At 61.0% G+C, this 49,331-nt stretch carries 52 protein-coding genes (1 of these 52 only partly in view); 29 read left to right on the plus strand and 23 right to left on the minus strand.

The annotated features are described in order from the left end of the window. The 5 genes from NH234_RS28785 to NH234_RS28805 form a co-directional block, all read left to right on the plus strand. A protein-coding gene (locus NH234_RS28785; protein WP_367255159.1) for a COG3014 family protein crosses the window boundary here: on the plus strand, positions 1 to 344 show its 3' portion. It extends 1,057 nt beyond the left edge of the window; the window shows 344 of its 1,401 coding nt (coding positions 1,058-1,401); its start codon lies beyond the left edge, outside the window; it ends in the stop codon at positions 342 to 344. Positions 345 to 550: 206 nt separating this feature from the next. Then, complete coding sequence (locus NH234_RS28790; RefSeq protein WP_367255160.1) at positions 551 to 1,945, plus strand: COG3014 family protein; 1,395 nt, start codon at positions 551 to 553, stop codon at positions 1,943 to 1,945. Between the two features lie 15 nt (positions 1,946 to 1,960). Then, on the plus strand, positions 1,961 to 2,335 hold the full coding sequence (locus NH234_RS28795; RefSeq protein ID WP_367255161.1) for a YcfL family protein: 375 nt from the start codon (positions 1,961 to 1,963) through the stop codon (positions 2,333 to 2,335). Positions 2,336 to 2,371: 36 nt separating this feature from the next. Continuing rightward, positions 2,372 to 2,959, plus strand: coding sequence for a penicillin-binding protein activator LpoB (gene lpoB / locus NH234_RS28800; protein WP_007951848.1), 588 nt, complete (start codon positions 2,372 to 2,374; stop codon positions 2,957 to 2,959). 3 nt (positions 2,960 to 2,962) lie between these two features. Further along, positions 2,963 to 3,706 carry a penicillin-binding protein activator LpoB gene (locus tag NH234_RS28805; protein WP_085731448.1) on the plus strand — a complete coding sequence of 248 codons (744 nt, stop codon included), beginning with the start codon at positions 2,963 to 2,965 and terminating at the stop codon, positions 3,704 to 3,706. A 60-nt stretch (positions 3,707 to 3,766) separates the two neighbouring features. On the opposite strand, the gene NH234_RS28810 is transcribed toward NH234_RS28805, so the two are convergent. From NH234_RS28810 to abc-f, 3 genes are all read right to left on the minus strand, one after another. Next, entirely contained in the window at positions 3,767 to 4,399 is a 633-nt protein-coding gene (locus tag NH234_RS28810; RefSeq protein ID WP_367255164.1) for a LysE family transporter, read from the minus strand. Between the two features lie 115 nt (positions 4,400 to 4,514). Next, positions 4,515 to 5,096, minus strand: a complete 582-nt coding sequence (locus NH234_RS28815) for a mechanosensitive ion channel family protein (RefSeq protein WP_085731447.1) — start codon at positions 5,094 to 5,096, stop codon at positions 4,515 to 4,517. Next, entirely contained in the window at positions 5,096 to 7,006 is a 1,911-nt protein-coding gene (abc-f, locus tag NH234_RS28820) for a ribosomal protection-like ABC-F family protein (RefSeq protein WP_085731446.1), read from the minus strand. The genes NH234_RS28815 and abc-f overlap by 1 nt, the downstream gene beginning before the upstream one ends. Positions 7,007 to 7,056: 50 nt before the next feature. Between abc-f and NH234_RS28825 the strand changes: the two genes are divergently transcribed. Further along, on the plus strand, positions 7,057 to 7,518 hold the full coding sequence (locus tag NH234_RS28825) for a TIGR02444 family protein (RefSeq protein ID WP_085731445.1): 462 nt from the start codon (positions 7,057 to 7,059) through the stop codon (positions 7,516 to 7,518). Here NH234_RS28825 and NH234_RS28830 read toward each other — a convergent pair. Next, the gene (locus tag NH234_RS28830) at positions 7,515 to 8,708 is read right to left on the minus strand and encodes an AlgP family protein (RefSeq protein ID WP_367255167.1); all 1,194 of its coding nucleotides are present in this window, start codon (positions 8,706 to 8,708) and stop codon (positions 7,515 to 7,517) included. The two genes, NH234_RS28825 and NH234_RS28830, sit on opposite strands and share 4 nt — an antisense overlap. A 192-nt stretch (positions 8,709 to 8,900) precedes the next feature. Between NH234_RS28830 and NH234_RS28835 the strand changes: the two genes are divergently transcribed. Beyond that, positions 8,901 to 9,566 (plus strand): FKBP-type peptidyl-prolyl cis-trans isomerase, encoded by a 666-nt coding sequence (locus tag NH234_RS28835; protein ID WP_085731443.1) that lies wholly within the window; start codon positions 8,901 to 8,903, stop codon positions 9,564 to 9,566. A gap of 55 nt (positions 9,567 to 9,621) precedes the next feature. Here NH234_RS28835 and rsd read toward each other — a convergent pair whose 3' ends face one another. The 7 genes from rsd to NH234_RS28870 all read right to left on the minus strand — a co-directional run bounded on the left by rsd (position 9,622) and on the right by NH234_RS28870 (position 16,016). Beyond that, entirely contained in the window at positions 9,622 to 10,080 is a 459-nt protein-coding gene (gene rsd, locus NH234_RS28840; protein WP_085731442.1) for a sigma D regulator, read from the minus strand. A gap of 185 nt (positions 10,081 to 10,265) precedes the next feature. Further along, the gene (locus tag NH234_RS28845) at positions 10,266 to 10,817 is read right to left on the minus strand and encodes a disulfide bond formation protein B (protein WP_085731441.1); all 552 of its coding nucleotides are present in this window, start codon (positions 10,815 to 10,817) and stop codon (positions 10,266 to 10,268) included. A 217-nt stretch (positions 10,818 to 11,034) separates the two neighbouring features. Beyond that, positions 11,035 to 12,273 (minus strand): heme biosynthesis protein HemY, encoded by a 1,239-nt coding sequence (locus NH234_RS28850; protein WP_085731440.1) that lies wholly within the window; start codon positions 12,271 to 12,273, stop codon positions 11,035 to 11,037. Continuing rightward, positions 12,270 to 13,409 carry a uroporphyrinogen-III C-methyltransferase gene (locus tag NH234_RS28855; protein ID WP_367255169.1) on the minus strand — a complete coding sequence of 380 codons (1,140 nt, stop codon included), beginning with the start codon at positions 13,407 to 13,409 and terminating at the stop codon, positions 12,270 to 12,272. Before NH234_RS28855 ends, NH234_RS28850 begins: the two co-directional genes overlap by 4 nt. 16 nt (positions 13,410 to 13,425) lie before the next feature. After that, positions 13,426 to 14,193: a uroporphyrinogen-III synthase gene (locus NH234_RS28860; RefSeq protein WP_367255170.1), complete on the minus strand. Its 768-nt coding sequence runs from the start codon at positions 14,191 to 14,193 to the stop codon at positions 13,426 to 13,428. Continuing rightward, positions 14,190 to 15,131: a hydroxymethylbilane synthase gene (gene hemC, locus NH234_RS28865; RefSeq protein ID WP_085731437.1), complete on the minus strand. Its 942-nt coding sequence runs from the start codon at positions 15,129 to 15,131 to the stop codon at positions 14,190 to 14,192. Before hemC ends, NH234_RS28860 begins: the two co-directional genes overlap by 4 nt. 138 nt (positions 15,132 to 15,269) lie before the next feature. Next, a complete protein-coding gene (locus tag NH234_RS28870; RefSeq protein WP_085731436.1) occupies positions 15,270 to 16,016 on the minus strand; it encodes a LytTR family DNA-binding domain-containing protein in 747 nt (248 codons plus the stop codon). 471 nt (positions 16,017 to 16,487) lie between these two features. Between NH234_RS28870 and argH the strand changes: the two genes are divergently transcribed. Continuing rightward, a complete protein-coding gene (gene argH, locus NH234_RS28875; RefSeq protein WP_085731435.1) occupies positions 16,488 to 17,882 on the plus strand; it encodes an argininosuccinate lyase in 1,395 nt (464 codons plus the stop codon). Positions 17,883 to 17,941: 59 nt separating this feature from the next. On the opposite strand, the gene NH234_RS28880 is transcribed toward argH, so the two are convergent. After that, positions 17,942 to 18,601 (minus strand): glutathione S-transferase family protein, encoded by a 660-nt coding sequence (locus tag NH234_RS28880; protein ID WP_367255171.1) that lies wholly within the window; start codon positions 18,599 to 18,601, stop codon positions 17,942 to 17,944. 123 nt (positions 18,602 to 18,724) lie between these two features. On the opposite strand from NH234_RS28880, the gene NH234_RS28885 reads away from it, so the two are divergent. The 3 genes from NH234_RS28885 to NH234_RS28895 all read left to right on the plus strand — a co-directional run bounded on the left by NH234_RS28885 (position 18,725) and on the right by NH234_RS28895 (position 22,484). Then, positions 18,725 to 19,009, plus strand: a complete 285-nt coding sequence (locus NH234_RS28885) for a hypothetical protein (RefSeq protein ID WP_085708931.1) — start codon at positions 18,725 to 18,727, stop codon at positions 19,007 to 19,009. Positions 19,010 to 19,200: 191 nt separating this feature from the next. After that, positions 19,201 to 19,446: a TIGR02647 family protein gene (locus NH234_RS28890; protein WP_085731433.1), complete on the plus strand. Its 246-nt coding sequence runs from the start codon at positions 19,201 to 19,203 to the stop codon at positions 19,444 to 19,446. A gap of 194 nt (positions 19,447 to 19,640) precedes the next feature. Then, positions 19,641 to 22,484, plus strand: a complete 2,844-nt coding sequence (locus NH234_RS28895) for a class I adenylate cyclase (RefSeq protein WP_367255172.1) — start codon at positions 19,641 to 19,643, stop codon at positions 22,482 to 22,484. A gap of 6 nt (positions 22,485 to 22,490) precedes the next feature. Here NH234_RS28895 and rnk read toward each other — a convergent pair whose 3' ends face one another. The 3 genes from rnk to cyaY form a co-directional block, all read right to left on the minus strand. Beyond that, positions 22,491 to 22,901 (minus strand): nucleoside diphosphate kinase regulator, encoded by a 411-nt coding sequence (gene rnk, locus NH234_RS28900; RefSeq protein ID WP_065258140.1) that lies wholly within the window; start codon positions 22,899 to 22,901, stop codon positions 22,491 to 22,493. A 128-nt stretch (positions 22,902 to 23,029) separates the two neighbouring features. Next, on the minus strand, positions 23,030 to 23,254 hold the full coding sequence (locus NH234_RS28905; RefSeq protein ID WP_367255174.1) for a DUF1289 domain-containing protein: 225 nt from the start codon (positions 23,252 to 23,254) through the stop codon (positions 23,030 to 23,032). 4 nt (positions 23,255 to 23,258) lie between these two features. Next, the gene (gene cyaY, locus NH234_RS28910; RefSeq protein WP_007951887.1) at positions 23,259 to 23,591 is read right to left on the minus strand and encodes an iron donor protein CyaY; all 333 of its coding nucleotides are present in this window, start codon (positions 23,589 to 23,591) and stop codon (positions 23,259 to 23,261) included. A gap of 239 nt (positions 23,592 to 23,830) precedes the next feature. Here cyaY and NH234_RS28915 point away from each other — a divergent pair, with 239 nt between their 5' ends. The 6 genes from NH234_RS28915 to NH234_RS28940 are packed head-to-tail and all read left to right on the plus strand — an operon-like array spanning position 23,831 to position 28,438. Continuing rightward, positions 23,831 to 24,004: a lipoprotein gene (locus NH234_RS28915; protein WP_085731736.1), complete on the plus strand. Its 174-nt coding sequence runs from the start codon at positions 23,831 to 23,833 to the stop codon at positions 24,002 to 24,004. A gap of 9 nt (positions 24,005 to 24,013) precedes the next feature. After that, a complete protein-coding gene (lysA, locus tag NH234_RS28920; RefSeq protein ID WP_367255177.1) occupies positions 24,014 to 25,261 on the plus strand; it encodes a diaminopimelate decarboxylase in 1,248 nt (415 codons plus the stop codon). 4 nt (positions 25,262 to 25,265) lie between these two features. Further along, positions 25,266 to 26,096 carry a diaminopimelate epimerase gene (gene dapF / locus NH234_RS28925; protein WP_085731429.1) on the plus strand — a complete coding sequence of 277 codons (831 nt, stop codon included), beginning with the start codon at positions 25,266 to 25,268 and terminating at the stop codon, positions 26,094 to 26,096. 13 nt (positions 26,097 to 26,109) lie between these two features. Next, the gene (locus NH234_RS28930) at positions 26,110 to 26,835 is read left to right on the plus strand and encodes a DUF484 family protein (RefSeq protein ID WP_085731428.1); all 726 of its coding nucleotides are present in this window, start codon (positions 26,110 to 26,112) and stop codon (positions 26,833 to 26,835) included. Positions 26,836 to 26,837: 2 nt separating this feature from the next. Next, positions 26,838 to 27,737 (plus strand): tyrosine recombinase XerC, encoded by a 900-nt coding sequence (xerC, locus tag NH234_RS28935; RefSeq protein ID WP_085731427.1) that lies wholly within the window; start codon positions 26,838 to 26,840, stop codon positions 27,735 to 27,737. After that, positions 27,734 to 28,438, plus strand: coding sequence for an HAD family hydrolase (locus NH234_RS28940; protein ID WP_367255179.1), 705 nt, complete (start codon positions 27,734 to 27,736; stop codon positions 28,436 to 28,438). Before xerC ends, NH234_RS28940 begins: the two co-directional genes overlap by 4 nt. Before the next feature lie 65 nt (positions 28,439 to 28,503). Here NH234_RS28940 and sutA read toward each other — a convergent pair whose 3' ends face one another. From sutA to glnK, 4 genes are all read right to left on the minus strand, one after another. Further along, complete coding sequence (gene sutA, locus NH234_RS28945; RefSeq protein ID WP_007951900.1) at positions 28,504 to 28,830, minus strand: transcriptional regulator SutA; 327 nt, start codon at positions 28,828 to 28,830, stop codon at positions 28,504 to 28,506. A 102-nt stretch (positions 28,831 to 28,932) separates the two neighbouring features. Then, on the minus strand, positions 28,933 to 29,358 hold the full coding sequence (locus tag NH234_RS28950; RefSeq protein WP_085731425.1) for a secondary thiamine-phosphate synthase enzyme YjbQ: 426 nt from the start codon (positions 29,356 to 29,358) through the stop codon (positions 28,933 to 28,935). Between the two features lie 214 nt (positions 29,359 to 29,572). Then, positions 29,573 to 30,910: an ammonium transporter gene (locus NH234_RS28955; protein WP_367255181.1), complete on the minus strand. Its 1,338-nt coding sequence runs from the start codon at positions 30,908 to 30,910 to the stop codon at positions 29,573 to 29,575. Between the two features lie 37 nt (positions 30,911 to 30,947). Next, positions 30,948 to 31,286, minus strand: a complete 339-nt coding sequence (gene glnK, locus NH234_RS28960; protein WP_002555808.1) for a P-II family nitrogen regulator — start codon at positions 31,284 to 31,286, stop codon at positions 30,948 to 30,950. Between the two features lie 413 nt (positions 31,287 to 31,699). Between glnK and NH234_RS28965 the strand changes: the two genes are divergently transcribed. Continuing rightward, positions 31,700 to 31,960, plus strand: a complete 261-nt coding sequence (locus NH234_RS28965) for an accessory factor UbiK family protein (protein WP_039765256.1) — start codon at positions 31,700 to 31,702, stop codon at positions 31,958 to 31,960. A gap of 395 nt (positions 31,961 to 32,355) precedes the next feature. Next, positions 32,356 to 32,883 (plus strand): Bro-N domain-containing protein, encoded by a 528-nt coding sequence (locus NH234_RS28970; RefSeq protein ID WP_367255183.1) that lies wholly within the window; start codon positions 32,356 to 32,358, stop codon positions 32,881 to 32,883. Here NH234_RS28970 and NH234_RS28975 read toward each other — a convergent pair. Beyond that, positions 32,878 to 33,147 carry a HigA family addiction module antitoxin gene (locus NH234_RS28975; protein ID WP_085731421.1) on the minus strand — a complete coding sequence of 90 codons (270 nt, stop codon included), beginning with the start codon at positions 33,145 to 33,147 and terminating at the stop codon, positions 32,878 to 32,880. The two genes, NH234_RS28970 and NH234_RS28975, sit on opposite strands and share 6 nt — an antisense overlap. A gap of 779 nt (positions 33,148 to 33,926) precedes the next feature. Here NH234_RS28975 and NH234_RS28980 point away from each other — a divergent pair. From NH234_RS28980 to NH234_RS29020, 9 genes are all read left to right on the plus strand, one after another. Further along, entirely contained in the window at positions 33,927 to 34,277 is a 351-nt protein-coding gene (locus NH234_RS28980; RefSeq protein WP_367255185.1) for a hypothetical protein, read from the plus strand. 34 nt (positions 34,278 to 34,311) lie between these two features. Beyond that, the gene (locus NH234_RS28985; protein ID WP_170929585.1) at positions 34,312 to 34,482 is read left to right on the plus strand and encodes a hypothetical protein; all 171 of its coding nucleotides are present in this window, start codon (positions 34,312 to 34,314) and stop codon (positions 34,480 to 34,482) included. Positions 34,483 to 34,659: 177 nt separating this feature from the next. Continuing rightward, on the plus strand, positions 34,660 to 36,153 hold the full coding sequence (locus NH234_RS28990; RefSeq protein ID WP_367255187.1) for a YifB family Mg chelatase-like AAA ATPase: 1,494 nt from the start codon (positions 34,660 to 34,662) through the stop codon (positions 36,151 to 36,153). A gap of 371 nt (positions 36,154 to 36,524) precedes the next feature. Further along, positions 36,525 to 37,691: a hypothetical protein gene (locus NH234_RS28995; protein ID WP_367255189.1), complete on the plus strand. Its 1,167-nt coding sequence runs from the start codon at positions 36,525 to 36,527 to the stop codon at positions 37,689 to 37,691. A 74-nt stretch (positions 37,692 to 37,765) separates the two neighbouring features. Then, a complete protein-coding gene (locus tag NH234_RS29000) occupies positions 37,766 to 38,314 on the plus strand; it encodes an adenylyl-sulfate kinase (protein ID WP_367255190.1) in 549 nt (182 codons plus the stop codon). After that, positions 38,311 to 39,060, plus strand: coding sequence for a class I SAM-dependent methyltransferase (locus NH234_RS29005; protein ID WP_367255192.1), 750 nt, complete (start codon positions 38,311 to 38,313; stop codon positions 39,058 to 39,060). The genes NH234_RS29000 and NH234_RS29005 overlap by 4 nt, the downstream gene beginning before the upstream one ends. A gap of 6 nt (positions 39,061 to 39,066) precedes the next feature. After that, positions 39,067 to 41,382, plus strand: coding sequence for a PEP-utilizing enzyme (locus NH234_RS29010; protein WP_367255194.1), 2,316 nt, complete (start codon positions 39,067 to 39,069; stop codon positions 41,380 to 41,382). Continuing rightward, positions 41,379 to 41,975: a gamma-glutamyl-gamma-aminobutyrate hydrolase family protein gene (locus NH234_RS29015; RefSeq protein ID WP_367255196.1), complete on the plus strand. Its 597-nt coding sequence runs from the start codon at positions 41,379 to 41,381 to the stop codon at positions 41,973 to 41,975. Before NH234_RS29010 ends, NH234_RS29015 begins: the two co-directional genes overlap by 4 nt. A gap of 19 nt (positions 41,976 to 41,994) precedes the next feature. Further along, complete coding sequence (locus tag NH234_RS29020; RefSeq protein ID WP_367255198.1) at positions 41,995 to 42,708, plus strand: phosphocholine cytidylyltransferase family protein; 714 nt, start codon at positions 41,995 to 41,997, stop codon at positions 42,706 to 42,708. 14 nt (positions 42,709 to 42,722) lie between these two features. Here NH234_RS29020 and NH234_RS29025 read toward each other — a convergent pair whose 3' ends face one another. Beyond that, complete coding sequence (locus NH234_RS29025) at positions 42,723 to 44,699, minus strand: methyl-accepting chemotaxis protein (protein ID WP_367255200.1); 1,977 nt, start codon at positions 44,697 to 44,699, stop codon at positions 42,723 to 42,725. 184 nt (positions 44,700 to 44,883) lie between these two features. Beyond that, complete coding sequence (locus NH234_RS29030; protein ID WP_367255202.1) at positions 44,884 to 45,804, minus strand: LysR substrate-binding domain-containing protein; 921 nt, start codon at positions 45,802 to 45,804, stop codon at positions 44,884 to 44,886. A gap of 158 nt (positions 45,805 to 45,962) precedes the next feature. Between NH234_RS29030 and NH234_RS29035 the strand changes: the two genes are divergently transcribed. Further along, complete coding sequence (locus tag NH234_RS29035) at positions 45,963 to 47,357, plus strand: NorM family multidrug efflux MATE transporter (RefSeq protein WP_367255204.1); 1,395 nt, start codon at positions 45,963 to 45,965, stop codon at positions 47,355 to 47,357. A 39-nt stretch (positions 47,358 to 47,396) separates the two neighbouring features. Here NH234_RS29035 and NH234_RS29040 read toward each other — a convergent pair whose 3' ends face one another. After that, a complete protein-coding gene (locus tag NH234_RS29040; protein ID WP_367255206.1) occupies positions 47,397 to 49,067 on the minus strand; it encodes a putative bifunctional diguanylate cyclase/phosphodiesterase in 1,671 nt (556 codons plus the stop codon). Between the last annotated feature and the right edge of the window lie 264 nt (positions 49,068 to 49,331).

Raw genomic sequence — 49,331 nt, forward strand, 5'->3', positions numbered from 1 at the left:
CCACGTATCGAGCGTTCCTCGCCGCAGACGTCCAAGGCACCGACAATCGGCGCAACCCGGCGAAGGCGTCCTATGTAACCCATTACGATGGATTCGAGCACGCAGACACCCGCACCTGGCGCACCCTGCCCAACCTCACACAATTGCTGCGCCTGCGTCTGAAGAAAGGCGAGCACTTGATCAGCCTGCCCACCGCTCCCAGTGTCGCACCGCTGAAAATCCGTATCGATCAGGATCGCCAGATCATCGGCCTGCGTGCCCTGGGCGACCGAATCTATGCCAACGGCAGTGCTTTCCAGGCGCCCGTTTCAGTGGAAAGCCGCGCGGTATCCGGTCTGAAATAAGTAATGGCATCTAACTAACCGGTGCAATTAAAAAGCTATTACATAGCCAGCATCGCCCGCTTATAATGCCGCGCCCTCGTTATCGCGATGCGGCATTAAAGCTCCTCTGTTTATGAGGAATTGGCAGGAGGCCATCGCCACTGCCGATCGGTCCCAGCAGCCCGACCCGCACCCGAGGCTGTCGCTACTCATGGAAGAAGTACCCCATGGCATTCCGCGCTCCCACTCTGATCGCGCTTGGCGCAGTCACTCTGCTGTCCGGCTGTTCGGCGTTTCGCAACTACGATTCCGAACTGGCCCAGACCAACCAGCAACTGGCCACCGGCAACGTCGACGCCGCCCTGACTCTGCTGGAAAAGAACAACACCGGCCCGGACAAGGACCTGCTCTATTACTTCGAGAAGGGTGAACTGCTGCGCGCCAAGGGCGACTTGTCCGGCAGCCAGAACGCCTGGACCAGCGCCGACCAGGTGGTGGGCAAGTGGGAAGACTCGGTCAAGCTCGACACCGACAAATACCTGGCCCAGTTCGGCAGTTTCCTGGTCAATGACAAGGTCCGTCGCTACGAAGGCTACGACTACGAAAAAGTCATGCTGACCACGCAGATGGCCCTGAACCTGCTGGCGGTCAACGATTTCGACGGCGCCCGCACCGCGATCAAGAAGACCCACGAACGTGAAGCCGTGATCGCCGACCTGCGTGACAAGGAATACCTCAAGAGCGAAGAGGAAGCCGAGAAGGAAGGCATCAAGACCCAGTACAAGGACCTGCAAGGCTACCCGGTCGCCAGCCTCGACGCCCCGGAAGTGGTCGGCCTTAAGAACAGTTACCAGAGTGCGTTCAGCCACTATCTGGCCGGTTTCGTCTACGAAGCCCTGGATGAAAAAGACCTGGCCGCGCCGGGTTACCGCAAAGCGGCCGAACTGCGTCCGAACACGCCGCTGCTGGAACAGGCGCTGGTCAACCTCGACAAACCGGTCAAGAGCGATGACAGCGACGTCCTGATCGTGGTGCAAAGCGGCCTGGCACCGGCCCGCGACTCGATCCGCGTACCGCTGCCGCTGCCGATCTCCAACAACGTGGTGATCACCCCGCTGTCGTTCCCGATCATCAAGCCTGACACCTCGACCGCGACCTTCGCGCAGATCGGTGTCGACGGCCAGCAACTGAACCTGACCGCCCTCAACAGCACCACTGCCATGTCCCGCCGCGCCCTGCGCGATGACATGCCAGGGATCATCGTGCGCACCATGGTGCGGGCAATCACCAAAGGCGTGGCGCAGAAGAAGATCAACGAAACCAACCCGCTGGCGGGTCTGGCCGTGGGTATCTCTTCAGCGGTGCTCGAAGGTGCCGATACCCGTACATGGCGTACCCTGCCGGACACCACTCAAGTGGTACGTCTGCGCCTGAAAAAGGGTGAGCATCAGGTTACTCTGCCGAGCGCCGTGGGTGGCACGCAGGTCAAAGTTACCGTCGATCAGCGTTATCAGGTCATCACCCTGCGCGCCGTCGGCAATCAGGTGTTCGCCGCGGGCCTCGCCGCTCACGTGACCCCGAGCGCCGGCACCACCGCCGTAGCCAGCCTCAAACAACCTTAAGAACGGAGTCTTTGCATGCGTTTCAAACTCTTCGCCGTCGCCGCCCTCGCCGTGATGGCCAGCGGCTGCGCCACCCCGCCACCGCCGGAGCCGGGCAGCGCCGCGAGCAAGGTCGTGGCCATGGGCCCGCAGAAACACATTGCAGTCGGCGCCATGCGCGTCGCCCGCGAGAACGGCTTCATGACCGTTAATGTGCAGTTGACCAACACCCTCAACAGCAACAAGACGTTCTACTACCGCTTTGCCTGGCTCGGCGCGGAAGGCTTCCCGATCGCCGAGGAAGAAGTCTGGAAGAGCCAGATGATGTACGGCGCCCAGACCAGCTTCATCCAGGGCATCGCCCCGACGCCGAAAGCCGTGGACTTCCGTCTTGAAATGAAGACGCCTTAAGCCCGACACCCTATTCCCGATTCAGAGAACATTCCCATGTTTGCACGCTTTTCCTTCATCGCTGTCCTCGCCCTGCTGGCCTCCGGTTGCGCCAACACTTCGCCGACCCTGGGCAGCAAGAACATCAGCTACGGCGACACCAAGGCCGTTGAAACCGTGACCAACGAGTTCGGCTCGACCGACCTGCAGATGATCGCCGAATCGATGACCCGTTCCCTGGCCCAGTCCGGCATTCTGCAGGGCCGCCCGGTGGTTCAGGTCTACGACGTGAAGAACAAGACCAGCGAATACATCGACACCCGTGAAATCACCACCAGCATCAAGACCCAGCTGATGAAGTCCGGCACCGCCCGCTTCGCCAGCGACAACACCGCAATGCAGAGCCAGGTCGACCAGCTCAAGCTGCAAAACCAGAGCGGCCTGTACAAGAAAAGCACCGTGGCCAAGACCGGCAACATGATCGCCGCCAAATACCGTCTTGAAGGTTCGATCAGCTCGATCGTCAAGCGCAGCAGCGACTACAAGGACGTCTTCTACAAATTCAGCCTGCAACTGATCGACGTCGAAAGCGGTCTGGCTGAGTGGATGGACGAGAAAGAGATCCGCAAAACCACGGAGCGTTGATCGATGCGTGCATGGATTGGCATGATGGCCCTGGCTTGCGCGTTCAGCGCGCAAGCGGCCCCGAAAGTTGCGGTGACGGATCTGGCTTATCAGGAACGCGTGGAGCAATACATCCACATCGTTTCGGCGCAGAACAATTACCGTGAGGGCTACTACAGCTCCAGCGGTTCTTCGAACTACAACGAGCTCGAAGCCTCCACCAGCTACATCGAACAAGGCGAGCTGCGTAAATTCACCGGCGACATCAAGGGTGAAATCCTGCGCACCGGCATGTTCCAGCTGGTGCAGGGCACGCCGTACACGGCTTCGTCCAAGGGTGACGTCTACGACGTAATCAAGCGGATCAAGGCCGGCAACTTCAAGGGCGCCGACTACGTGCTGTTCGGTACCGTTTCGGACATCGACTTCACCCAGGACATGAACGAGCTGGCCAACACCGACAGCTATTCAGCCGTACTGGGCCTGACGCTGGTGGCGGATTTCAGCCTGATCAACACCAAGACCTACGAAATCACCTCGGCCTTCACGGCCATGGGTGAAGCGCAGGACACCAAACTGGTGAACCACCGCGACATCAAGATCTCGCTGAACCGCCCACGGGTGGTTCGCGATGTCTCGAAGGCACTGGGCGAAGACGTGGCCGGACAGCTGAGCATGCAGCTCGGCGGTGGCGGTTACGAGCAGCCGCGCGAACCGCAGCAGCGCAACAATCTGCCGCGTGATACGGCGCCGGTGATTCTTCACTGACCGGCTGCCGGAAACGAAAAAGGCGACCTGAAAAGGTCGCCTTTTTTATGCCTGCCTGCTTTAGGCCGCGGCTTTGCGCAACGTCGCCATGAATGCCGCCGCGCCGATGAACAGCCCGGCAAACGTACGGTTCATGCGTTTCTGCTGGGTCGGTGTGCGTAACAGGCGAAGCACCTTCGACGCCAGCCCGGTGTAACCGGCCATGACGATCAGGTCGACGCAAATCATGCTCACGCCGATCACCACATACTGGATCAACAGCGGTGCGTGAGGATTGATGAACTGCGGCAGCACCGCCAGCATGAACACCAGGGCCTTGGGGTTGCTGATGTTCACCAGGAATCCACGGAACACCAGAGCCATCGGCCGACCGATCGGACGTACCGCCGCGTCATCGCTCATGTCCATCGGCAGTGCGCGCCACTGCTTGATCGCCAGGTAAACCAGGTAGGCGACACCAAACCATTTGATCGCATGGAACGCAGTGGCCGAAGCGGTGAGGATTGCGCCGACACCGGCGCCGACGATGGCAATCTGCAGGGCCAGGCCAAGTTGCAGGCCCAGGGCGTTCCAGTAACCGCGCCAGAAACCGTATTGCAGACCGCTGGACATCGACGCAATCGCGCCGGCGCCCGGAGAAAGGCTGATTACCCAACACGCGGCAAAAAACGCCAGCCATGTTTGAAGCTCCATCGCACACCTCGACTCAGACTCGTGACAAACGTCCAAGCTAATGGGATTCAGGCTGGATGACTACCGATTTTTTTTCAGGATGTTGCGGCTACCGACCAACGTGGCCGGCGCCCGATCACTTTTCGAAGCCGCTGGAAGGAAGCACATCCGACCCGCGCCAGCGTCTTACCGAGCGCTGGAAGAACAGGCTATTGGGCACCTGCACCATGGCGCTGCCGGTGCCGAGTTCTTCGGCCTCGATCAGCGTGGTGTAGAGCAGATTGATCGCCACCACCCGGCCTTTGACGCCGGGCTTGTCGGTGGTGTCCACCAGCTCCACCACATCGCCCAGACGAAACGGGCCGACGGTAAAGATCAGAATCGCGCAGAGCAGGTTCGACAGCACGCTCCACATGGCGAAGAACGCCACGGCTGCAACGGCGACGAAACCGGACAACGCTGTCCACAGCACGGTGGCAGAAACACCGAGACGTTCCAGCACGAAGATCAGCGCACTGCCCATGATCAGCCAGCGCAGGCCCCCGCGAAGCGGCATCAGCAACTGCGGCGGGAACGGATATTTCTCGCCCAGGCGCGTCAGGAACCGCGCGACGACACGCTGGGCGAAATAGCCGGCCAGCAGGATCAGCAGAATCTGCACGCCGAGCCAGATCGGCTCGATCCACACCGCCGGCAACGGCAGCTTGAACGCCTCCATCAGGACAGCGCCTCCAGCTCCGACTGCATGGTTTCCAGGGTTTCCAGCGCCTGCATCCACGCCTCTTCAAGTTCGCCTTCGCGGACTTTCAGCTTGGCCTGTTCGGCCAGCAGGTCGCGCAATTCGTTCTTGCGTGCAGGCTCGTAGATGTCGCTGTCGCCGAGGCTGGCATCGACCTTGGCCAGTTTCTCGTGCAGCTTGCCCAGCTCGGCTTCGAGCTTGTCGGCTTCGCGCTTGTGCGGCGCCAGTTGCTGACGCAACGCAGCGGCGGCCTGGCGCTGGGCTTTCTTGTCGGTCTTGTCCGGGTTGACCGGCGTGTTGCTGACCGGGGCGTTGCGCTGACGGTACTCGACCAGCCACCGGGCGTAGTCTTCGAGGTCGCCATCGAACTCTTCGACCTTGCCGTCCGCGACCAGGAAGAAGTTGTCGGTGGTGCTCTTGAGCAGGTGCCGATCGTGGGAAACCACCAGCACCGCGCCGCTGAACTCCTGCAACGCCATGGTCAGCGCCAGGCGCATTTCCAGGTCCAGGTGGTTGGTCGGTTCGTCGAGCAGCAACAGGTTCGGCCGTTCCCAGGCGATCAACGCCAGGGCCAGACGGGCTTTTTCGCCACCGGAGAAGTTCAGCACCGGCTCGTCGATCCGTGCGCCACGGAAGTCGAAACCGCCAAGGAAGTCGCGCAGGGTCTGCTCACGCTCGGTCGGCGCCAGACGTTGCAGGTGCAGCAACGGGCTGGCCTTGGCATCCAGCGAATCGAGCTGATGCTGGGCGAAGTAGCCGACCACCGTGTTCTCGCCACGGGTCAGGCGCCCGGCCAGCGGCGACAGCTCGCCGGCGAGGTTCTTGATCAGGGTCGATTTACCGGCGCCGTTGGGGCCGAGCAGACCGATTCGCGCACCGGGGGTCAGTTGCAGCTTGACCTTCTCCAGCACGGTTTTCTCGCCGTAACCCAAACGCGCATCGGACAGGTCGATCAGCGGGCTGGAGATCTTGGTCGACTCGCGGAACACGAAGTCGAACGGCGAATCGACGTGGGCCGCCGACAGCTCTTCCATCCGCTCAAGCGCCTTGATCCGGCTCTGGGCCTGACGGGCCTTGGTGGCCTGGGCCTTGAACCGGGCAATGTAGCTTTCCATGTGCGCACGCTGCGCCTGCTGCTTCTCGTAGGCCTGTTGCTGCTGGGCCAGACGCTCGGCGCGGGCGCGTTCGAACGCGGTGTAGCCGCCACGGTAGAGCACCAGCTTGCGCTGATCGACGTGAGCCACGTGATCGACCACTTCATCGAGGAAATCCCGGTCGTGGGAAATCAGCAACAAAGTGCCGGGGTAACTTTTTAGCCACTCTTCGAGCCAGATGATGGCGTCGAGGTCCAGGTGGTTGGTCGGTTCGTCGAGCAGCAGCAGGTCTGACGGGCACATCAAAGCCTGCGCAAGGTTCAGACGCATCCGCCAGCCACCGGAGAAATCTCCTACCTGACGATCCATCTGCTCATTGGTGAAACCGAGACCGGCCAGCAACTTGCGCGCCCGCGCATCGGCGGTGTAACCGTCGGCGCTGTCGAGTTCGGCGTGCAGGCGCGCCAGAGCAGCCCCGTCGTGGGCCTCTTCGGCCGCTGCGAGGTCACGCTGGACCTCGCGCAGGCGCAGGTCGCCATCGAGCACGTAGTCGACCGCCAGACGCTCGAGGGTGTCGACCTCCTGGCGCATGTGGGCGATACGCCAATCGGCCGGCAACAGGCAATCGCCCGAGTCCGGGTGCAACTCACCGCGGAGCAAGGCGAACAGGCTGGATTTGCCGGCGCCGTTGGCACCGATGAGGCCGGCTTTGTGGCCGGCGTGCAGGGTCAGCTCGGCGTCTTCTAGCAGACGTTGCGGGCCACGCTGTAAAGTCAGGTTCTGAAGTCGGATCATAATGGCGGCGGAGTCTACCAGCTTCGTCCGCAACTGGCGCGAGTAGCACGATGTCCTCTGACCTGTGGAGCTTTGCCCTTGCCGTCTACGCCCGTCCCGGTGTGGAGGATGCCTGCCTGCGCCTGCAATCGGCAGGGGCCAATGTGTGCCTGATGCTGTGTGGCTTGTGGCTGGAACAGCGCGATGTGACCTGCGACGAGGGGCGCGCCCGGCAGCTTCTGGAACTGACAGAGCCTTGGGACCGGGAAGTAGTCCAGCCGTTACGCGCATTGCGCATGCAGTGGAAAGCCCTGGCCGACACCGATCCGGTGCTCAAGGGGATGCGCGAGCAGATCAAGGGATTGGAGCTGGAGGCTGAGCGTGCGCTGCTGTCGCGACTTGAAGGCGCCGCGCAAGGCTGGAAGCGTAGTTCGAAGGAATCGAGTGACTGGCTGGAGGTTCTGGCCGGCAGTGCGGCCAACCTGAACCGCGACGCGCTGCAAGTGCTGCGCGTCGCGGCGACCGGCGCTTAGGAAGCGCTGGACGGGTTGCTGGCGACGCTCGACACCGGTGCCGACGATGGCGTGGTTGCGGTGGTCGAGGCAGTGGCGGCCGGTGCTGCAGTCGGAGCCGGGGTTGCCGGTGCGGCAGCAGGTTTGGCAGCAGGCGCAGTGGCAGGTTTTGCTGCAGCTGGTTTGGCTGCTGGTTTGGCGGCAGCCGGCTTGGCAGCGGCAGGTTTTTTCACTGCTGGTTTTGCAGCAGGTTTCGCGGCTGGCTTGGCGGCCGGTTTAGCGGCGGTTGCTGGCTTGGCTGCGGTAGTTGCAGGCTTCGCTGCAGCAGCCGGTTTGGCCGCTGGTTTTGCAGCAGGTTTGGCCGCAGCTTTTACCGCAGGCTTGGCCGCCGGTTTCGCCGCCGCTTTGGCTGCAGGTTTCGCAGCAACCGGCTTGGCAGCGGTTTTCGCCGCAGGCTTGGCAGCAGCAGTTTTGGCAGCCGGCTTAGCGGCGGCTTTAACGGCTGGTTTTGCTACCGGTTTAGCGGCCACTTTGGTGGCTGGCTTGGCTGCAGGTTTCGCAGCGGCAGTTCTAGCCGGAGCCGCTTTCGCAGCAGCGCTTTTCGCCGCAGGTTTGGCGGCTGGTTTTGCAGCAGCCGGTTTGGCGGCAGCTGGTTTGGCCGCCGTGGTTTTAGCCGCAGGTTTAGCAACGCTTGCGGCTGCGGGTTTCTTCGCTGCAGGTTTTACAGCGGCTTTCACTGGCGCTTTGGCCGGGGCTTTTGCAGCAGGTTTGGCGGCCGCTTTTTTCGCAGGCGCCGCTGCCGGTTTGGCCGAACGCAGGGACAACACCTTGCCAACGGCTTCTTGAACACGACCGACACCCTGGGCCAGTTTCAGGCTTTCCTGGGCATCGCGCTTGAGTTGCAGAATGTAGCTGCGGGTGTCGGACTGACGATCCTTCAGCGCATCCAGCAGGTCTTCGAGTTCCTTCACGGCAGCCTTGGCCTTGGTCTGCGCCTTGGCTTTACCGGCTGTGGCTGCGTCCTGCAATTTGGTGCGGGATTTGTGCAGTTTTTCTTGTGCCTTGCCGCGTTGCTTTTCCAGTTTGGCGAGCAGTTTTTCAGCATCAGCCAAGGCTTGGGAGCAAGCGTTTTCCAAATGTTCGAGCAGGCTGCCCGAGAGCTGTTGGAGTAAGTGCAACGGAGTATTTACAGGCTTCTTGGTGGCCGACATGGTTTACCTCCTGGCTGACGTGAGTGCGGCTCATACTAGACCTCTGCTGCTACCGCCGCTAGGGCATGTTGACAGTATCGAAAGCACTCGGTTGCAGGCTTGCGAAAAACTTCTGCACATTGGCGAAAGCAGTTCACCGTTGCAGACCTTCGCGCTGGCATAATCCACCGCAATTCAGGACGGAGAGTGCCCATGTCGCGCTATCTTTTTTTATCCCTCTGCATGATCTTTTCGGCGGTCCAGGCCGACGAGAAAAACACCGCGAATGACGCTCACGATCTGGCCTACAGCCTCGGTGCGAGCCTCGGTGAACGGCTGCGTCAGGAAGTGCCGCAACTACAGATCCAGGCCCTGATCGAAGGTCTGCAACAGGCCTATCAAGGCAAGCCGCTGGCGTTGAGCGAGGCACGCATCGAACAGATCCTGGCCGATCACGAATCGCAGACGGCCGAGCATGCAGCCATGCCGTCGACTGAAGCTGCGATGGAAAACGAGCGACGCTTTCTCACCGCCGAAAAAGCCAAACCGGGAGTGAAAGAGTTGGCTGACGGCATCCTGCTGACCGAGCTGGCGCCGGGGAATGGCACGAAGGCCGGCCCGGATGGAAAAGTACAGGTGCTGTATGTCGGTCGACTGCCGGACGGTACCGTGTTCGATCAGAACACTCAGCCACAGTGGTTCAATCTCGACAGCGTGATCGCAGGATGGCGCACCGCGCTGCAAAACATGCCGGTGGGTGCGAAGTGGCGATTGGTGATTCCATCCGATCAGGCTTACGGCGCCGACGGTGCCGGCGACTTGATCGCGCCGTTCACACCGTTGGTGTTCGAAGTCGAGTTGCGCGGCGCGACCAGTTGATCGCCCAATAAAAAACGGTGCGCTGTTGGCGCACCGTTTTTGTGTCAGGGTCGGTTCAGGCCTGAACCGAATCCTCTTCCTTGTGGGCGGTATGCAGCACTTCGATGAGGCAGTCCTCCAGTTCGAAGCGCTCGTGGAGCAGCCCACCCAGCTCCTTGAATTTTTCGGCAACGCATTTGCCTTCGTCGCAAAGATCGTTGAAGGCCAGCAGTTTCTCCGTGATGACATCGATGCGCGGGTAGATCGTCTCGGCCAGTTCCAGGCCGCGCTTGTCGTTGAAGGCCTTGGCCTCGCCCGTCAGCTGTTCGTAGATTTCGAAGTGCCCGGCCGAGACGTAATCGACCAGCACGCCGCAGAACTCCTGCAAGGGCTTTCGATCCACGGAGAGTGACTGAGGTTCTGCGCCCAACTTGTCGTAGGCAGCGATCAGCTCCTCACGCTCCTGGAGCCAACGGTCGATCAGCAGATGAACTCCACCCCAACGTTCCTGAGCATTCTGACAACTTTCGAGCATGGCGATCTCTCTTCCCTTGTGGGTCATGCTGCCCTACACCTGCGCCCCTTCTTTTGGCTATTGCTTTGAGAGGCGTTCAGGCAGAGCGTCATCGAGCAACACAAATCCAATGACACGTGCGGGCCAGATTATGCCCGCACGCCTATGGCTTCAAGGTACGCAGGAGAGAAAGTTCATACAAGTGTTTAATCCCTGACCAGCACCCGGTGCGACGCTTCGCCGCTGAGCGGCCGCTGCAGAGCGCTCCAGGCCAGCCGAAGCAACTGGTAAACCGCAAGGATCGACATCGCGACGAAGAACAGCAGGCTCCACTCCGGAATGCTCAGGTCGAACAGCGTCCAGGACAGTTGTGCACAATCCTCGCTGTCGTTGAACATCCGTGCCAGGGCGCAGAGCCAGGGCAGACGACTGAAAAACTCTTCCGGGTTGGGTGCGCATTGCGCCAGATGCTGCATCGAATCGCCTTGCAGCAGCACCTGTCGCCAGGCTGCCATTGTTCCACCCAGAGCGGCTGACAACGCGCCAGACCAGTAGAGCGACAGACCGGAACGACCGGGTCCATGCACAGCCGCCACGCCACAGCAGGCGGTGAGAATGCTCAGGAAAAGCCGTTGCACCAGACACAGGCTGCAAGGCACCAGACCGACCGCGTACTCGAGGTAGTAGGAAGCTCCCAGCGCCAGTGTTCCCGCCGTGAAAGCCATAAAAAACAGGGAGCGTGAGCAGGTCAACGACATGGGTTATCCGTAACAATAAAGACAGGCAGTTACGGTAGAGGAAAGGGACGCGGCCTTTCAAGGCGAGTCGCTGACGACACTTCACCAGAAGTGTAGGGAAATCCCGACAGGCTTGAGAGGAAAGGATGTAGGCCTCTGTAGGACTTTGCCAAAGAAGCGAAATAGAGGTAACTATTCAGTCAAGAACATCAGCGAGGGAGCGCACTCCCTCGCCCATTCAGGCGTTAGCCTGTATCGGTAGAGGCGCAGCCAGCAGACGCTCATCCAACAACCCCAGGCCTTCCTGGAACAACTGGTTGCTGCGCTCGGTGTCGCCGAGTCGGGCCAGCAATCGAGCCAGTTCCGCACAGGCTTCCGGGTTGCGCTGAGTGCGCAGGCTGCTTTCCAGATAATCCCTCGCCTTGCCCCACAGACTGGCTTGCAGGCACAGTCGACCGAGCGTCAGCAGCAAGCTCGGGTCGGCGGGATGATCCTTGAGCCAGCCCTCGGCCGCTTGCAATTGACGCGTCGGATCGCTGCCGCGCACCAAGCCATAGAGGCGCGCCAGGTGACTGTCGTACTTACGCTTGAGGGCATTGCGCAGCACCTCTTCCGCTTCGACCTGAGCACCGAGCTGGCGCAGTTGCTCAGCGTAAGCCAGGACCAGCGGGGGTTCCTGACGCTGCGACGAGGTCAGTTGCTGCCAGGCACGATTGAGCGACTGCAGACCCACCGCGCCATCTTCCTCGCGGTGCGCCGCCAGCGACAGGTTCTCGCCCCAGGCGCGACGCTCCAGCTCGGCCAGTTCGGCAGGCGGCAGGACTTTGTCCTTGCGCAGCTCGGGCAGCATGCGGATCACCGCCGACCAGTCACCACGCTGTTGATGCAGACGCTGCAACTGACGCAGGGTCTGGACGTTGTGCGGATGACGCTCGCGCATCGCCTGCAAAGTCACCAGCGCGCCCTCCGTGTCGCCACGGTCGGTTTGCAGCTGCGCGTGGCTCAAGGCAATCGCCAGTTCTGCCTGAGGCTGGCGCTCGAGGGCGCGCTCCAGCAGACGATCACTTTCCTCGTAATTGCCTTGCTCGTTGGCAGCACGGGCGGCACCGAGGTAATACAGCAACGGTTGGCGCTCGGCCTCGGCAGCCCGATAAAGGTGACGCTGGGCGCTCGCCCAGCGACCTTCGGCCAGATCCAGTTGACCGTGTTCGATCGCCACTTGCACACGACGACTGCGGTTGCGGCGCGACCATGGATTGACCACACCACCGGAAGTCAGCACCAGCTCGACCAGCGCCTTGATGCCCCAGATCAGCAGCCACAGCACCGCCACGAGCGCCAACGTCGCCCACAGGCTCGACTCATAACGGAAGCTTTTGTAAGCCACCAATACGTAACCGGAATGCTCGGCAATCGCCAGACCAAGGGCCGCCGTCGCAGCGATCACCAGAAACACGATGACATACAGGCGTTTCATGGCGTGGCCTCCTGCGCGGTGGCAGCAGGTTTGGCGAAGGGTTTCACCGAGTCTTCAGCGTTGACATTACGACGCTCAAGATAGGCCTGCACGGCGCTGAGGGTGCCCGCCAGATCCGGCGTAACAACTGTGACCGGCTGCTTGCTCAGTTCCGCCACTTGCTCGAGCATGATTTTGCTCTGCGGGTTGTCCGGGTTGAAATTACCCTTGAGCACGTCCCGCGCCTCAGTCAGTGCCTGGGTGTAGACCGCCGCCTGACCGTTGAGCGCCGCCCATTGCGCCTGTTCCAGAGAGAGACTCAGGGCCAGGCGTACCTGGCTGAGGCTCTGGCCGGCAAGCAGCGGCCGCACGTTCTTGTCGGCATTGAAATCGATGCGGATGTAGCGCGAGATCTGATCCCACCACTGCGACCAGCGGCTGGCACCGTCGCCATCGGAGGTCAGGCCCAGCAGCGAATCGCCGCGATCCTTGTATTCGGGGGCCAGCTCGGTGAGCCCGATGACCTGATCGCGCAGTGCGCCCAGCTTCAGGAACAGACCGGTACGATCTGGCTGCTCGGTACTGCGCAACGCCACCAGGGTTTTCGCCACTTGCTCACGCGCGGCAAACGAACCCGGATCGTTTTGCTCCTTCAGAATATCGTCGGCACCCTGCACCAGTGCTTGAGCGCTGCTGATGTCCTGCAAGGCAGAAAGGCGCAGGCTGGCCAGTCGCAGCAGATGCTCGGCCTCGGCCAGACGCCAGTCCTTGCGGCTTGCTCCGAGGACGGTTTCCAAACGTTGATTGAGGCGCTGCTGATCGCCCTGCAGTTGCGTGACGAGACGCTGGCGCTCGGCGAGCTCGTCGGCACCGGGCAACTGCCCCAGACGCTCGGTCAGACGCTGCTCGTTGAGCTTCAGGGTCTGCGCCTGATCATTCAACGCCTGCACCTGACTCAATTGCTCCTGCGTGTTGGCTTGCAGGTGTCGCACCTGCCAGACACCCCAGCCACCCACCGCGATTCCGGCGGCGCCGAGCAGCAGCGCGACAATGGCCAATCCGTTGCCTCGGCGCGGTTCGGCGGCCGGTGGCGGTACTTCAACCGGTGCATCGATCACAGGTTGAACGTCATCTTTAGGCAAGGCTGTTTCGCTCACGTATCCATCCTTTGCATTAGAGAACGGGCACGGGATGCTCCCGTAACGCCGTCAGCAAGGCCGCGGCACTGGCGCCGCGACAATCCACAACTGTTCGGGCCCCGGCGGCACGTGCCTGCTCGGCGACCCTTGGGCTTGGAACAAACAACGGCATCTGCGCAAGCGCCGGCCATGTATCGCCGGCCAATTGACGCAGGTGCTCAAAACCCTGTCCACTGCTGACCACCAGCCCGTTCAGGCGTTCCGCCGCAATCCTGCGGGGCAGCTCCTGCGGCGGATAGTCCGGAAGGTCACGGCGGTACAGTTCCAGATACTCGACACTAGCACCAAGCTCGCGCAGGCGCTCGGCCAGCAGCTCGCGACCGCCCTCTCCGCGCAGGATCAGCACCTGCGCTCCGGGCCGGGCAACAGCTTCGAGCAGACGCGGCAATTGCAGTAACGCTTCGCTGTCATCACCCTCGTCCGGACAATGCGCATCCAGGCCCCGATCCCGAAGAATCTGCGCCGTCGCCGCGCCAACGCTGAACCAGGGCATGACCGACAGAATCGCCCCGTCGGCATCAAGCAATTGCACAGCGATGCGCGCCGCCGGTTTGCTGACCACGATCACCGCGCTGTAGCGCGACAACCTGGCAAACGTCTGGCGCATTGTGTCAGAGACCGGCAGCGGCGCGATTTCCAAAAGCGGCAGGCAGCTGCTGAAAATCCGCTGTCCGGCCAGCACGTCGGCCAGCGCCTCGCAATCGTCAGCGGGGCGCGTCAGCAGCAGACGCCAGCCCGTCACTCGTGACCTGCCTCGCCGTAGACAGCCTTGAGAATGTCGGCGGCACCCTGGCGGAGCAAATCTTCAGCGACTTGCACGCCCAACGTTTCAGCGTCAGCGCGCGGCGCACGAGCTTCGGCGCTCAGCAACTTGCCACCGCTAGGCTCGCCGACCAGACCACGCAGCCACAGTTGTTCGCCTTCAAGCACGGCGTAGCAGGCGATCGGCACCTGGCAGCCGCCATTCAAGTGTTTGTTGAGGGCACGTTCGGCGCTCACACGGTCAGCCGTATCGGCGTGATGCAAAGGCGCGAGCAAGGCATGGATTTCGGTATCGGCACTGCGACATTCGATACCGACTGCACCCTGGCCACCCGCCGGCAGGCTGTCGTCGACGCTGATCGCAGAGGTGATGCGATCTTCGAAACCGAGGCGAATCAGACCGGCCGCCGCGAGGATGATCGCGTCGTACTCGCCGGCATCGAGCTTGGCCAGACGGGTATTGACGTTGCCGCGCAGGAAACGGATTTCCAGGTCGGGGCGACGGGTCAGCAACTGTGCCTGGCGGCGCAGGCTGGAGGTGCCGACGATGCTGCCGGCAGGCAATGCATCGAGGCTGGAATAGGTATTGGAAACAAACGCGTCTCGAGGGTCTTCGCGCTCGCAGATGCAGAACAGACCGAGGCCTTCAGGGAAGTCCATCGGCACGTCTTTCATCGAATGGACGGCGATGTCGGCTTCGTTCTCCAGCAGCGCAGTTTCCAGTTCCTTGACGAACAGACCCTTGCCGCCGATTTTCGACAGGGGGGAATCGAGCAGCTTGTCGCCGCGACTGACCATGGGCACCAGCGTCACCAACAGTCCCGGGTGGGCTGCTTCCAGACGGGCTTTGACGTATTCGGCCTGCCAGAGGGCCAGTGCACTTTTGCGGGTGGCGATGCGGATTTCGCGAGAGGACATGGATCAATCCGTACTGAATAGATACGGCGGATAATAACAGCTCAGCCAAATCCACTTTGACCTGAATCAGAAACGGCGTGGCCTCCCTGGCCGGCAATGCCTGGTAAAGAGAATAGAGAACCGCCTGACGCCTGCTGGCTAAAGCCCTTGCATCATCTTGCGCACACCCGCCACATGGCGGCGGCTGACGATCAGCGCGTCACCGTTCAAGCCTTTGAGGAAAAGCTGGAAGTGGCCCAATGGCGTGCGCTGCAGTCGCTCGATGCGGTCGCGAGCCACCAGCGCGTTGCGGTGAATCCGCACGAAACGCTCGCCAAATTCGTCTTCCAGGGCCTTGAGTGGCTCGTCCAGCAGGACTTCACCGGTTTCATGGCGCAAGGTCACGTATTTGTGGTCGGCAATGAAGTACACCACCTGATCCAGCGGGATCAGCTCGATGCCTTTGCGGGTTCGGGCGCTGATGTGGCTACGCGGGCCGGTGCCGCTTTCGGCGGCGGGACGCGTCAGGGCCGAAAGCTGAGCCCGATTCGGACGTTCAGCCCTTTTCAGGGCTTCCTGCAGATGTTCGGTTCGCACGGGTTTCACCACATGGCCCACGGCACTGGCCTGCAGGGCCTCCAAGGGAAATTCATCGATACCAGAGCAGAACACCACCGCGGGCGGGGTTTCGCGTTCGCACAGACGGGCAGCCACTTGCAGGCCATCGAGGCCTGGCATGCGGATATCGAGCAGCACGATATCCGGCTTGTGGCTGTCGATCAGTGCCAACGCCTCTTCGCCATTGGTGGCGCTGGGCTCCAGGACTGTGTAGCCCTCGAGCTCGCTCACCATTCGGGCGAGGCGCTCGCGGGCCAGTGGTTCGTCATCAACGATCAGGACATTCATATTGCGCTGGATTCCTGCGTGAGTCTCGCACAAGGATAGCGTAGACAAGTGGAGTGACGTCCGTCACCGCGATCCACGCTAAGACTAGCGCGAGCGCCAAAAAGTGCCGTACGTCGGCCGGCAATATTTGCCGACACCCGGGACGCACCGCTCAAGGCTCGCTTATCTCTGCGTTTTACGCAGGGTATGCCGATGGTCAATACACCCACCCCTCTCTTCTTATAGTCGGCGACCAGACCTTTGCGCGATCCACAGTCGCGCCGACCCTTAGTCCTACTGTAGACGCTCGCCGGGCCGATATTGCTCAATCGGAAAATATCCTTGAGCAAATCCCCCGGAACCGGCGGCGACTATGAACGCCGACATGAGAAAAAAACGTATCGACCAGTGTCAGCGACAGGATTGGCAACCCTGTTATTATCCCCGCCAGCGTTTCACGCCTACTTTCTTCAAGCCGATACGAGCGAATTCATGAGCACTGACAAGACCAATCAGTCCTGGGGCGGCCGCTTCAGTGAACCCGTCGACGCCTTCGTCGCCCGCTTCACCGCCTCCGTCACTTTCGACCAGCGCCTGTATCGCCACGACATCATGGGCTCAATCGCCCACGCCACCATGCTGGCCAAGGTCGGCGTGCTGACGGATGCCGAGCGCGACAGCATCATCGATGGCCTGAAGACCATCCAGGGCGAAATCGAGGCCGGCCAGTTCGACTGGCGCGTCGACCTCGAAGACGTGCACATGAACATCGAAGCACGCCTGACCGACCGCATCGGCATCACCGGCAAGAAGCTGCACACCGGCCGCAGCCGCAATGACCAGGTCGCCACCGACATCCGCCTGTGGCTGCGTGACGAAATCGACCTGATCCTGAGCGAAATCACCCGCCTGCAAAAAGGCCTGCTGGAGCAGGCCGAGCGTGAAGCCGCGAGCATCATGCCGGGCTTCACCCACCTGCAGACCGCTCAGCCTGTGACCTTCGGGCACCACATGCTGGCCTGGTTCGAAATGCTCAGCCGCGACTACGAGCGTCTGGTCGACTGCCGCAAGCGCACCAACCGCATGCCGCTGGGCAGCGCCGCGCTGGCCGGCACCACTTACCCGATCGACCGCGAATACACCGCGCAACTGTTGGGCTTCGACGCCGTCGGCGGCAACTCGCTGGACAACGTGTCCGACCGTGACTTCGCCATTGAATTCTGCTCCGCCGCGAGCATCGCGATGATGCACCTGTCGCGCTTCTCCGAAGAGCTGGTGCTGTGGACCAGCGCGCAGTTCCAGTTCATCGATCTGCCGGACCGCTTCTGCACCGGCAGCTCGATCATGCCGCAAAAGAAAAACCCCGACGTGCCGGAACTGGTACGCGGCAAGACCGGCCGTGTGTTCGGCGCTCTGATGGGCCTGCTGACCCTGATGAAAGGCCAGCCGCTGGCCTACAACAAGGACAACCAGGAAGACAAGGAACCGCTGTTCGACGCCGCCGACACCCTGCGCGACTCGCTGCGTGCCTTTGCCGACATGATCCCGGCGATCAAACCGAAGCACGCGATCATGCGTGAAGCGGCGCTGCGCGGTTTCTCCACCGCCACCGACCTCGCCGACTACCTGGTTCGCCGTGGCCTGCCGTTCCGCGACTGCCACGAAATCGTCGGCCACGCCGTGAAGTACGGCGTTGATACCGGCAAGGATCTGGCGGAAATGAGCCTGGAAGAACTGCGTCAGTTCAGCGACCAGATCGAGCAGGACGTGTTTGCCGTGCTGACCCTGGAAGGCTCGGTGAATGCCCGTGACCACATCGGCGGCACTGCCCCGGCGCAGGTCAAGGCTGCCGTTGCTCGCGGTCAGGCGCTGATCGCCAGCCGTTAAAAGCATCGCGGGCAAGTCGAATCATCGACTTGCCCGCGAGCTGGCCTCAGAAAAAATTTCTACTTTTTGGCCGCGATCATCGCCAAAAACGTCGGCATCGCCGCTTCCTTGTCCGCTGCAATCTTCTGCACATGCGGTTTTTGCTCAAGCCGTTCCAGAAGTGCCTTGGCCTTCGGCATGTCCGCCAGCAGGTCCAGACCGAACAGTTTGTGCCCCACCGCAGCCGCCAGCGGCACGCTGTAGAGGAAGTACAGGTCAGCGATGCTCAGGCTGTCGCCCGCCACATACGGGGCGAACTTGCCGTGACGCCCCAGCGCCGCAAAACCCAGCAGCAGTTCGGATTTGGTTTTTTCCTTGATCGCCTCCGGCAGCGCCGCGCCGAAGAACGCTTCGCCGTAACAGGCACGGGCCGGCAGCTCGATGTACAGCTCGATCTCCTTGGCCACCGCCAGCACCTGGGCGCGCGCAAATGGCTCGCTCGGCAGCAGCGGAACACCCTTCTGGGTGCTTTCGAGGTATTCGAGCATCACCATCGTTTCATTGATGTAACCGCCTTCGGCCCCCAGCACCGGCACCTTGCCGCGCGGGCTGATGGCCAGAGACTCCGGCGTTGGCGTCGGGTAGAACGTGACTTCCTCGAACGGCAGGCCCTTTTCCAGCAGCGCCAGTTTGACCATGTTGTAGTAGTTGCTGACTGAGAATCCGTAGAGCTTGAACATCACATAGCCTCCAGGCCGTGCGGGGTGGGCAGTGCCTGTTTATAGATCGCTCCGGGGATTCCCGCCAGCAGCATCACGCCGCTGAATGCGGGTAAACTGGCGCCTTTCCTTGAGGAGCCTGCCATGAGCGAGCCGACAGACATCGATAACGACGAAGAAGAGTTCACCGAGAGCACTTTGATCGAAGCCATCGAAAACCAGATCGAAAGCGACAACCCGCCAGCGGCCAAGGCCACATTCAACAAGCTGACCCTGGTCGGTTACGAGCGCGAAGACATCCTGAACCTGATGGCCCACGTGCTGGCCTACGAAATCGACGCCATGCTCGATGACGACCGCGCGTTCAATACCGAATGGTACGAAGCGGCCCTTCGCGCCCTGCCTGAGTTGCCACCGGAAAAGCCGTAACCGGGCAACCCGATGTGGGAGCAGCCGGGCTCCCACACAATTTGTCACCCTTCCATCCGGCCTTCTCCCGGCCCCTGACTACACTGGAATCCACCCCCGAGACAAAAACCCTGGCGCACACTGGACACGCCGCGTCGGCAGGTTCACCTTAGGGGCGCTGTTGTCCAATTCCTAGAAAGTCTGGAGTCCTTATGTCGCTTACCCCTGAGTTGGTTGCCGAACTGGAAGTCCTCGCACTCTTCAACCTGGACAGTTCCCAGGAAGGTCTGAAAATTCATCAGACCGCTGCCCCGAAGCACATCGCTGCTGCCCAACGCCTCTTTGAAAAAGAACTGACAGACCAGCCTGATGGCGGTTACCTGACCAGTCTCGGTCGCGATGCCGCACAAAGCGTGCAGACCGTACTGACGATTCTGAAAGAGCAACAAACCGCCTGACCCTCCCGACTTTGCCCACGGAAACCTCTGCCACGGGATTTCCGCGGGCCAGCCCGGCTGCAAGCAATCGCCACGCGATGTAAATCTGACGTCAAAAAACAAATTCAGCTTAATGCTCGCGCTGCACAGGCGCTAAACTCCCCCGCATTCCGTGACCCTCTGCCTCCGAGCCCTGCGAGCCGGTTTGAGTCGACATGACCCGCACCCATGAAATCCGCCCCGACCTGGACGAGGGAATCGACCGCAAGGTACTCAGCCAGCTGCGCGCACGCTTTCTCAAGCTCAACGCTGGCCGCCTGAACCGGGCGCTGGAAGGCCTGTCGACGCGCCAGCAAAGCGTACTGACGTTGCTGCCGCTGTTTTTCCACGTCAATCATCCGCTGCTGCCCGGTTATGTCTCGGGCAGCACCCCGGCCGGGCTGTCGAATTACGAGCCGGACGCCGAAGCCCTCGCCGAAGCCCAGCGCCTGACACGTTCGTTTTCCTACAAGCCGCGCCATGGCAGCAATCCGCCACGGCCGATTCATGGTCTGTTCCTGATGGGCAGCCTCGGCACCCTGGCCCAGGCCGACCAGAGCGACATGGACGTGTGGGTGTGCCACGCGCCGGACCTGAGCGAAAGCGAGCTAGCCGAGCTGCGCAAGAAGTGCCAGTTGCTCGAAACCTGGGCCGCGAGCCAGGGCGCCGAGGCGCATTTTTTTCTGATCGACCCGGCACGCTTCGTCAAAGGCGAGCGCGATACCCAGCTCAGTTCCGAGGATTGCGGCACCACCCAGCATTATCTGTTGCTGGACGAGTTTTACCGCACCGCGATCTGGCTGGCCGGGCGCACACCGATCTGGTGGCTGGTACCGGTCTATGAAGAGCGGACCTACGATCAGTACACTCACACGCTGCTGTCCAAGCGCTTCATCCGCAACGATGAGACCCTCGACCTTGGCCCATTGGCGCACATACCGCCTGGCGAGTTCGTTGGCGCCGGGTTGTGGCAGTTGTTCAAGGGTATCGAGTCGCCTTACAAGTCGGTGCTCAAACTGCTGCTGATCGAGGTCTACGCGAGCGAACACCCGCAGGTGCAGTGCCTGAGCCTGCGCTTCAAGCAGGCGGTATTCGCCAACCGGCTGGACCTCGACGAGCTGGATCCGTACATGGTGGTCTACCGCCGAATCGAGGAATACCTCACCGCCCGCAATGAACCCGAACGCCTGGAACTGGTACGCCGTGCGCTGTACCTCAAGGTCAACCGCAAGCTCACAGGCAACAGCCGCACCCAGAGCTGGCAGCGTTCGTTGCTGGAAAGACTGGCCAGCGAATGGCACTGGGACCAGCGGCAACTGGCACTGCTCGACAGTCGCAGTCAGTGGAAAGTCCGTCAGGTCAGCGCCGAGCGCCGGGCCCTGGTCAACGAGCTGAACTACAGCTACCGCTTTCTGACCCAGTTCGCCCGCACCGAGCAGACTGTCAGCCTGATCAACAAACGTGATCTCAACGTTCTCGGCCGACGCCTGTACGCCGCATTCGAACGCAAGGCTGACAAAGTCGAGTTCATCAACCCCGGCATCGCCCCGGATCTGGCCGAAGACACCCTGACCCTGGTGCAATCGCCAAACAAAAAGGAACCCGGGCAAACTCAGTGGGGCCTGTACAACGGCAGCTTGACGGCGCTGGAGTGGGAACACTTCGCGCCGATCAAACGCAGTCGCCAGTTGCTGGAACTGTTGACCTGGAGCCATCGCAACGGCGTGATCGACAGCAGCACCCGACTGGCCCTGCACCCCGGCACCAGCGACCTGAGCGAGTTCGAGCTGTTCAACCTGCTCGGCAGCCTGCAACAAAGCATCACCCTGCCCTTACCGACCGTTGCCGAAGACCCGCTGCTGCACGCCAGCGTGCCGAGCGAAGTGCTGATACTGGTGAATGTCGGCGTCGATCCGCTCAAGCATCACCGCGACCTGAACATCCTGATGACCACCGAGCGTACCGATTCGCTGAGCTACGCCGGCGTGCGCGAGAACCTGGTGCTGACCCTGGATCAGGTCACGCTCAACAGCTGGAACGAAGTGCTGGTCAACCGCTTCGACGGTCCGCACGCGCTGCTCGACTGCCTGCGCGATTACCTCAACAACCTGCCGCGCGGGCCGCAACAACCATCGCTGCGAGTGCGTTGCTTCTGTCACAACCGCGCGCAATTCATCGCCCGCAGGGTGGAAGAAATCGTCGATACCGCGCAGACACTGTTGCTAAGCAATTTGAATCACCGCTACCTGATCCAGGTGCAGCAGCACTATCACGTACTGGAACTGGTGCCGGGACAGGTCAGCCATGTCGCCCTCGCCACCCTGCCGGCGCTGCTCGATTACCTGGGCGAGGAGCAACCGCGCTACAGCCCGCTGCACCTGGACCCGATGGCGCTGGAAGACCACGACCTCGCGCTGATCCTGCCGATGGGCCAGCCCGAATGCATTCAGGTGTTCTACCGGATCACCGAGCAAGCGGCGGAGCTGTACGTGCTCGACGAATTCAACGCACTGTGGCAACAACATTTGCCCTATCACGACGAGCAAAGTCTGTTGGTGCCGTTGCAGCGTTTCCTGCAATCGATCCAGTTCCGGCGCGAAGCACTGTTGCCGATGGACTCGAACCACGCCGCCAGCCTTGAAATCTTGTATTACCAGTTATTGCCATCAGGGCCGGGACGCGCACGACGGGTCGAAATGCGCCCGGCACCGCAGACGCCAGCCAACAAACCGTTCTACGACGTGCAGGCGATCATCGGCAAAGCCGCACCGGGCGAGGTGCAGGTCACGTTGTATTGCAATCAGCGGGAATTCAGCGAGCTGGAACATGGCGACCAGCTGTTCAGCGTGGTCGCTCGGGAGATCGTCGGGCAGCGCCGGGAAGCCGAGCGCTATCGCTGCTACATCACCGACCTGGACCTGTCGGGCGTGATCGGTGACGGGCAGAGTTCGAGCAATCTGTATCTGCGTTACAAGGCCGACCTGGAGCGCTCTCTGAACGAGGCGCTCGAGCAGGTCTGAGGCGGGTTATTCCGGGAAATCACCGCCGTTGGCCGGCTGCGATTCGACTTCCAGCAAGGTCAGCTTCAGGGTCTTGCCGCCCGGGGCCGGCCAGTCGATGTGCTGGCCGACTTTCAGACCCAGCAGCGCACTGCCGACCGGGGCCAGGATCGAGATTTTGCCTTCGTCTGCGTTGGCGTGTTTCGGGTAGACGAGGGTCAGGTGGTAGTCCTTGCCACTGCCCTCTTCGCGACAGTGCACACGGGAATTCATCGTCACGACATCGGCGGGCACTTCATCGTGGCCGACCAGCGTATCGGCGCGGTCCAGTTCGGTTTGCAGCGCGATCACGCCCGGCAGCGTGTCATCCAGGCTGTCGATCAGGCGTTCCAGACGTTGCACGTCCAGACGGGTAAGGGTGATGGAAGGTGCGGTCATGATCCGGGCAGACTCCTTTCTTCTGCACACAAAAAAAGCAAAACCCCGCCAAAAAAGACGGGGTTTTCACCAGGCCTCGATGGGTTGAGGCGTTTCCGGACACTATCACAGCTCAAAAAATATACAAGCTACGCCCCGGCGAGCTGCCGGCGTTGCATCGCCTGCGCGCAGATTACCCGGCGCCGTTCGTCATCGGCCGAGCGCCATTCACGGATGTCTTCGACATGCCGCATGCAGCCGAGACAGACTTTCTGCTCATCCAGCCGACACACGCCGGTGCACGGCGAAGGCACGGCCGGATTGACGTTGCTGAAGAGCGGCTTCGGCGGACGGGCGGGAGCGGTGTCGGTCACGAAATCACAGGCCTTCGAAATCGAATTCGGTACCGGCCTGCTGCTTGACGATGCGCTCGAGCATCTCCCCCAGTTGCTCTTCGCTCTTGTCGCACATCCAGCGTTCGCTTTCTTCGTCGTAGTCGAAGTGGAAACCACCGGACACCGCGGCCAGCCACAGCTGACGCAACGGCTCCTGACGACTGAAGATCAGCTGGGTGCCGTTCTCGAACTTGACGGTCAGCACACCGGCCGAGTTCTCCATGTCGATGTCCAGGTCGCTGTCGTCGAAGATGTCTTCCAGTTTTTCCTGGGTTTCATCGACCAGATCGTGGAAACGGGCTTCGGACAAACTCATTGCGGCAACCTCAAAAAATGTCTGATCAGGCTCAAGCGCCGCAAGATACGGTCGCTGCCAGCCGATTGCAAAGGATAACGACCAAGCGCCCTGCCCGGCGACGAAATATGCACCCCTCATGCAGGAAAAGTTTCCGCGTCGCAGCCCGAGCCCCGCCGGACGGGAGTTCCGTCGCATAGGCAAGCTGCCGGGTGGCCGGTATACTCCGGCGCAATTAACGCATATTCAAGGATTTCGCCATGAAGCGCCTGATCTCTTCCCTTGCTGCGCTCGTCGCGGTTGCCTGTCTCGTTTCGGCCTGCGGTCAGAAAGGCCCGCTGTACCTGCCCGATGAAGATCAGGACCCGGCCGCGCAAGCCCAGTCTTCGCAAAAGCAGCCTGCCTCCAAGGCACACAAGCACGACGTTTACTAAGGGATCGCCATGGACGCTTTTAACTACCGTGGCGGGGAGCTGTTCGGGGAAGGTGTGGCGCTGTCCGCCATCGCCGACCGCTTCGGCACACCGACCTACGTCTACTCCCGCGCCCACATCGAGGCCCAGTATCTGGCCTATGCCGATGCACTGGCCGGCATGCCGCACCTGGTCTGCTTCGCGGTGAAGGCCAACTCCAACCTCGGTGTACTGAGTGTCCTGGCCCGTATCGGCGCCGGTTTCGACATTGTTTCCCGTGGCGAGCTGGAACGCGTCCTGGCCGCCGGCGGCAGCCCTGACAAGATCGTGTTCTCCGGCGTCGGCAAGACCCGTGACGACATGCGTCGCGCGCTGGAAGTCGGCGTGCATTGCTTCAACGTCGAATCCACCGACGAGCTGGAGCGCCTGCAAGTAGTCGCCGCCGAACTGGGCGTTCGTGCACCGATCTCCCTGCGTGTGAACCCGGACGTCGACGCCGGCACCCACCCTTACATTTCCACCGGTCTCAAAGAGAACAAGTTCGGCATCGCCATCGCCGACGCCGAAGATGTGTACGTGCGCGCCGCGCACCTGCCGAACCTGGAAGTGATTGGCGTCGACTGCCATATCGGCTCGCAACTGACCACCCTGCCACCGTTCCTCGACGCCCTCGATCGCCTGCTCGATCTGGTGGATCGTCTGGGCGATTGCGGCATCCACTTGCGCCACATCGACCTCGGTGGTGGCCTGGGTGTGCGTTACCGCGATGAAGAGCCGCCATTGGCAGCCGACTACATCAAGGCCGTGCGCGAGCGTCTCGACGGTCGTGATCTGGCACTGGTGTTCGAACCGGGCCGCTTCATCGTCGCCAACGCCGGCGTGCTGCTGACCCAGGTCGAATACCTCAAGCACACCGAGCACAAAGACTTCGCCATCGTCGATGCCGCCATGAACGACCTGATTCGCCCGGCCCTGTACCAGGCGTGGATGGACGTGACCGCGGTCAAACCGCGCGACACCGCCGCACGCAAGTACGACGTAGTGGGCCCGATCTGCGAGACCGGCGATTTCCTCGCCAAAGATCGCGAACTGGCGCTGGAAGAAGGCGACCTGCTGGCCGTGCATTCGGCCGGTGCCTACGGTTTTGTGATGAGCTCCAACTACAACACTCGCGGCCGTGCCGCCGAAGTGCTGGTAGATGGCGATCAGGCTTTTGAAGTGCGTCGCCGCGAGACCGTGGCCGAGCTGTTTGCCGGCGAAAGCCTGCTGCCGGAGTAACCCCATGCTGCTGCGTTTTACCAAGATGCACGGCCTGGGCAACGACTTCATGGTCCTCGACCTGGTCAGCCAGCACGCGCACATTCAGCCCAAGCACGCAAAAATGTGGGGCGACCGGCACACCGGCATCGGTTTCGACCAGTTGCTGCTCGTCGAGGCACCGAGCAACCCGGACGTGGATTTCCGTTACCGGATCTTCAATTCCGACGGCTCCGAAGTGGAGCAGTGCGGCAACGGTGCGCGCTGCTTCGCTCGCTTCGTGCTCGACAAGCGCCTGACCGCCAAACGGAAGATCCGCGTCGAGACCAAGGGCGGCATCATCGAGCTGGACGTACGTAACGACGGCCAGATCGGCGTGAACATGGGCGCACCGCGTCAGGTGCCGGCGGACATTCCGTTCCAGGCGACCGAGCAGGCCTTGAGCTATCAGGTCGATGTCGACGGTACGCCGGTCGAGCTGGCAGCGGTGTCGATGGGCAACCCACACGCAGTGCTGCGCGTACAGGACATCAACACCGCACCGGTGCATGAGCTGGGGCCGAAGATCGAACACCATCCGCGCTTTCCGGCGCGGGTCAATGTCGGTTTTCTCCAGGTCATCGACCGTAATCGCGCACAACTGCGCGTCTGGGAACGCGGCGCCGGGGAAACCCAGGCCTGCGGCACCGGCGCCTGCGCTGCTGCCGTAGCTGCGATCAGCCAGGGGTGGATGGATTCGCCACTGTTGATCGACCTGCCGGGCGGGCGCCTGTCCATCGAATGGGCAGGTCCTGGCCAACCGGTGCTGATGACCGGTCCGGCAGTGCGTGTATACGAAGGACAAGTCCGTCTTTGAGTGAGCAGAAGCCATGACCGATAAGCCTCAGGTACCCGCCCGACAGTCCGGTGAAACAGCGTCCGAGAGCCTGGAGGCGGCAGCGGTTGCCGCGTACCTGGAGGCTCATCCGGACTTCTTCGTCGAACATGAAGAACTGCTGCCGTCCCTGCGCATCCCCCATCGTCGCGGCGACACCGTGTCGCTGGTCGAGCGCCAGATGTCCATTCTGCGCGACCGCAACATCGAGATGCGTCACCGCCTCTCGCACTTGATGGACGTGGCCCGGGACAACGATCGCCTGTTCGACAAGACCCGCCGCCTGATCCTCGCCCTGATGGACGCCGCCACTCTGGAAGACGTGGTGATCAGCGTCGAAGACAGTCTGCGTCAGGACTTTCAGGTGCCCTTCGTCAGCCTGATCCTGCTTGGCGACAACCCCGCACCGGTCGGCCGCTGGGTCACTCACGCCGACGCGCAGACCGCCATCGGTGGCCTGCTCACCGAAGGTAAGAGCGTCAGCGGCAGCCTGCGCGAACACGAGCTGGACTTCCTGTTCGGCGAGGAGCAGCGCCAACAGATCGGCTCCACCGCCGTGGTCGCTGTCAGCCACCAGGGCATCCACGGGATTCTGGCCATCGCCAGCCGTGATCCGCAGCATTACAAGAGTTCGGTCGGCACGTTGTTCCTCAGCTACATCGCCGAAGTCATGGGCCGCGTGCTGCCACGGGTCAACAGCTCCCTGCGCTCGGTACGCTGAACATGGAACGACAACTGGACGCTTACTGCGAACACCTGCGCAGTGAGCGACAGGTGTCGCCGCACACATTGTCGGCCTACCGGCGCGACCTCGATAAAGTGCTCGGCTGGTGCGTTAAACAGAACATCGGCAGCTGGCAGGCGTTGGACATCCAGCGCCTGCGCAGCCTGATCGCCCGCTTGCACGCCCAGGGCCAGTCCTCGCGCAGCCTGGCGCGTTTGCTCTCGGCTGTGCGCGGGCTCTATCACTATCTGAATCGCGAAGGCCTCTGCGATCACGACCCGGCGACCGGTCTGGCGCCGCCAAAAGGCGAACGCCGGCTGCCGAAAACCCTTGATACCGACCGAGCGTTGCAATTGCTTGAAGGCGCAGTCGAGGACGACTTTCTGGCCCGACGCGATCAGGCGATTCTGGAACTGTTCTATTCCTCGGGCCTGCGCCTGTCGGAGCTGACCGGGCTCAATCTCGATCAACTCGACCTCGCCGACGGCATGGTTCAGGTGCTCGGCAAGGGCAGCAAGACGCGTCTGTTGCCCGTCGGCAAAAAGGCCCGGGAAGCGCTGGAGCAATGGTTGCCGTTGCGAGCGCTGACCAACCCGGCGGACGATGCCGTGTTCGTCAGCCAGCAAGGCCGACGCCTGGGCCCGCGAGCGATCCAGGTGCGGGTCAAACTGGCCGGCGAGCGCGAGCTGGGGCAGAACCTGCATCCGCACATGCTGCGGCACTCCTTCGCCAGCCATTTGCTGGAGTCCTCCCAGGACCTGCGCGCGGTGCAGGAACTGCTCGGCCACTCGGACATCAAGACCACCCAGATCTATACCCACCTGGACTTCCAGCACCTGGCGGCGGTCTACGACAGCGCCCATCCACGGGCCAAACGCATGAAAGGCGACGATTCATGAGCATCCAGTTGATCACCTTCGACCTCGACGACACCCTGTGGGATACCGCCCCGGTGATCGTCAGCGCCGAAGCGACTTTGCGCCAATGGCTGAGCGAACATGCGCCGAATCTGGGCGCGGTGCCGGTGGAGCATCTGTGGTCGATCCGCGAGCGGGTGCTGGCCAGCGAGCCGGGGCTCAAGCACCGCATCAGTGCGTTGCGTCGGCGGGTGCTGTTCCACGCCCTGGAAGAAGCCGGTTATGCCCACGGCGAAGCGTCGGATCTGGCGGACAAGAGTTTTGAAGTGTTTCTGCATGCCCGGCATCAGATCGAGGTGTTCCCGGAAGTCGAGCCGATCCTGGAAACCCTGGCCAAACACTACGCCCTCGGCGTGGTCACCAACGGCAACGCCGATGTACGTCGTCTCGGGCTGGCGGATTACTTCAAATTCGCGCTGTGTGCCGAAGACATCGGCATCGCCAAACCGGATGCGCGCCTGTTCCATGAAGCCCTGCAGCGCGGTGGCGTGAGCGCCGAAGCCGCAGTGCATATTGGCGATCATCCGGGGGACGACATCGCCGGGGCGCAGCAGGCAGGCTTGCGCGCGATCTGGTTCAACCCGGCGGGCAAGGTCTGGGAAGCGGAGCGCTTGCCGGATGCCGAGATTCGCAGCCTGATCGATCTGCCTGCGGTGCTCGCCCGCTGGAACAGCCTCGGCTAGATTTCTTTCGCCCATGAAAAAGCCCGCAGCGACGGCGGGCTTTTTCAGCAAGCAAGCGGCACGCCTCAGATAGGGCGGCTGCCGTACTTGTTGTCCGGCTTCTTGGGCGGATCGGCGACCACGTTAGCCTCCACTTCCTGCACCTTGCCACCGCGCGCAAGGAACTCTTCCATGGCCTTGGCCAGGGCATCACGCTCCTTGTTCTTGGCTTCGATGCTCGGCAACTCGTCGACCGACACCGCAGCCTTGGCCTTGCCTTTGGCAGCCGGGGCCGGCGTATCGTCACCGCCATCGTCTTCAGCAACGTCTTCCGCTGCTGCTTCCAGACCGTCTTCGGCCTCGTCTTCGTCGCCTACTTCGAGGTCGTCGTTTTCCAGATCATCGTCGCTCATGTTCTACCTCATGACTTGCGAAAAGCAGATTAGTTATAGACCAGCTTTGGCGACTGTCGAAAGCCGCCGTAAAAAAATCGGTAACCATTGGTGACCAACGGTTTATGCCTCTTCACCGTGCAAGGTGGCGAGGACTTTACGGGCACCGCCATGATCGCGATGCTCGCCCAGATAAACGCCTTGCCAGGTACCCAGTGCCAACCGACCCGCCGAAACCGGCAAGCTGATCTGACAGCCCAGCACGCTGGCCTTGAAGTGCGCCGGGAGGTCGTCCAGGCCTTCGTCGTTATGCTCATAGCCGTCTGTTCCTTGTGGGATCAGACGATTGAAAAATCGTTCGAAGTCGCGACGTACCGCCGGATCGGCGTTCTCGTTGATAGTCAACGACGCCGAGGTATGCTGCAGCCACAAATGCAACAGACCGACCCGGCATGCCTTGAGTTCAGGCAGTCCGGCAAGCAACTCTTCCGTCACCAGATGAAAGCCCCGGGGCCGTGCCCGCAGGGTTATCAGAGTCTGTTGCCACATACAGTTCTCCGCACGTTCGGGGCGCATTCTAGCGCGCTCTGAAAAAAAACAAAGGCCCTAATATTCCTTCAATGATGTAAGCCATTGGCCGTAGAAAAACACCCGTCGTAAACACGACCAAAGCAGTACGAAAAATCCTTTCAGCCATCTCAAGGATGACAAATTCCGGACAAAAAAATGCCCGGCGAACCGGGCAAGTTTTTGAGGCGCGTACTTACAGGTTGTAGCCGCGCTCGTTGTGTTGTGCCAGGTCCAGGCCCACCGATTCTTCTTCCTCGGTAGCGCGCAGCCCCATCACGGCATCCAGCACCTTGAGGATGATGAAGGTGACGATTGCGGTGTAGATCACAGTGAAGCCGACGCCTTTGCACTGAATCCACACTTGGGAAGCAATGTCGGTGACGGTGCCGAAACCACCCAGCGCCGGAGCAGCGAACACACCGGTAAGGATTGCGCCGAGGATACCGCCGATACCGTGCACACCGAAGGCGTCCAGGGAGTCGTCATAGCCGAGTTTGCGTTTCAGGCTGGTGGCGCAGAAGAAGCACACCACACCAGCGGCCAGGCCAATGATCAGCGAACCCATAGGGCCCACGGTGCCAGCCGCCGGAGTGATTGCCACCAGACCGGCAACCACGCCCGACGCGATACCCAGTGCGCTCGGTTTGCCGTGGGTGATCCACTCGGCGAACATCCAGCCCAGTGCAGCAGCAGCGGTTGCGATCTGGGTGACCAGCATCGCCATGCCGGCGGTGCCGTTGGCGGCTGCGGCGGAACCGGCGTTGAAGCCGAACCAGCCTACCCACAACATGGCGGCGCCCATCAGGGTGTAACCGAGGTTGTGTGGCGCCATCGGGGTGGTCGGGAAACCTTTGCGCTTGCCCAGCACCAGGCACGCCACCAGACCGGCGATACCGGCGTTGATGTGCACCACGGTGCCGCCCGCGAAGTCGAGCACGCCCCAGTCACCCAGCAGCGACCCCGGACCGCTCCACACCATGTGCGCAATCGGCGCATACACCACGGTGAACCATATGCCCATGAACACCAGCATCGCGGAGAACTTCATACGCTCGGCGAAGGCACCGACGATCAGCGCCGGGGTGATGATGGCGAATGTCATCTGGTAAGTGACGAACACGGCTTCAGGGAACAGCGCCGCCGGGCCAGTAATGCTGGCAGGCGTGATGCCCGCGAGGAAGGCCTTGCCGAAGCCGCCGACGAAGGAGTTGAAGTTGACGACGTTGGCTTCCATCCCGGTGGTGTCGAACGCCATGCTGTAGCCATAAAGGAACCACAGGATGGTGACCAGGCCGGTAATGGCGAAGCACTGCATCATCACGGAAAGAATGTTTTTCGACCGAACCATGCCGCCGTAGAACAGCGCGAGGCCGGGAATGGTCATGAACAGCACGAGGGCCGTCGAGGTCAGCATCCAGGCGGTATCGCCGGAATTGAGGACTGGAGGCGCCACCGGATCTGCCGCCAAAGCCAGGCCGGGCATTACGATGGACAACAGGGCGCCTAGCCCTGCGAATTTACGCAGAGTCATATTGTTTTCTCCTGGGGCGTTGGGTTTGTGGCGGCGTTTAGATCGCGTCGGTATCGGTTTCGCCGGTACGGATGCGGATCGCCTGTTCCAGATTGACCACGAAGATCTTGCCGTCACCGATCTTGCCGGTGTTGGCAGCCTTGGTTATCGCCTCGATAACCCGATCCAGATCCTTGTCGTCGATGGCAACGTCGATTTTCACCTTGGGCAGAAAATCGACCACGTACTCCGCGCCGCGATACAGCTCGGTGTGACCCTTCTGCCGCCCGAAGCCTTTGACTTCAGTAACGGTAATGCCCTGCACGCCGATTTCGGACAGCGACTCGCGCACGTCGTCCAACTTGAACGGCTTGATGATGGCAGTGACTAGCTTCATGAAACTCTCTCCCGAATTGGTGGACTTGCCCCAGGAAAACAAACCCGACTCAAGTCTAAGCGCAGTGCCTGGCTTTGTAACGCATCGTCGGCCGTACCTGCCCGACTGACGCCAGCTAACCGCTCCCGACGAAACTCCCCGTCCCGTCCGGCGCACTGCATTCGTCACAGCGACTGCATCAGTGCATGGGTCACTACCGACTAAGCAGAAAGCTTGCCATCTCGCCAAAATCCCCTGATTTCAATCCCTTGGCCGTGGCCGTCGATGCCATCACCGAAATGGCACACGGGATACGCACAACAACGGTGCGCAGCCGTTCGTCCTTTTGCGCGAAAAGCGTGCATCCCGGCCCGCGCGAATGACTATAGACACTGCGTGATACACTGCCGGCCATTGTTTCCAGGACATATCCCATGCTCGCGCCCAAAGACTTCCTCGACGCCCTGAGCGGCACCGCTTCCCGCCTGTTCAGCGGCGACACGCCATTGCCAAAAGCCGAAATCGAAAGCCAGTTCAAAATGCTGCTGCAAAGTGCCTTCAGCAAACTGGACCTGGTGAGCCGGGAAGAATTCGATAGTCAGATGGTGGTGCTGGCGCGCACTCGCGCCCGGCTTGAGAGTCTTGAAGCGAAGGTGGCTGAGCTGGAAGCGAAGCTGACGCCGTCGGCCGAATAACACCTCGTTTCTTTATGAACGCGGCCCCTTGTGGGAGCGGGCTTGCCCGCGAATGAAGGTCGGAACGACCTTCCCGCCATTCAGGATTCGCTATCGACTCTCGGCAGAATCCTACAGATTGCAATCCCGCCGTCCGATTGCGTCATGAAGCCCTGATTCCTAAGCTCACCCAATGCTGAATGTTCAGCACTGGGTTTGGCGACCCGGAAAGCTTAAGGCGCACGACAACCCTGATGGCGGCTATGTTTACCGCCACATCGAGTCATGGCGGTTGTGCGTGGGAGACCTTCGGGTCTGCCGGGTTCCTTTTGCTCCGGTTCGCCAACCCGCGTACGACTGCCACCCAATTGTTTGGCGACAATTGAGGGCAGCCCTAAAGCAAAAGGAGCTGTTCAATGAATAACGAAGATACGTACCTCACTCCTCAGGTTTTCACCCGCCACAAACTCCCCCTCCACGCCCTCCTCATCCAGAACCAACCCTGGTTCTCTGCCCGTGATCTGGGCCGCCTGCTGCATATTTATCTCAACGAACGCATGCTGCGAAAGCTCGACCCGGACCAATACCAAACTCGCAAAACCCTGATCCACAACCAGATCGAAGATACCCTCCTGATCAGCGAATCCGGCATCTACGCCCTCCTCGTCTATCACTACTGCCCCGAATACCGAGCGCTACGCGAATGGCTCACCCATCAGGTCATCCCCACCCTGCGCGATGCCCAGCACCCCACCACAAGCGAACGCCCACAGCTAAGCCTGTTGAATTGGCCCGAGATGTCGTTGAGTTTGCTGCACTGGAATAACCAGCCGTGGATTCGGTTGCAGGATGTGCCGCAGATGCTGGTAGAACGGGAAAAGCGAAAACACCCAGTGCCGGCCACTTGGTGGAAAAGGGCTTCGCGGATGCTGCAATCGCTATAGGCCCGCATGCCGGAGCTGGGCCCTGCGTAAATCGTAAGTCGACTGAAGATTCATCCAGAACTCAGGCGTGGTGTTGAGGTGGATTGCCAGCCTGATTGCCAGATCGGCGCAGATCCTGAGCTGGCATTTCACAAGCTTCTCGATCTCGGTTTCAGGCCAGTTCGTGGGCATGGCCAAGTCCATGACAGTCATGCCCAACGGCTCCATGAATTCCTTACTCAGAACTTCGCCGGGATGAATCGGGCGCATACCATTGCGGTTCATTTGTCGCCTCCAGAGGCTGCATTGAGCGGCCAAACTGGAGCACCCGACTTTGCAATACAAGACCGTTGAGTCCCTTTCGCTGGCGTCCTACAACTATTAGGGCATGCCCCTACAAAAATCAGCGTCCCCGCCTGGTTATGCCGTCCTTACACCCCTCATTACATTGGCAAACGAAAATGTACCCGTCAGGATGGAGGTCTCTGTGAAAGATAAAAAGAGGAAGACAAAGCTACTTCTGATTGTTGAATTACACCTCCAAGCACTCCGACTGGCTGGAAATATGTCAGCCAATCAACGGAGGCTTATTGAAGTCGCCGTTACGTGCGGGCCTGAGCTTGAGCCAAGCGGCCTGTTGTCGGGCAGAAAATCCTGAATCAAAAAAGAAAAAGGCGTCCGACAGGACGCCTTTTTCTTTTTTTAGGAGTAGTCGCAGCGAATTTTTAGCTCCCAAGCCGTATCACCCTGAATCCGCCCAAACCAACGTCCTTCACTTAAGTAAGTACAGTCCTACAAGGACTGTCCCCCACGCCTGATTACGTGAGTATCCCCGCCTTCGCTACCTTCTGCGGCCTGATCCAAACAGAACTCAGACAATGCGAAGAAAAGGAAAAGGTACCGAGCTCCGTAATCAGACACTCAAATCCGAAGCCCGCAAGCTTGCACACCAAACCATATCCATGGACCCGGAAGCATTAGCGGCCGGGGTGGATGCAACATTACTCGGAATTGAGCCAATTACTTCTGTAGCAATCAATGCATACCACCAGTGGAGCGGGCCCGTGAGCTATCCATGGGATGACGTGCTGAAGTGGAAAACCAAAGACGCAAAGGGTCTGGACCTGGCTTTTTGGTACGAAGGAGAGCTGTGCGGCTTGTGTTACGCAACTCCGCGCAAAAGCACGATCTGCATAAAAATCATCCTTTTGCAGGGACGAACTGGCAGAACCCACACCTTGCGAGGCTGGATCGCACCCATGGCGCTACTGACAACTGAATTCTATGCACGGAGACTGGGATGCACTGAAATCGAGGTCCAGGAACCTGACTCTGGCGCCATCCCCTACTACCAAAAACTTGGGTTTCATTTCGACACAGCCGACCGCCTTGTCTTTCCACTGGACGACCAATAAGATCGACTCATTCATCCAGACACGAGAGGTGTCTATGAAACAGAAGAAACAGAAAAAACAGCCGTTACTCGCATCCAGGCTTCGTGCAGAAACGCCCAGTTTGACCGATACGGTTTCTGCCAGTCAGCGGCACTTTTTGAAAGTCGCCGCGGCCTATGGCAAAGAATTGGAGCCTGATGGCTGGCTCGCCGGTGGCGGAACCTGAATCCCGCATTAAAAGACCGTCTAGTAGGCGGTTTTTTTTCGCTTGAAGATTAGTCCTTTCGATTCCAGCAACATCCAGTGAAGCTTTGCCCAGGCAACTGTCCCTTCAACTCCCTCCTCCCCGACTACCCTTAAAAAACCGCAGGAAGCGGCCCCCGATTCAACTCAAGGAACGACCATGTCCCTCGCCATCGTCCACAGCCGCGCCCAGATTGGCGTGGATGCTCCCGCCGTCACCGTCGAAGTCCACCTCGCCAACGGCTTGCCCTCGCTGACCATGGTCGGCCTGCCCGAAGCGGCGGTGAAGGAGAGCAAGGACCGGGTGCGCAGCGCGATCATCAATTCCGGGCTGCAGTTTCCGGCGCGGCGGATCACGTTGAATCTGGCCCCGGCGGATCTGCCCAAGGACGGCGGGCGGTTTGATCTGGCGATTGCGTTGGGGATCCTGTCGGCGAGTGTGCAGGTGCCGACGTTGACGCTGGATGACGTGGAGTGCCTCGGTGAGCTGGCGTTGTCCGGCGCAGTGCGGGCGGTGCGCGGGGTGTTGCCGGCGGCACTGGCGGCACGCAAGGCGGGGCGGACGTTGATGGTGCCTCGGGCAAATGCCGAAGAGGCATGCCTGGCATCAGGGCTGAAGGTGATCGCGGTGGATCATCTGCTGGAGGCAGTGGCGCATTTCAATGGGCATACACCGGTCGAACCTTATGTTTCGGACGGGTTGATCCATGCAGCCAGACCTTATCCCGACTTGAATGAAGTTCAGGGTCAACTGGCAGCCAAGCGCGCGCTGCTGATAGCGGCGGCGGGCGCGCATAATCTGCTGCTCAGCGGGCCACCGGGAACGGGCAAGACGTTGCTGGCCAGTCGATTGCCGGGGTTGCTTCCGCCTCTGGCCGAGTGTGAAGCGCTGGAAGTGGCTGCGATTCAATCGGTCGCCAGTGGCGCCCCGCTCACCCACTGGCCGCAACGGCCCTTTCGCCAACCTCACCATTCGGCCTCCGGGCCGGCACTGGTCGGTGGCAGTTCAAAACCTCAGCCCGGCGAAATCACCCTCGCCCACCACGGCGTGCTGTTTCTCGACGAACTGCCGGAGTTTGATCGCAAGGTGCTGGAGGTACTGCGCGAACCTCTGGAGTCCGGGCATATCGTCATCGCGCGCGCGAAAGACCGCGTGCGCTTCCCTGCACGCTTTCAACTGGTTGCGGCAATGAACCCGTGCCCCTGCGGATATCTGGGCGAGCCAACGGGGCGCTGCTCATGCACCCCGGACATGGTGCAGCGTTATCGCAACAAGCTGTCGGGGCCGTTGCTGGACCGGATCGATCTGCACCTGACCGTTGCACGGGAAGCCACTGCATTGAACCCGACAATGAAGCCCGGCGAGGACAGCGCCAGTGCAGCGATTCAGGTCGCCGAAGCCCGGGAGCGACAGCAAAAGCGTCAAGGCTGCGCCAATGCGTTTCTGGATCTGCCGGGGTTGCGCAGACACTGCAAGTTATCCACAACCGACGAGCACTGGCTGGAGTCAGCGTGTGAGCGGCTGACCCTCTCGCTGCGTTCGGCACATCGACTGCTCAAGGTTGCGCGGACACTGGCCGATATAGAGAAGGTTGATGCCATCTCTCGCGAACATCTGGCCGAAGCGCTTCAGTATCGCCCGTCGACGCAATGACAGGATGGACAGGTGCTTGCTGGCGATCTTTGCCGACTGAAAATAAAGTCCGCACGCGCTGATAGCCATTAGCCAAGATGTGATATAACGACGGCGCTCTTCATCAGGCACCAGAGCTTTTAGTTAAAAGCTCAAATTTTAAAGCAATATAAAATGGAGGCGGCACATCATGGAAAAGATCTCTTCAGCCCACCGGGCGCAATATATTTGATCAATTAAAATCGTCATAAAACGGCATGTTCCCAAACAACTGCCGATGACAGGTTTTCAATGGCTAATTCGCCAAGACAATATCAATCAGTTGATTGTCAACGCGCGCCAGCCGACCCAACTTGTTTTGCCACGGCAAATTTTATAAGCACAAGTCAAAAATGAAAAACGTCTATCTGATCAGCAATGTCACCCGTGGCGGCAAAACATACCTCGAATACCTGATCCCTGCACTTGATGCCCTGCGCAACACTTACAACTGCATCGTCCTGCAAACAGACAAGACGGGGCTGAGCAGACAAGAGGCAGAAGAGATCCTCGACTACCCGGTTCAGCAGGTAGGCGTAGAGGTGATCTCGAACCTGGAATCACAAATCGTCATTTCAAACGATGCCTGGGTTGGCCGCGTGCTCGACGATTCGAACTTTGGCATCTTCCTGACCCACGGCAATATCGGAATGCCGACCAGGGACAAGTATTACTACGCCGAACTGACGTCCTATTGGGACGTGGTCATTGCTTCGTCCCGATCAGGATTTGACCTGATCAAAACCGGCCTGCAACGCTACAGACCCGACAGAAAAGCCCTGAAATCCCTGATCGTCGATGGCATTGCATTGCGCACCGACATGCGCAAGACAAGTCCGGTCGCGACATTGCCAATCAAGGTTCCCCGGTTCTTCGAGTCCGCTCCCGTGTCGAACAGGACATCGGGGGACTACGTTGTCGGGCTGCTGCCGACACAATTGGGTATTTGCCCAAGTGGCGCGTCGCTGTACGAAAACCTGCAAACCGTGATCAATGCCGTCAGGTCACAGATTGCACATGCCCGGTTCATCCTGCGTCCGTACATGGCTGACCTCGAGCATCCAACCCTGAAGGACCTGTGCAAACAGCTCTCTGTGTATGACTGGATCACCATAGATAAGCCAGGCACCAGCAGCACGGTTTTCTACCAGCAGTGCGACACCATCATTACCGACGCCTCGACCGGTGGTGTGTCGTTCATGCTCAACTCATGCAAGCTGCCAATCTATTACGTTCCGACCTCCGATGAATGCAATCCGATTGTCGACGCCTGGCTGCAACAGATGAATAACCTGCTGCCCATCGCAAAAAACGCTGACGAACTAAAAGAGCTGGCACTGGGTTTCAGTCTGATGTCCCCCGACGACAATTATTTTATATACAAGAAGTTCTACGAAACGCAGTACCACAACTTGCCGTTACCGCGGGATGTGTTTCATGACTTGATCGAGAACAAGCATGACTCGATGTTCTGCCAGTCAACTATCGACTCCTTTGGCAATATCAAAGAGCGTGACTGAACACAGATAAACCGCGTTGAACCTGCTGCAAGGTTTAACGCCAGATACCCACACGGAACACTGGTCAGAACGCTATGAAATGTGACCCTCGCGCGCAGGTGATATGGATTACGGGCCTTTCGGGCGCCGGCAAATCAACGCTGGCCGGTGAGCTCGTTGCCCGTCTGCGCAGCAATGGCCAATCGGTTGTGATGCTCGATGGCGATGAGTTGCGCGAGGTATTCGGCGCCACTGCTGCCAACTCGCAGAACCATGGCCGTGAAGGTCGACTCGCGCTGGCCATGCAATACGCCCATCTCTGCAGAATGATCGCGGCGCAAGGCCACACCGTGGTGATCGCAACGATCTCGCTGTTTCGTGAAGTTCATGCGTGGAACCGCGCCCATCTGCCCGGTTATTTCGAGGTTTACCTGAAAGTGCCGGTAGAGGAGCTCAGCCGCCGGGATCCCAAGGGCATCTACCGTCGGTTTCATGCCGGTGAACTGAACAACGTTGCCGGACTTGACCTGCCCGTTGATGAACCGCAAGCGGCGGACTGGCTGGTTGAATTCGACCCCCTGCGCTCCGGGCAAAGCCTGGCAGACGATTTACTCAATAAAATTTATACAAGGAATCTGGTATGAAAACCGAATGGGATTACACCACCCTGGCCGACGCCTATCTGAAGCGTCCTGACTACGCCGATGCCGCCATCGACGCGATGCTCTCGATCGCAGGTGCCGAACAGGGCGACAAGTTCTGCGACGTCGGCGCCGGTGTTGCTCACCTGACGCTGATGCTGGCCGCTCGTGGCCTGCACGTTACCGCCGTGGAACCCAACGATGCGATGCGCGCCAACGGCATCAAGCGCACCGCCGAGCTGGCCAATGTCAAATGGCACGAAGGCACAGGCGAAGTGACCGGCCAGGCGACCCAGGCGTTCGACATGGTCACCTTCGGCAGCTCATTCAACGTCTGCGACCGCCAACAGGCCCTGAAAGAAACCGCGCGCATTCTCAAGCCTCGTGGCTGGTTCGCCTGCATGTGGAACCACCGCAATCTTGAAGACCCGATCCAGGCCCGGATCGAAGCCATCATCAAGGAGCGCGTACCGGGTTATGGCTACGGCACCCGTCGCGAAGACCAGACGGCCGTGATCGACGCCAGTGAACTGTTCGGCCCGGTCGTACACCTGGACGCCCGAGTCATTCACGAGCAGAGCATCGAAGAATGCCTGGAAGCCTGGCGCTCCCACGCCACGCTGGAGCGTCAGGCCGGTGCGAACTTCCACGAAGTGATCAGCGCCATCGACGACTACCTGAAAGGCCTGAAGACGCCTTCGATCCAGATTCCGTACTCGACGAACATTTGGGTCGCCCAGCTGAGATAACGCCTGATGGCCCTGCATTTCTCTACCAAGGCCGGCACGCTGTCCAGCCTGCAAGGACGACTCGCGTCGGCCCGCATTGCGCCGCTGCTGGCATTCACCGTGGCGGACTGGCAACGGGATCGGCAAGCCTGTGTCCTGGCTGTCCAGGGACGGCTGCCTGCCGCTCCCTGGATCGTGCGTTCAAGCTGCGGACGCGAAGACAGCGCCCAGGCGTCCTTCGCGGGCGCCTTCCTGTCGATCCCGGATGTCGATGACGCAGGGCTGGCCTCGGCGGTTGAACAGGTGATCGCCAGTTACGGCGAGGTGTATCCGTCGGACGAGATCCTGATCCAGCCCATGCTGCGGAATGTGCTGCGCTCCGGCGTCGCGTTTTCCCACGACCCCAACACCTGCACCCCCTATCGCGTGGTGAACTGGTCGGAAGGCAGCGACACCGCCTCGGTGACCGGTGGCATGGGCGGTCGGCTCTGGCAGCAGGCCGCCCACAGCAAACTTGCAGCACCTGCGTCCCTCGCGCCCGTGATTGGCTTGCTCGAAGAGCTGCTGCCGCTATTCGGCGGCGTGCCGCTCGACTGCGAGTTTGCAATCACTGGTGAAAACGACGGCGAAGCGCTCTGGCTGTTACAGGCCCGGCCGCTGATTCTGCCTTCCCGTCCGGAATCCGAGGCGGAGCAGGCCGCCCGCCTGGAAAGCATTCAGCGCAAAGTGGCGCGCGGCATGCGACCGCATCCTTTCCTGATCGGCCAGCGCACGGTCTATGGCGTGATGCCTGACTGGAACCCGGCCGAGATCATCGGTATCCGGCCCAAGCCGTTGGCACTCTCGCTGTACCGGGACCTGGTGACCGACTCCATCTGGGCGTACCAACGTCACAACTACGGCTACCGCAACTTGCGCAGCTTTCCGCTGATGCCGCACTTTTTCGGCCTGCCTTATATCGATGTGCGTTTGTCGTTCAACTCCTTCATTCCGGCAGATCTTGATGAAGATCTGGCCGGGCGGCTGGTCGACTACTACATCGATCGGTTGCTGGCCGAGCCGACACTCCACGACAAGGTGGAGTTCGAAATCGTGTTCTCCTGCTACACCCTGGATCTGTCGCAACAACTGGAACGCCTCGCCGATGCAGGCTTTCAGCCCCACGAGCTGGACGCGATCAGCACCAGCCTGCGCAAGCTGACCAACCGTATCGTCCACCCCAAGGACGGTCTGTGGCGCAGCGATGCCAACAAACTCGATGTGCTCAATGCCCGCCGCGATGAATTGCTGGCTTCCGATGCCGATCCGCTGGAGCGCATTTACTGGTTGCTGGAAGATGCGAAACGCTACGGCACCCTGCCCTTCGCCGGTCTGGCCCGCGCCGGCTTCGTCGCCGTGCAGATGCTCAGGTCGCTGGTGGCCGTAGGTGTGTTTTCGCAGGCAGACTACGATGCGTTCATGGCCGGTGTTTCCACCGTCAGCGGGCAATTGGCACGCGATCGGGCGACGCTCGACAAGACGACTTTCCTGGCGCGTTACGGGCATCTGAGACCGGGCACCTACGACATCCTTTCACCGCGCTACGATGAAGCGCCGGAGCTCTATTTCGACTGGACTCAACGCCCGACCGCCCCGGAACCCCTTCAACCGTTTTCGCTGACGCTGCCGCAGATGCGCGAGATCGTGAAACTGCTCGAGGCCCATGGCTTGCAGCCCGATCCGGTCGGTTTGCTGGACTTTCTGCAGAACGGTATCGAACTGCGGGAACTGGCCAAGTTCCACTTCACCCGTAATCTCTCCGACGCGCTGGCATTGATTGCGCAAGTCGGTGCCGAGCACGGCATCGGTCGCGAAGACCTGGCCTATTGCGATATCCGCGCCTTCACCGAACTGCACGTGGCGGCAGCGGATCCGAAAGAGGTACTGCTGCGCAGCATCGAACAGGGCAAGGCGCGCTATGCCGAGACGCTCAAGGTCTCCCTGCCACCGGTAATCACCCGACCGGAAGATGTCTGGTGTTTCGAGTGGCCGGAAACGGCGCCCAATTTCATCACCCAGAAGCGCGTGACCGCGCCGGTTGTGCTGTGCGACGACCGGGACAAACTCGCCGGGGCGATCGTCTGTATTCCCAACGCGGATCCGGGGTTCGACTGGTTGTTCGCCTACCCGATTGCCGGATTGATCACAGCGTGGGGCGGCGCCAATTCGCACATGGCGATCCGTGCCGGCGAACTGGGCTTACCGGCCGTCATTGGTGCGGGTGAAGTGCTTTACCGGCGCTGGTCGACGGCGGATTTCCTGCACCTGGATTGCCCGGGCCGCCGGGTGGAGATGATGGCATGAAGGTTGTCGCCGTCAGTCAGCGAGTGGACAGTCACCCGGAACGCGGAGAAGCCCGTGATGCGCTGGATCAGCGACTGATCGGTTTCCTTCTGGCAGCCGGTTTCGTCCCGGTGCCAGTGCCCAACGGCTTGCCGCTCGATCACTGGCTGGCGGCCGTCGCGCCCCACGCCATCGTGCTGTCGGGGGGCAATGACATCGGTCAGTGCCCGGCCCGCGACCGCACCGAAAGCGAGTTACTGGATCACGCAAACGCGCGTCAGTTGCCAGTGCTGGGCATTTGTCGCGGCATGCAGATGCTGGCGCACTGGTCCGGTGGCGAGCTGAAACCGGTCACCGGTCATGTGCGAACCCGGCATCGGTTGTCCGGCCGGATCGTTGCCGAAGTGAACAGCTATCACGGCCTCGCCCTTGCTGGCTGCCCGCAGGGGTTTGAAGTCATGGCCCGCAGCGAAGACGGGGAAATCGAAGCCATCCGCCACCTTCAACTGCCGTGGGAAGGCTGGATGTGGCACCCGGAACGTGAAGCGGATTTTGCCTCCCACGACCTGACGCGAATCCAGCAGTTGTTCGGCGAACCCCACTCCTCTCAATAACCCACGGGATAGACGTGTTGTGAAAGCCATTATTCTGGCTGCCGGACGTGGCAGCCGCATGAAAAGCCTCACGGATGAGCGCCCCAAGTGCCTGGTCGAATTGCGGGGCAAACCGCTGCTCGAATGGCAGCTGGAGTCCCTGCGCGCGGCCGGTATCAGTGAAATCGCCGTGGTCACCGGCTATAAACGTGAGTTGCTGGCCGAACGTGGCCTGATCGAGTTTCACAACCAGCGCTGGGCGGACACCAACATGGTCTCGTCACTGGCCTGCGCCGAATCGTGGCTGCTGGGGCAGCCGTGCATCGTGAGTTATTCCGATATTTTCTACAGCCCGGCTGCGGTTCAGTCGTTGATGACCAACACGGCGTCACTGGCGGTGACCTATGACCCCAACTGGCTGGAACTGTGGACGCAACGTTTCGGCGATCCGCTGCTGGATGCCGAAACCTTCCGCCTGACCGACGCCGGTACGCTGGCGGAAATCGGCAACAAGCCGCAATCGGTGGACGAAGTTCAGGGCCAATACATGGGGCTGCTGCGCTTCACCCCCGAGGGCTGGGCAGAGGCCGTTCGGCTAAGAGCCGAACTGACCGCGGAACAACGCGACAAGATGCACATGACCAACACTCTGCAGCGCGTCATCGATGCAGGCCGGGTTCCCATCGAGGCTGTTGCCTACACGGGAGAGTGGGGAGAGGTCGACTCCAGCGAAGACCTCTCCGCGTACCAGTAAACAGGTACTCCACCTCAACGGAAGCGGTCGACCTCTTGGCGCAGGTCGGCCGCCAGGCTTTCCAGTTCCTTCGCGGTAATCGCCAGGTTCGACACCACCTCGCGCTGCTCGCTGTTGGCCATCGCGATGCTCTGCAGGTTGCTGCTCAACAACGTCGCGGTACTGCTCTGCTCCTGAGTCGCGGTAGTGATCGCGGCAAACTGCTGACCCGCCGAACGGCTCTGCTCATCGATCCGCGCCAGCGCCGATGCGACGTTGGCGTTACGCGACAGGCCTTCCTGCATCAGCACGTTGCCTTGTTCCATGGTGCTGATGGCGTTGCCGGTTTCCTGCTGGATGCTATGGATCATGCCGGAGATTTCATCGGTCGCCTGACGAGTGCGCGACGCCAGATTGCGCACTTCGTCAGCCACCACGGCAAAACCGCGACCCTGTTCACCGGCACGGGCCGCTTCGATGGCGGCGTTGAGTGCCAGCAGGTTGGTTTGTTCGGCAATCGAGGTGATCACGCTGACGATGCCGCCGATTTCCTGGGAGCGCTGACCCAGCGTGTTGATCACGGTCGCCGTGGTGTTCAGTGCGCCGGCAATCTGCTCCAGCGAGGACGACGCTTCTTCCATCGACGTGCGACCGATCTGGGTCTGCTGAGCGTTTTCCTGGGCCAGACGCTGGGTGTTGCCCATGTTGTCGGCAATGTTCAGCGACGTGGCGGAGAATTCTTCAACCGCACCCGCCATGCTGGTGATTTCGCCAGACTGCTGCTCCATGCCTTCATAGGCGCCGCCAGACAGGCCGGACAGCGCTTGAGCCCGACGGTTGACCTCTTCCGAGGCGCGGCGGATGTGCTCGACCATGGTCGACAGCGCTTGGCTCATCTGGTTGAAGGCGCGGGCCAACTGGCCGATTTCGTCATTGCTCGACACGCTCAGACGCACGCTCAGATCACCGGCACCCAAGGCTTCGGCCTGACGAACCAGATCACCCAAAGGCGCCAGTTTGCTGCGCAGCAACCAGACCACGGAGCCGACCGCCAGCAACATTGCCAGCAGACTGCCGATGGCCAGTTGGGTACCCACGCTCCAGGTCACCGCGCGAATCTCGGCCTTCGGCATGCTCGCCACCACCGACCACGGACCGCCTTCGAACGGCACGGCAATGCTGTAGAAGTCTTCGGACTTATCGCTCCAGAACCGGCCTTTACCCGGCGCTTTCGCCAGATCATTGATCACAGGAACCGCTTGATCCAGCGCCTGCACGCCAGCCGGCGCCACCAGCCATTGGTTCTTTTCGTCCAGCAGCGCCAGCGAGCCGGTCTGGCCGATGCGGAAGCGCTTGAGGTTGTCGAACTGGGCGTTCTGCGCGTCGGTGTAATCGAAGCCGACGAACAACACAGCAATCACCTTGCCGCTGCTGTCACGCACCGGGGTGTATTGAGTCATGTAGGAGCGATCGAACAGCAAGGCGCGGCCAACATAACCCTGCCCCGCCATCAACTTCGCGTAGGCCGGGTGAGCGTGATCGAGCAAGGTGCCGATGGCGCGACTGCCATCCTGCTTGGTCAGCGAGGTGCTGACCCGCACGAAGTCTTCGCCGCTGCGCACGAACAGCGTGGCGACACCCGCCGTCATCTGCTTGAACTCGTCGACTTCCTTGAAGTTGTTGTTCAGCACTTCGCTGCCCAGATGCAGGCCCGGGGTCTGGGTGCCAGCGACGTTGACCGGCTCGCCCGGATGAATGCTCAGGCCGGCGCTGAAGCGCTTCTCGAACAATCCGCTCAGGCGCTGGGTGCTTTCACGCAGCGTGCCGTGGAAAGTGCTCAACTGGTCGGCGAGCAGGCGTGCCTCGCTAGCCAGGTGTTCTTCACGAGTGGCGAGGTTGGCGGTGTCAAGCGAACGCAGGGCGAACACCGTACTGCCGCTGATGACAATCGCCAGTATCACGGCGAGCGCGAGGCCCAGCTGCGAGGCGATCCGGGCGCGAGGTTGAGACATGGACAGCTCCTGGCCGAGCCACGGGATCCTCCTTGATCCTGACTCGGAAATTTTTCTAATAGTGGGGGTGAATCGTGGATACCGGCACGACGGTTCCACATGCACGTATTCGGCGGTAAAACCGAATACTTGAGCGAATAGCAGGGTTATGGCGAAAGGCCGGCATTGTGCAGGCTCGAACGTTTCAGCTCAAGCGTGTGACCGCCGGCAGCGTCATGGCGCGGACTTCCCCTTGCAGGAAGTCGCTCAGGCGGCGCAAACGTTCACCTCCCGGACGGGTTTTTGGCCACACCAGGTAATAATTCAGTCCGCTGGCGACCGCCGTCGGCCACGGCAGACTCAGGCGTCCTTGCGCGACATCCTCGGCCACCATCAGCAAATCCCCCATGGACACACCGTAGCCCCGGGCCGCCGCAATCATCCCGAGTTCCAGGGTATCGAACACCTGCCCGCCCTTGAGTGACACCTGATCCGACAACCCCATGTGTTCCAGCCAACTGCGCCAGTCCCGGCGATCCGGCGTCGGGTGCAGCAATTCGGCGCTGGCCAGCCGTGCAACGTCCCAGGACTGGTCGTTGAGCAGATTCGGCGCGCCGACCGGAATCAGTTCCTCTGGAAACAGCAGGCTGGCTTCCCAGTCCGGCGGAAAATGCCCGTCACTGAGCAACACCGCGCAATCGAAGGGCTCGTTGTTGAAGTCCACCGAATCCACGTCCATCCAGGCGCTGGTCAGTTGTACCTCGTTGCCCGGCTGCAGATGGCGGAAGCGACTGAGCCGCGCCAGCAACCAGCGCATGGTCAGGGTCGACGGAGCTTTCATGCGCAGGATGTCATCCTCGGCGCGCAAGGTATTGCAGGCTCGCTCCAGGGCGGCGAATCCCTCGCGGATGCCCGGCAGCAGCAGGCGCGCCGACTCGGTCAGTTGCAGATTGCGACCGCTGCGATGGAACAAGCGGCAGGCGAAATGCTCTTCGAGCGTACGGATGTGCCGGCTCACCGCACTTTGCGTGATCGACAACTCTTCTGCGGCCCGAGTGAACGAACTGTGCCGCGCCGCCGCTTCGAATGCGCGCAGGGCATACAAGGGTGGAAGACGACGGGACATGCACAACGCTCCAATGGCGGGATTGCGCCAACTTAACAGAATCATCGCAGGATGAGTTTTAATCATGCCACCCATCCTTTTTATCCCTTTGTGCAACCTGCGCCAAACCCTGAGAATCGACGGTCTCTTGCTCCCTCTTTTATAAGGATGTGAACGCCATGCAGCGTCCTGTGCGTACCGAACTCTGGGCCATCCTGCGGCTGGCGGGGCCGTTGATCGCCTCGCAGTTGGCACACATGCTGATGGTGCTGACCGACACCCTGATGATGGCCCGCCTCAGCCCCGAAGCACTGGCCGGCGGCGGTCTGGGCGCGGCCAGTTATTCGTTCGTGTCGATTTTCTGCATCGGCGTGATCGCGGCGGTTGGCACTCTGGTGGCGATCCGTCAGGGTGCCGGCGACATCATCGGCGCCGCCCGCCTGACTCAGGCCGGGCTATGGCTGGCGTGGCTGATGGCACTCGGTGCCGGGTTGCTGTTGTGGAATCTGAAACCGGTGCTGTTGCTGTTCGGCCAGACCGAGACCAACGTCAACGCTGCCGGACAATTTCTGATCGCCCTGCCGTTTGCCCTGCCCGGCTACCTGAGCTTCATGGCCCTGCGCGGCTTCACCAGCGCCATCGGCCGGGCAACACCGGTGATGGTCATCAGTCTCGCCGGCACGGTGGCCAACTTCCTGCTCAATTACGCGCTGATCACCGGCATGTTCGGCCTGCCGAAACTGGGCCTGACCGGTATCGGCCTGGTCACGGCGATTGTTGCCAACTGCATGGCACTGGCGCTGGCCTGGCACATCCGCCGGCATCCGGCCTATAACGCCTACCCGCTGCGTGAAGGCCTGTCGCGGCCTAACCGGCAGTACCTCAAAGAACTCTGGCGCCTGGGTCTGCCGATTGGTGGCACCTACGCGGTAGAGGTCGGGCTGTTCGCCTTCGCGGCGCTGTGCATGGGCACCATGGGCAGCACCCAATTGGCGGCGCACCAGATTGCCCTGCAAATCGTCTCGGTGGCATTCATGGTGCCGGCGGGAATGTCGTATGCGATCACCATGCGCGTCGGCCAGCATTACGGCGCCGGGCAATTGAACGATGCGCGGATGTCCGGGCGGGTCGGCATCGTCTTTGGAGCAGTGGTGATGCTGGGGTTTGCGATGGTGTTCTGGCTGTTGCCGAACCAGTTGGTCGGTTTGTTCCTCGACCATAACGATCCGGCGTTTGCCGAGGTGATTCGGCTGGCGGTGAGCCTGCTGGCGGTGGCGGCGTGGTTCGAGCTGTTCGACGGCACGCAGACCATTGCCATGGGCTGCATCCGCGGACTCAAGGATGCCAAGACCACCTTCCTCGTCGGGCTCGGTTGCTACTGGCTGATCGGCGCGCCGGCAGCGTGGTTGATGGCGTTCCATCTGCACTGGGGGCCGACCGGCGTCTGGTGGGGTTTGGCGCTGGGCCTGGCCTGCGCGGCAATCAGCCTGACACTGGCGTTCGAATGGAAGATGAAGCGGATGATTCGACTGGAGCCGCAATCTCAAGGATTCAAGATTGCTCAGCCGGAATGACGGGCTACGGGAGCAACCCTGCTCCCGTAAGCTTGTTGGTCAGACCACAATGCCCAGCGGAGGCTGGCTGGCGTCAGCAATCAGATAGTCAATCAACTCCGCCAACGGCAACGGTTTGCTGATCAGGTAACCCTGCACCTGATCGCAGCCGAATCCGCGCAACAGATCCAGCTGCTCCCGGGTTTCCACCCCTTCGGCCACCACTTCCAGGTGCAGGTTGTGCGCGAGGTTGATCATCGCGTGCACCAGTTTGCGGTTCTCTTCGCGCTGTTCCATGCCGCCGACAAAGCTCTTGTCGATCTTCAGCAAGGTGATCGGCAGGCTGTTGAGGTGCACGAACGACGAGAACCCGGTGCCGAAGTCATCCAGCGAAAAACGCACGCCGAGGCGACCGAGGGCGTCCATGGTCTGCTTGACCAGATCGCTGCGGCGCATCACGGCAGTTTCGGTGAGTTCGAATTCCAGCCATTGCGCCTCGACACCACGCTCGGCGATCAGACGGCTGAGCGTCGGCAGCAATTGGCTGTCCTGAAACTGGCGGAACGACAGGTTGATCGCCATGTGCAGCGCCGGCAATCCGCGTTCGCGCAACGCCTGCATGTCACGCAGGGCCCGGGAAATCACCCAGTAACCCAGCGGCACGATCAGACCGCTCTGCTCGGCCAGCGGCACGAATTCGCTCGGCGGCAACAAGCCGCGTTCACTGTGGCGCCAGCGCACCAGGGCTTCGAGGCCGACAATCTGGCCGTCCTGCATATTCAGGCGCGGCTGGTAATGCAGCTCCAGTTCATCGCGACGCAACGCCCGACGCAGTTCACTTTCGAGGTCGGCGATGCTCCGCGCGTTGCGGTTGATCCGCTCGTTGAAGATGTGAAAAGTGCAGCCTTGAGTGCTCTTGGCCTGCTGCATGGCGATATGCGCGTGCCACATCAGCGGATCGGCACCGCCCTGAGCGCGGGCATGGGCGATGCCCAGGCTGGAGCCGATCAACAGGCTTTCACCGTCGATCCAGTAAGGTTCGGCCAGGGCTTCGGTGATGCGCTCGGCCATCCATTCGGCGCGTTGCGGGGCGCGACGGGTGTCGATCAACAGGGCAAATTCATCGCTCCCCAGACGTGCCAGTTGATCACCGGCCTCCAGTTGGCTCTTCAGCCGGGCGACGACTTGCAGGATCAAGCGGTCGCCCGCCTGATGGCCGAGAGCGTCGTTGGCATGTCGGAAGTTGTCGAGATCGAGGTGCCCGAGCGCCAGGCCGCGACCGTCGTTTTCCGCCAGCCGAGCCGTGAGCAGAGTCTGGAAACCCTGACGGTTGGCGATGCCGGTCAAGGGGTCCTGTTCAGCCAGGCGTTGCAGGGTGTTTTCCAGCACGCCGCGTTCGCGCACATGGCGCAGGCAACGGCGAAGCATGCCGGCATCGAGGGCATCGAACACCAGCCAGTCACTGACACCATCGGGCGCAGTCGCCGGTTCGTGCTCCAGCAGCAACACCGTCGGCAGGTTGCATCGGCCGGGCGCCGGCTGCAAAGCAGGAACGGTCAACAACACCGCATGGCGGTTGTCTTCGAACAGACTGCTGACCGACTCCCAGTTCGGCGCGCTGATCAGCACCGCCGCACTCCCCAACGGAGCCAGACACTCGCGCAATAACGCTGTCCACGCAGGCTCTTCAGCCAGTAGCAGCAAACGCAAGGGTTCGACAGGCGTAGTCAAGCTGACTCCCTAGACTCTGCAATGATGTGGGCGGCGGGCATTATGCCGTCGCGGCTACCAATGACCAAACGACAACGGTTATCAAAACGTTATTTTGTGTCACGAATGAGAACATTAGCCGCAAAATCACCGCGCATCCTGCGTGAAAGTAACAAAACCGGCAAATTTGAATCGCGTGCTGCGTCACAAGTCGGAGAGAGCAGCACAAATCGCTGAGCCTGTTAAAATGCCGGCCCATTTCGTCAACGACTCCCGAATTTTCGT

It is taken from the genome of Pseudomonas sp. stari2 (assembly GCF_040760005.1).
Classification (GTDB): domain Bacteria; phylum Pseudomonadota; class Gammaproteobacteria; order Pseudomonadales; family Pseudomonadaceae; genus Aquipseudomonas.

What these genes read in the sequence shown, in the direction of transcription:
- NH234_RS28950 (WP_085731425.1), bottom strand. Translation starts at nt 29,358, where the DNA reads ATGTGGCAACAGACTCTGATAACCCTGCGGGCACGGCCCCGGGGCTTT.
- NH234_RS28890 (WP_085731433.1), top strand. Translation starts at nt 19,201, where the DNA reads ATGTCGCTTACCCCTGAGTTGGTTGCCGAACTGGAAGTCCTCGCACTC.
- NH234_RS28965 (WP_039765256.1), top strand. Translation starts at nt 31,700, where the DNA reads ATGCTCGCGCCCAAAGACTTCCTCGACGCCCTGAGCGGCACCGCTTCC.
- argH (WP_085731435.1), top strand. Translation starts at nt 16,488, where the DNA reads ATGAGCACTGACAAGACCAATCAGTCCTGGGGCGGCCGCTTCAGTGAA.
- NH234_RS29025 (WP_367255200.1), bottom strand. Translation starts at nt 44,699, where the DNA reads ATGTCTCAACCTCGCGCCCGGATCGCCTCGCAGCTGGGCCTCGCGCTC.
- glnK (WP_002555808.1), bottom strand. Translation starts at nt 31,286, where the DNA reads ATGAAGCTAGTCACTGCCATCATCAAGCCGTTCAAGTTGGACGACGTG.
- NH234_RS28940 (WP_367255179.1), top strand. Translation starts at nt 27,734, where the DNA reads ATGAGCATCCAGTTGATCACCTTCGACCTCGACGACACCCTGTGGGAT.
- NH234_RS29015 (WP_367255196.1), top strand. Translation starts at nt 41,379, where the DNA reads ATGAAGGTTGTCGCCGTCAGTCAGCGAGTGGACAGTCACCCGGAACGC.
- lysA (WP_367255177.1), top strand. Translation starts at nt 24,014, where the DNA reads ATGGACGCTTTTAACTACCGTGGCGGGGAGCTGTTCGGGGAAGGTGTG.
- lpoB (WP_007951848.1), top strand. Translation starts at nt 2,372, where the DNA reads ATGTTTGCACGCTTTTCCTTCATCGCTGTCCTCGCCCTGCTGGCCTCC.
- NH234_RS29010 (WP_367255194.1), top strand. Translation starts at nt 39,067, where the DNA reads ATGGCCCTGCATTTCTCTACCAAGGCCGGCACGCTGTCCAGCCTGCAA.
- NH234_RS28895 (WP_367255172.1), top strand. Translation starts at nt 19,641, where the DNA reads ATGACCCGCACCCATGAAATCCGCCCCGACCTGGACGAGGGAATCGAC.
- xerC (WP_085731427.1), top strand. Translation starts at nt 26,838, where the DNA reads ATGGAACGACAACTGGACGCTTACTGCGAACACCTGCGCAGTGAGCGA.
- NH234_RS28930 (WP_085731428.1), top strand. Translation starts at nt 26,110, where the DNA reads ATGACCGATAAGCCTCAGGTACCCGCCCGACAGTCCGGTGAAACAGCG.
- abc-f (WP_085731446.1), bottom strand. Translation starts at nt 7,006, where the DNA reads ATGATCCGACTTCAGAACCTGACTTTACAGCGTGGCCCGCAACGTCTG.
- NH234_RS28790 (WP_367255160.1), top strand. Translation starts at nt 551, where the DNA reads ATGGCATTCCGCGCTCCCACTCTGATCGCGCTTGGCGCAGTCACTCTG.
- hemC (WP_085731437.1), bottom strand. Translation starts at nt 15,131, where the DNA reads ATGTCCTCTCGCGAAATCCGCATCGCCACCCGCAAAAGTGCACTGGCC.
- NH234_RS28825 (WP_085731445.1), top strand. Translation starts at nt 7,057, where the DNA reads ATGTCCTCTGACCTGTGGAGCTTTGCCCTTGCCGTCTACGCCCGTCCC.
- NH234_RS28955 (WP_367255181.1), bottom strand. Translation starts at nt 30,910, where the DNA reads ATGACTCTGCGTAAATTCGCAGGGCTAGGCGCCCTGTTGTCCATCGTA.
- cyaY (WP_007951887.1), bottom strand. Translation starts at nt 23,591, where the DNA reads ATGAGTTTGTCCGAAGCCCGTTTCCACGATCTGGTCGATGAAACCCAG.
- NH234_RS28845 (WP_085731441.1), bottom strand. Translation starts at nt 10,817, where the DNA reads ATGTCGTTGACCTGCTCACGCTCCCTGTTTTTTATGGCTTTCACGGCG.
- NH234_RS28805 (WP_085731448.1), top strand. Translation starts at nt 2,963, where the DNA reads ATGCGTGCATGGATTGGCATGATGGCCCTGGCTTGCGCGTTCAGCGCG.
- NH234_RS29035 (WP_367255204.1), top strand. Translation starts at nt 45,963, where the DNA reads ATGCAGCGTCCTGTGCGTACCGAACTCTGGGCCATCCTGCGGCTGGCG.
- NH234_RS28915 (WP_085731736.1), top strand. Translation starts at nt 23,831, where the DNA reads ATGAAGCGCCTGATCTCTTCCCTTGCTGCGCTCGTCGCGGTTGCCTGT.
- rnk (WP_065258140.1), bottom strand. Translation starts at nt 22,901, where the DNA reads ATGACCGCACCTTCCATCACCCTTACCCGTCTGGACGTGCAACGTCTG.
- NH234_RS28835 (WP_085731443.1), top strand. Translation starts at nt 8,901, where the DNA reads ATGTCGCGCTATCTTTTTTTATCCCTCTGCATGATCTTTTCGGCGGTC.
- NH234_RS28810 (WP_367255164.1), bottom strand. Translation starts at nt 4,399, where the DNA reads ATGGAGCTTCAAACATGGCTGGCGTTTTTTGCCGCGTGTTGGGTAATC.
- NH234_RS28990 (WP_367255187.1), top strand. Translation starts at nt 34,660, where the DNA reads ATGTCCCTCGCCATCGTCCACAGCCGCGCCCAGATTGGCGTGGATGCT.
- NH234_RS28975 (WP_085731421.1), bottom strand. Translation starts at nt 33,147, where the DNA reads ATGAACCGCAATGGTATGCGCCCGATTCATCCCGGCGAAGTTCTGAGT.
- NH234_RS28815 (WP_085731447.1), bottom strand. Translation starts at nt 5,096, where the DNA reads ATGGAGGCGTTCAAGCTGCCGTTGCCGGCGGTGTGGATCGAGCCGATC.
- rsd (WP_085731442.1), bottom strand. Translation starts at nt 10,080, where the DNA reads ATGCTCGAAAGTTGTCAGAATGCTCAGGAACGTTGGGGTGGAGTTCAT.
- NH234_RS29030 (WP_367255202.1), bottom strand. Translation starts at nt 45,804, where the DNA reads ATGTCCCGTCGTCTTCCACCCTTGTATGCCCTGCGCGCATTCGAAGCG.
- sutA (WP_007951900.1), bottom strand. Translation starts at nt 28,830, where the DNA reads ATGAGCGACGATGATCTGGAAAACGACGACCTCGAAGTAGGCGACGAA.
- dapF (WP_085731429.1), top strand. Translation starts at nt 25,266, where the DNA reads ATGCTGCTGCGTTTTACCAAGATGCACGGCCTGGGCAACGACTTCATG.
- NH234_RS28795 (WP_367255161.1), top strand. Translation starts at nt 1,961, where the DNA reads ATGCGTTTCAAACTCTTCGCCGTCGCCGCCCTCGCCGTGATGGCCAGC.
- NH234_RS29005 (WP_367255192.1), top strand. Translation starts at nt 38,311, where the DNA reads ATGAAAACCGAATGGGATTACACCACCCTGGCCGACGCCTATCTGAAG.
- NH234_RS28850 (WP_085731440.1), bottom strand. Translation starts at nt 12,273, where the DNA reads ATGAAACGCCTGTATGTCATCGTGTTTCTGGTGATCGCTGCGACGGCG.
- NH234_RS28880 (WP_367255171.1), bottom strand. Translation starts at nt 18,601, where the DNA reads ATGTTCAAGCTCTACGGATTCTCAGTCAGCAACTACTACAACATGGTC.
- NH234_RS28995 (WP_367255189.1), top strand. Translation starts at nt 36,525, where the DNA reads ATGAAAAACGTCTATCTGATCAGCAATGTCACCCGTGGCGGCAAAACA.
- NH234_RS29000 (WP_367255190.1), top strand. Translation starts at nt 37,766, where the DNA reads ATGAAATGTGACCCTCGCGCGCAGGTGATATGGATTACGGGCCTTTCG.
- NH234_RS28830 (WP_367255167.1), bottom strand. Translation starts at nt 8,708, where the DNA reads ATGTCGGCCACCAAGAAGCCTGTAAATACTCCGTTGCACTTACTCCAA.
- NH234_RS28885 (WP_085708931.1), top strand. Translation starts at nt 18,725, where the DNA reads ATGAGCGAGCCGACAGACATCGATAACGACGAAGAAGAGTTCACCGAG.
- NH234_RS28970 (WP_367255183.1), top strand. Translation starts at nt 32,356, where the DNA reads ATGAATAACGAAGATACGTACCTCACTCCTCAGGTTTTCACCCGCCAC.
- NH234_RS28870 (WP_085731436.1), bottom strand. Translation starts at nt 16,016, where the DNA reads ATGAATGTCCTGATCGTTGATGACGAACCACTGGCCCGCGAGCGCCTC.
- NH234_RS28985 (WP_170929585.1), top strand. Translation starts at nt 34,312, where the DNA reads ATGAAACAGAAGAAACAGAAAAAACAGCCGTTACTCGCATCCAGGCTT.